This is a genomic window from Rahnella sp. WP5, from assembly GCF_000745615.1.
Classification (GTDB): domain Bacteria; phylum Pseudomonadota; class Gammaproteobacteria; order Enterobacterales; family Enterobacteriaceae; genus Rahnella; species Rahnella aceris.
The window spans coordinates 1-57,671 of the sequence record NZ_JQJR01000007.1; the positions used below are offsets into that span (position 1 = coordinate 1).

55 protein-coding genes (1 of these 55 running past the window's edge) are annotated in these 57,671 nt (G+C 54.0%); 16 read left to right on the forward strand and 39 right to left on the reverse strand.

Translation table 11 applies throughout. The features are described 5' to 3' along the window. The 9 genes from EX31_RS04435 to fkpA form a co-directional block, all read right to left on the reverse strand. Positions 1-393: GTP-binding protein (locus EX31_RS04435; protein ID WP_037033599.1), on the reverse strand; the 393-nt coding region annotated here is incomplete at its 3' end. Positions 394-464: 71 nt separating this feature from the next. Further along, entirely contained in the window at positions 465-2,579 is a 2,115-nt protein-coding gene (gene fusA, locus EX31_RS04440) for an elongation factor G (RefSeq protein WP_013573669.1), read from the reverse strand. A gap of 96 nt (positions 2,580-2,675) precedes the next feature. Further along, positions 2,676-3,146, reverse strand: a complete 471-nt coding sequence (rpsG, locus tag EX31_RS04445) for a 30S ribosomal protein S7 (protein WP_005969574.1) — start codon at positions 3,144-3,146, stop codon at positions 2,676-2,678. A gap of 96 nt (positions 3,147-3,242) precedes the next feature. Further along, entirely contained in the window at positions 3,243-3,617 is a 375-nt protein-coding gene (gene rpsL / locus EX31_RS04450; protein ID WP_013573668.1) for a 30S ribosomal protein S12, read from the reverse strand. A 143-nt stretch (positions 3,618-3,760) separates the two neighbouring features. Next, positions 3,761-4,048 carry a sulfurtransferase complex subunit TusB gene (gene tusB, locus EX31_RS04455; RefSeq protein WP_037033604.1) on the reverse strand — a complete coding sequence of 96 codons (288 nt, stop codon included), beginning with the start codon at positions 4,046-4,048 and terminating at the stop codon, positions 3,761-3,763. A 13-nt stretch (positions 4,049-4,061) separates the two neighbouring features. Continuing rightward, on the reverse strand, positions 4,062-4,421 hold the full coding sequence (tusC, locus tag EX31_RS04460) for a sulfurtransferase complex subunit TusC (protein ID WP_013573666.1): 360 nt from the start codon (positions 4,419-4,421) through the stop codon (positions 4,062-4,064). Positions 4,422-4,443: 22 nt separating this feature from the next. Then, complete coding sequence (tusD, locus tag EX31_RS04465) at positions 4,444-4,836, reverse strand: sulfurtransferase complex subunit TusD (protein WP_013573665.1); 393 nt, start codon at positions 4,834-4,836, stop codon at positions 4,444-4,446. Next, on the reverse strand, positions 4,833-5,555 hold the full coding sequence (locus EX31_RS04470; protein WP_013573664.1) for a helix-turn-helix transcriptional regulator: 723 nt from the start codon (positions 5,553-5,555) through the stop codon (positions 4,833-4,835). The genes tusD and EX31_RS04470 overlap by 4 nt, the downstream gene beginning before the upstream one ends. A 264-nt stretch (positions 5,556-5,819) precedes the next feature. After that, positions 5,820-6,674, reverse strand: a complete 855-nt coding sequence (gene fkpA / locus EX31_RS04475) for an FKBP-type peptidyl-prolyl cis-trans isomerase (RefSeq protein WP_037033606.1) — start codon at positions 6,672-6,674, stop codon at positions 5,820-5,822. Positions 6,675-6,967: 293 nt separating this feature from the next. On the opposite strand from fkpA, the gene EX31_RS04480 reads away from it, so the two are divergent. Beyond that, positions 6,968-7,186, forward strand: coding sequence for a protein SlyX (locus EX31_RS04480; protein WP_014411533.1), 219 nt, complete (start codon positions 6,968-6,970; stop codon positions 7,184-7,186). 66 nt (positions 7,187-7,252) lie between these two features. Here the strand turns inward: EX31_RS04480 and slyD are convergent, their stop codons facing one another. The 4 genes from slyD to kefG all read right to left on the reverse strand — a co-directional run bounded on the left by slyD (position 7,253) and on the right by kefG (position 10,701). Beyond that, positions 7,253-7,858 (reverse strand): peptidylprolyl isomerase, encoded by a 606-nt coding sequence (slyD, locus tag EX31_RS04485; RefSeq protein WP_037033610.1) that lies wholly within the window; start codon positions 7,856-7,858, stop codon positions 7,253-7,255. A 198-nt stretch (positions 7,859-8,056) separates the two neighbouring features. Next, entirely contained in the window at positions 8,057-8,260 is a 204-nt protein-coding gene (locus EX31_RS04490; RefSeq protein ID WP_037033611.1) for a YheV family putative zinc ribbon protein, read from the reverse strand. Positions 8,261-8,338: 78 nt separating this feature from the next. After that, complete coding sequence (gene kefB, locus EX31_RS04495; RefSeq protein ID WP_013573659.1) at positions 8,339-10,147, reverse strand: glutathione-regulated potassium-efflux system protein KefB; 1,809 nt, start codon at positions 10,145-10,147, stop codon at positions 8,339-8,341. Further along, positions 10,147-10,701, reverse strand: coding sequence for a glutathione-regulated potassium-efflux system ancillary protein KefG (gene kefG / locus EX31_RS04500; protein WP_014411531.1), 555 nt, complete (start codon positions 10,699-10,701; stop codon positions 10,147-10,149). The genes kefB and kefG overlap by 1 nt, the downstream gene beginning before the upstream one ends. Before the next feature lie 129 nt (positions 10,702-10,830). Between kefG and EX31_RS04505 the strand changes: the two genes are divergently transcribed. Further along, positions 10,831-12,747 (forward strand): ABC transporter ATP-binding protein, encoded by a 1,917-nt coding sequence (locus EX31_RS04505; protein WP_013573657.1) that lies wholly within the window; start codon positions 10,831-10,833, stop codon positions 12,745-12,747. Between the two features lie 60 nt (positions 12,748-12,807). On the opposite strand, the gene EX31_RS04510 is transcribed toward EX31_RS04505, so the two are convergent. Continuing rightward, positions 12,808-13,410 (reverse strand): LysE family translocator, encoded by a 603-nt coding sequence (locus EX31_RS04510; RefSeq protein WP_013573656.1) that lies wholly within the window; start codon positions 13,408-13,410, stop codon positions 12,808-12,810. Positions 13,411-13,510: 100 nt separating this feature from the next. On the opposite strand from EX31_RS04510, the gene EX31_RS04515 reads away from it, so the two are divergent. Then, on the forward strand, positions 13,511-14,506 hold the full coding sequence (locus EX31_RS04515) for a hydrolase (RefSeq protein WP_037033612.1): 996 nt from the start codon (positions 13,511-13,513) through the stop codon (positions 14,504-14,506). Continuing rightward, on the forward strand, positions 14,503-14,748 hold the full coding sequence (locus tag EX31_RS04520; RefSeq protein ID WP_013573654.1) for a YheU family protein: 246 nt from the start codon (positions 14,503-14,505) through the stop codon (positions 14,746-14,748). Before EX31_RS04515 ends, EX31_RS04520 begins: the two co-directional genes overlap by 4 nt. 31 nt (positions 14,749-14,779) lie before the next feature. Here the strand turns inward: EX31_RS04520 and EX31_RS04525 are convergent, their stop codons facing one another. From EX31_RS04525 to fdrA, 4 genes are read right to left on the reverse strand one after another with little or no spacing between them, the layout of a single operon-like run. Next, on the reverse strand, positions 14,780-15,679 hold the full coding sequence (locus tag EX31_RS04525) for a carbamate kinase (protein WP_013573653.1): 900 nt from the start codon (positions 15,677-15,679) through the stop codon (positions 14,780-14,782). 9 nt (positions 15,680-15,688) lie between these two features. After that, the gene (locus EX31_RS04530) at positions 15,689-16,450 is read right to left on the reverse strand and encodes an oxamate carbamoyltransferase subunit AllH family protein (RefSeq protein ID WP_037033613.1); all 762 of its coding nucleotides are present in this window, start codon (positions 16,448-16,450) and stop codon (positions 15,689-15,691) included. Beyond that, complete coding sequence (locus tag EX31_RS04535; protein ID WP_037033614.1) at positions 16,447-17,715, reverse strand: YlbE family protein; 1,269 nt, start codon at positions 17,713-17,715, stop codon at positions 16,447-16,449. Before EX31_RS04535 ends, EX31_RS04530 begins: the two co-directional genes overlap by 4 nt. A 33-nt stretch (positions 17,716-17,748) precedes the next feature. Beyond that, complete coding sequence (fdrA, locus tag EX31_RS04540; protein WP_037033616.1) at positions 17,749-19,416, reverse strand: acyl-CoA synthetase FdrA; 1,668 nt, start codon at positions 19,414-19,416, stop codon at positions 17,749-17,751. A 297-nt stretch (positions 19,417-19,713) separates the two neighbouring features. Between fdrA and allD the strand changes: the two genes are divergently transcribed. From allD to allE, 3 genes are read left to right on the forward strand one after another with little or no spacing between them, the layout of a single operon-like run. After that, positions 19,714-20,763: an ureidoglycolate dehydrogenase gene (allD, locus tag EX31_RS04545; RefSeq protein WP_037033619.1), complete on the forward strand. Its 1,050-nt coding sequence runs from the start codon at positions 19,714-19,716 to the stop codon at positions 20,761-20,763. Positions 20,764-20,788: 25 nt separating this feature from the next. Next, entirely contained in the window at positions 20,789-22,015 is a 1,227-nt protein-coding gene (gene allC / locus EX31_RS04550; protein WP_037033621.1) for an allantoate deiminase, read from the forward strand. A 22-nt stretch (positions 22,016-22,037) separates the two neighbouring features. Further along, positions 22,038-22,829: a (S)-ureidoglycine aminohydrolase gene (gene allE / locus EX31_RS04555; protein WP_037033623.1), complete on the forward strand. Its 792-nt coding sequence runs from the start codon at positions 22,038-22,040 to the stop codon at positions 22,827-22,829. Between the two features lie 67 nt (positions 22,830-22,896). On the opposite strand, the gene EX31_RS04560 is transcribed toward allE, so the two are convergent. The 9 genes from EX31_RS04560 to EX31_RS04600 form a co-directional block, all read right to left on the reverse strand. Next, on the reverse strand, positions 22,897-24,042 hold the full coding sequence (locus EX31_RS04560; RefSeq protein ID WP_037033624.1) for a glycerate kinase: 1,146 nt from the start codon (positions 24,040-24,042) through the stop codon (positions 22,897-22,899). A gap of 24 nt (positions 24,043-24,066) precedes the next feature. Further along, positions 24,067-25,353 (reverse strand): uracil/xanthine transporter, encoded by a 1,287-nt coding sequence (locus EX31_RS04565; RefSeq protein WP_037033626.1) that lies wholly within the window; start codon positions 25,351-25,353, stop codon positions 24,067-24,069. Positions 25,354-25,415: 62 nt separating this feature from the next. Then, positions 25,416-26,777: an allantoinase AllB gene (gene allB / locus EX31_RS04570; RefSeq protein WP_037033627.1), complete on the reverse strand. Its 1,362-nt coding sequence runs from the start codon at positions 26,775-26,777 to the stop codon at positions 25,416-25,418. A gap of 82 nt (positions 26,778-26,859) precedes the next feature. Beyond that, entirely contained in the window at positions 26,860-28,314 is a 1,455-nt protein-coding gene (locus EX31_RS04575; protein ID WP_037033628.1) for an allantoin transporter, read from the reverse strand. A gap of 75 nt (positions 28,315-28,389) precedes the next feature. Further along, positions 28,390-29,268: a 2-hydroxy-3-oxopropionate reductase gene (glxR, locus tag EX31_RS04580; RefSeq protein ID WP_013573642.1), complete on the reverse strand. Its 879-nt coding sequence runs from the start codon at positions 29,266-29,268 to the stop codon at positions 28,390-28,392. Between the two features lie 91 nt (positions 29,269-29,359). Beyond that, on the reverse strand, positions 29,360-30,136 hold the full coding sequence (gene hyi / locus EX31_RS04585) for a hydroxypyruvate isomerase (RefSeq protein ID WP_037033630.1): 777 nt from the start codon (positions 30,134-30,136) through the stop codon (positions 29,360-29,362). Positions 30,137-30,151: 15 nt separating this feature from the next. Then, positions 30,152-31,933, reverse strand: coding sequence for a glyoxylate carboligase (gene gcl, locus EX31_RS04590; protein ID WP_037033632.1), 1,782 nt, complete (start codon positions 31,931-31,933; stop codon positions 30,152-30,154). Between the two features lie 114 nt (positions 31,934-32,047). Continuing rightward, complete coding sequence (gene allR / locus EX31_RS04595) at positions 32,048-32,857, reverse strand: HTH-type transcriptional repressor AllR (protein ID WP_013573639.1); 810 nt, start codon at positions 32,855-32,857, stop codon at positions 32,048-32,050. An 86-nt stretch (positions 32,858-32,943) separates the two neighbouring features. After that, on the reverse strand, positions 32,944-33,450 hold the full coding sequence (locus tag EX31_RS04600; RefSeq protein WP_037033635.1) for an ureidoglycolate lyase: 507 nt from the start codon (positions 33,448-33,450) through the stop codon (positions 32,944-32,946). Between the two features lie 214 nt (positions 33,451-33,664). Between EX31_RS04600 and allS the strand changes: the two genes are divergently transcribed. Together allS and EX31_RS04610 are read left to right on the forward strand one after the other, a co-directional pair. Beyond that, positions 33,665-34,579, forward strand: a complete 915-nt coding sequence (gene allS / locus EX31_RS04605) for an HTH-type transcriptional activator AllS (RefSeq protein WP_037033636.1) — start codon at positions 33,665-33,667, stop codon at positions 34,577-34,579. A 135-nt stretch (positions 34,580-34,714) separates the two neighbouring features. Continuing rightward, entirely contained in the window at positions 34,715-35,584 is an 870-nt protein-coding gene (locus EX31_RS04610; protein ID WP_013573636.1) for a phosphoribulokinase, read from the forward strand. A gap of 3 nt (positions 35,585-35,587) precedes the next feature. On the opposite strand, the gene EX31_RS04615 is transcribed toward EX31_RS04610, so the two are convergent. Continuing rightward, positions 35,588-35,995 (reverse strand): OsmC family protein, encoded by a 408-nt coding sequence (locus EX31_RS04615; RefSeq protein ID WP_013573635.1) that lies wholly within the window; start codon positions 35,993-35,995, stop codon positions 35,588-35,590. Between the two features lie 362 nt (positions 35,996-36,357). Between EX31_RS04615 and crp the strand changes: the two genes are divergently transcribed. Then, positions 36,358-36,990, forward strand: a complete 633-nt coding sequence (gene crp, locus EX31_RS04620; RefSeq protein ID WP_013573634.1) for a cAMP-activated global transcriptional regulator CRP — start codon at positions 36,358-36,360, stop codon at positions 36,988-36,990. Between the two features lie 61 nt (positions 36,991-37,051). Then, positions 37,052-39,127 carry a YccS/YhfK family putative transporter gene (locus EX31_RS04625; protein ID WP_013573633.1) on the forward strand — a complete coding sequence of 692 codons (2,076 nt, stop codon included), beginning with the start codon at positions 37,052-37,054 and terminating at the stop codon, positions 39,125-39,127. A 695-nt stretch (positions 39,128-39,822) separates the two neighbouring features. Here the strand turns inward: EX31_RS04625 and EX31_RS04630 are convergent. The 8 genes from EX31_RS04630 to EX31_RS04665 form a co-directional block, all read right to left on the reverse strand. Next, positions 39,823-41,040 (reverse strand): bifunctional acetylornithine/succinyldiaminopimelate transaminase, encoded by a 1,218-nt coding sequence (locus tag EX31_RS04630; protein ID WP_037033638.1) that lies wholly within the window; start codon positions 41,038-41,040, stop codon positions 39,823-39,825. Positions 41,041-41,163: 123 nt separating this feature from the next. Then, positions 41,164-41,739: an aminodeoxychorismate synthase component II gene (locus EX31_RS04635; protein ID WP_037033640.1), complete on the reverse strand. Its 576-nt coding sequence runs from the start codon at positions 41,737-41,739 to the stop codon at positions 41,164-41,166. Between the two features lie 76 nt (positions 41,740-41,815). After that, positions 41,816-42,418: a putative adenosine monophosphate-protein transferase Fic gene (locus tag EX31_RS04640; protein ID WP_037033642.1), complete on the reverse strand. Its 603-nt coding sequence runs from the start codon at positions 42,416-42,418 to the stop codon at positions 41,816-41,818. Beyond that, entirely contained in the window at positions 42,408-42,578 is a 171-nt protein-coding gene (locus tag EX31_RS04645) for a YhfG family protein (protein WP_013573629.1), read from the reverse strand. The genes EX31_RS04640 and EX31_RS04645 overlap by 11 nt, the downstream gene beginning before the upstream one ends. A gap of 97 nt (positions 42,579-42,675) precedes the next feature. Continuing rightward, positions 42,676-43,881, reverse strand: a complete 1,206-nt coding sequence (locus EX31_RS04650) for an aldose 1-epimerase family protein (protein ID WP_013573628.1) — start codon at positions 43,879-43,881, stop codon at positions 42,676-42,678. Between the two features lie 243 nt (positions 43,882-44,124). Continuing rightward, positions 44,125-45,648 carry a helicase HerA-like C-terminal domain-containing protein gene (locus EX31_RS04655; RefSeq protein WP_037033645.1) on the reverse strand — a complete coding sequence of 508 codons (1,524 nt, stop codon included), beginning with the start codon at positions 45,646-45,648 and terminating at the stop codon, positions 44,125-44,127. Positions 45,649-45,789: 141 nt separating this feature from the next. Continuing rightward, positions 45,790-46,356, reverse strand: a complete 567-nt coding sequence (gene ppiA, locus EX31_RS04660) for a peptidylprolyl isomerase A (protein ID WP_013573626.1) — start codon at positions 46,354-46,356, stop codon at positions 45,790-45,792. A 145-nt stretch (positions 46,357-46,501) separates the two neighbouring features. Beyond that, positions 46,502-47,785 (reverse strand): cytosine deaminase, encoded by a 1,284-nt coding sequence (locus tag EX31_RS04665; protein ID WP_037033647.1) that lies wholly within the window; start codon positions 47,783-47,785, stop codon positions 46,502-46,504. Between the two features lie 223 nt (positions 47,786-48,008). Here EX31_RS04665 and nirB point away from each other — a divergent pair, with 223 nt between their 5' ends. The 5 genes from nirB (at position 48,009) to EX31_RS04690 (ending at position 55,571) form a co-directional block, all read left to right on the forward strand. Further along, positions 48,009-50,561, forward strand: a complete 2,553-nt coding sequence (nirB, locus tag EX31_RS04670) for a nitrite reductase large subunit NirB (protein WP_013573624.1) — start codon at positions 48,009-48,011, stop codon at positions 50,559-50,561. Then, positions 50,558-50,908, forward strand: a complete 351-nt coding sequence (gene nirD, locus EX31_RS04675; RefSeq protein WP_037033649.1) for a nitrite reductase small subunit NirD — start codon at positions 50,558-50,560, stop codon at positions 50,906-50,908. The genes nirB and nirD overlap by 4 nt, the downstream gene beginning before the upstream one ends. Before the next feature lie 91 nt (positions 50,909-50,999). Continuing rightward, positions 51,000-52,382, forward strand: a complete 1,383-nt coding sequence (cysG, locus tag EX31_RS04680; protein ID WP_037033651.1) for a siroheme synthase CysG — start codon at positions 51,000-51,002, stop codon at positions 52,380-52,382. A 239-nt stretch (positions 52,383-52,621) separates the two neighbouring features. After that, a complete protein-coding gene (locus EX31_RS04685) occupies positions 52,622-53,752 on the forward strand; it encodes a collagen-like triple helix repeat-containing protein (protein WP_037033653.1) in 1,131 nt (376 codons plus the stop codon). A gap of 106 nt (positions 53,753-53,858) precedes the next feature. Beyond that, positions 53,859-55,571 (forward strand): ShlB/FhaC/HecB family hemolysin secretion/activation protein, encoded by a 1,713-nt coding sequence (locus EX31_RS04690; RefSeq protein ID WP_156106966.1) that lies wholly within the window; start codon positions 53,859-53,861, stop codon positions 55,569-55,571. A 64-nt stretch (positions 55,572-55,635) separates the two neighbouring features. Here EX31_RS04690 and trpS read toward each other — a convergent pair whose 3' ends face one another. The 3 genes in view from trpS to rpe are tightly spaced (at most 1 nt apart) and all read right to left on the reverse strand, a layout consistent with a single transcriptional unit that may run on beyond the window. Next, the gene (trpS, locus tag EX31_RS04695; RefSeq protein ID WP_037033655.1) at positions 55,636-56,652 is read right to left on the reverse strand and encodes a tryptophan--tRNA ligase; all 1,017 of its coding nucleotides are present in this window, start codon (positions 56,650-56,652) and stop codon (positions 55,636-55,638) included. Position 56,653: 1 nt separating this feature from the next. Next, complete coding sequence (locus EX31_RS04700) at positions 56,654-57,352, reverse strand: phosphoglycolate phosphatase (protein ID WP_037033656.1); 699 nt, start codon at positions 57,350-57,352, stop codon at positions 56,654-56,656. Next, positions 57,345-57,671 carry the 3' portion of a ribulose-phosphate 3-epimerase gene (rpe, locus tag EX31_RS04705; protein ID WP_037033657.1) on the reverse strand. Its footprint extends 351 nt past the window's final position, so 327 of the gene's 678 nt are visible here — the last part of the coding sequence; its start codon lies off the right edge, out of view — the gene reads right to left on this strand; the stop codon is at positions 57,345-57,347. Before rpe ends, EX31_RS04700 begins: the two co-directional genes overlap by 8 nt.

Genomic DNA, 57,671 nt, shown 5'->3' on the forward strand with positions numbered 1-57,671 from the left:
CATGTATGGAACGCCAACCTGGCGACCCAGCAGGATGTGCTCACGAGTCTGAGGCATAGGGCCGTCAGTTGCAGCAACAACCAGGATAGCGCCGTCCATCTGTGCAGCACCGGTGATCATATTTTTCACGTAGTCGGCGTGCCCTGGGCAGTCAACGTGCGCGTAGTGACGAGTCGGGGTGTCATATTCAACGTGAGAAGTGTTGATGGTGATACCACGAGCTTTTTCTTCTGGTGCGTTATCGATCTGGTCGAATGCGCGTGCAGAACCGCCGTAGGTTTTAGCCAGAACGGTAGTGATTGCTGCAGTCAGGGTAGTTTTACCGTGGTCAACGTGGCCGATAGTACCAACGTTAACGTGCGGTTTGTTACGTTCAAATTTTTCTTTAGACACGGCTATATTCCTTACTCTTGTGCTCTCCCTTCAAAGAGAGAGCACGGGATCATTGTGTTTAAACCAGTGGCTTATTTGCCACGAGCTTCAATAACGGCCAGGGCCACGTTATTCGGCGCATCATCGTACTTCAGGAATTCCATGGAGTAAGATGCACGGCCTTTGGTCAGTGAACGCAGCTGAGTTGCATAACCGAACATTTCGGAAAGCGGAACTTCAGCATGAATCACAACGCCAGTAGCGTTAGATTCTTGGCCTTTCAGCATACCACGACGGCGGCTAAGGTCACCGATGACGTCACCAGTGTTCTCTTCCGGAGTCTCTACTTCAACCTTCATGATCGGTTCAAGCAGGACTGGTTTCGCTTTCTTAAAGCCATCTTTAAAGGCAATAGAAGCGGCCAGTTTAAACGCCAGCTCGGAGGAGTCAACGTCATGGTAAGAACCGAAGTGCAGACGCACGCCCAGATCGACTACCGGGTAACCGGCCAGTGGACCAGACTTCAGCTGTTCCTGGATGCCTTTGTCAATCGCGCCGATGAATTCACCAGGAATTACACCACCTTTGATTTCGTTGACAAACTCATACCCTTTCGGATTTGTGCCAGGTTCTAATGGGTACATGTCGATCACAACGTGACCATACTGACCGCGACCACCAGACTGCTTAGCGTGTTTACCTTCAACATCGGTAACTTTAGCGCGGATAGCTTCACGGTATGCAACCTGCGGCTTACCGACGTTAGCTTCAACGTTAAATTCACGACGCATACGGTCAACCAGGATATCCAGGTGAAGTTCACCCATACCTGCGATGATTGTCTGGCCAGACTCTTCATCAGTCCAAACGCGGAATGATGGGTCTTCTTTTGCCAGACGGCCCAGAGCCAGACCCATTTTTTCCTGGTCAGCTTTGGTTTTTGGTTCTACCGCAACGGAGATTACCGGCTCAGGGAATTCCATGCGTTCCAGGATAATCACGTTATCCGGATCACACAGGGTATCACCTGTAGTCACGTCTTTCAGACCGATCGCAGCAGCGATATCGCCCGCACGAACTTCTTTGATTTCTTCACGCTTGTTAGCGTGCATCTGAACGATACGACCCAGACGTTCACGCTGAGATTTCACTGGGTTAAATACAGTGTCACCTGAGTTGACGAGACCGGAATAAACACGGAAGAACGTCAAGTTACCCACGAATGGGTCAGTAGCGATTTTGAACGCCAGAGCAGAGAACGGCTCTGAATCGTCAGAATGGCGAACTGCCGGAGTGTCTTTACCGTCGTCCAACAGGCCGTTGATAGCTTCAACGTCAGTTGGTGCTGGCAGATACTCAACAACAGCATCCAGCATTGCCTGTACGCCTTTGTTTTTAAACGCAGAACCACAGGTAACCAGGATGATTTCGTTGTTCAGAACGCGCTTACGCAGAGAAGTTTTGATCTCTTCTTCAGTCAGCTCTTCGCCACCAAAGAATTTCTCCATCAGCTCATCAGAGCCTTCAGCAGCGGCTTCAACCAGTTTCTGACGCCATTCTTCAGCCAGTTCTTGCATGTTGGCAGGGATTTCTTCGTATTCGAAGGTAACGCCCTGATCAGCTTCGTTCCAGTTGATAGCTTTCATCTTCACCAGGTCAACAACACCGGTGAATTTCTCTTCCGCGCCGATTGCCAGTTGCAGTGGCACCGGAGTTGCGCCCAGACGTTTTTCAATCTGGTCAACAACTTTCAGGAAGTTAGCACCCATACGGTCCATTTTGTTAACGAACGCGATACGAGGAACTTTATATTTGTTTGCCTGACGCCATACGGTCTCAGACTGTGGCTGAACACCGCCAACAGCACAGTAAACCATTACCGCGCCATCAAGAACACGCATGGAACGTTCTACTTCGATGGTGAAGTCAACGTGCCCTGGGGTGTCAATGATGTTGATGTGGTGTGGTTCGAACTGCTTAGCCATACCTGACCAGAAACAGGTGGTGGCAGCGGACGTGATGGTAATACCACGTTCCTGTTCCTGCTCCATCCAGTCCATGGTGGCTGCGCCATCATGAACTTCACCGATTTTGTGGTTTACACCGGTGTAGAACAGAACACGTTCGGTAGTGGTTGTCTTACCGGCGTCGATGTGAGCACTGATACCAATGTTACGGTAGCGCTCAATGGGTGTTTTACGAGCCATTTGATTCCTCTATAACTAGGACGTTCAAGTTCAGTTAACCCAAGCGGGTTGGCTTCTTGAAGCGCCCGCTTGGTTAGCATAACTACTGCTAAGTGATTACCAGCGGTAGTGGGCGAACGCCTTGTTGGCTTCAGCCATACGGTGAACGTCTTCACGTTTCTTAACTGCAGTACCTTTGTTCTCTGCAGCATCAGAAAGTTCGTTCGCCAGGCGGAGAGCCATGGATTTATCACCGCGTTTACGAGCAGCTTCAACGATCCAACGCATTGCCAGAGCATTACGACGAACCGGACGGACTTCAACTGGAACCTGATAAGTAGAACCACCTACGCGGCGGGACTTAACTTCGACAGTCGGACGAACGTTGTCCAGTGCGACTTCGAAAGCTTCCAGGTGGCCTTTACCGCTACGTTGAGCCAGGGTCTCAAGAGCAGTGTAGACGATTGCTTCTGCAGTAGATTTTTTACCATCTACCATCAGAATGTTGACGAATTTTGCCAGCAGTTCGGATCCGAACTTAGGATCTGGCAGGATTTTACGTTGACCAATGACGCGACGACGTGGCATGGAAATACTCCGTTGTTAATTCAGGATTGTCCAAAACTCTAAGAGTTTATTTTGACAGTAAAGTGAAAATGTTTGGCCTTACTTAACGGAGAACCATTAAGACTTCGGCTTTTTAACGCCGTATTTAGAACGAGATTGCTTACGATCCTTAACGCCTGAACAGTCCAGTGCGCCACGGACGGTGTGATAACGCACACCTGGCAAGTCTTTTACACGACCGCCACGGATCAGGATCACGGAGTGTTCCTGCAGGTTGTGACCTTCACCGCCGATGTAGGAGGTAACTTCAAAACCGTTAGTCAAACGCACACGGCAGACTTTACGCAGTGCGGAGTTTGGTTTTTTAGGAGTGGTGGTATATACACGAGTACATACGCCACGTTTCTGCGGGCAAGCTTCCAGCGCTGGAACGTTGCTTTTAGCAACCTTCGTAGAGCGTGGTTTGCGTACCAGCTGATTAATTGTTGCCATTAAAAAGCTCCTGGATTTTGGTTCATAAACTACTTTGTAAACGCGTGATAAATCGCCCCATAAAAAGCATTAGCTAATATGGGGACGCAGAATTTTAGGGCTGACCTAAGAGGGTGTCAAGAAATATACAGCACATCGTTGTTTCACCATGCTGTTTGCTGGGCATGTTTCTCAGTCAGCGCGACGAAACCAGTATAGTCGATCAATGTGATTCTGTGTGAAATTTGACCAACCAGACCACGAGCCGCCAAATCTTCGCTTAAAACATAAATGGACTGCACATGCTGACTCATCAGGTTGCATGCCTCACTGCCATCAAGTGCAGCCAGCACGCCATCCTGCATCAGCAGAAGCGCATCGTCCTGGGCGATCATGTGAATAAGCAATGAAAAATCACAATGTTGCGGGGAATTGGCAAGAGTAAAAAGCATGGAGTTTCCTGATTTAAAACGTCATTACCACATCATATTCGGCCAGCCGCTGGCGAATTTCAGTCACGGGCAACGGCTCAACATCCAGAACCCATTCATGGCCAGCCGACAGGCCCCGTGTCTTTAATGACTCTTCACAAACGAAACACTGATCGACATCGTAAAGAGATAACACACCGAACGTGGCAATATAATTACGCGCCAAAATTTTTTCCGGCTGCTGCGCTGGCATTAACTGGAAAACACCATCAGCAATGAAAAATACACCAATATCTTCGGTCAGCGCTGACGTTGCCAGCAACGCATCCAGCCCTTCCCGTCCTGCAGACGTTCCGTGCGGACCCTGGGTGAATACAAACGCGATCTTCTTCATTATTGCTCCCTGCATTCACACATCAGAACTGCACCAGACGATCGCAGGTCAACGAAGCTTCAGCCAGACTGCCCAGTCCGGTCAGGGTAAAACCCGGCTGCAAGTTAGTCTGCCCGTGCCCCTGATTATGGGCTTCTGTTTCATCTATCACACCGCGGCGTAATGCGGCAGCGACGCACACATTGAGTGCCACCTGGTAATCTGCCGCCATGCGCTGCCAGGATCGGACTAAATCGAATTCATCGGATGCCGGCGCGGAAAGCAAATTACCATTGAGCACACCTTCACGATAAAAAAACACGCTGTCGAGATGATGACCGCTGGCGATCAGCGCCAGTGCAAACTGATACGCGGCACTGGCTTGCTGAGTGCCGTATGCAGGGCCGGTGACCAGCAGGCAGTAACGCAGTTTCAACGTTCGTTCCCCACCAGATCACCGCTTTTAAACTGGCGGATATACAGGTAGACCGTGTGCTTAGAAATGTTGAGGCGATCCGCAACCTGATTAATCGCGTCTTTGATATCAAAAATACCCTTTTCATAAAGATTCAGAACCACCTGACGGTTCTTCGCATTGTTAGATACGTTGCGGTCAGCGTTGACTTCTTCAATGGTGAATTCCAGCGTCTGAGCCACCAGATCGTCTACGGATGACGCGAAGTTAACGGACGATGCCACTTCCTGCGTCTCAGGCGGCATAAAGGTCTGAATGATTTGCGAGAAAGGTACGTCAAGATTCATGTTGATGCACAGTAAGCCAATCACGCGTTGCTCACGGTTGCGAATAGCGATGGTGACGGATTTCATCAACACACCACTTTTCGCGCGGGTGAAATAAGCTTTGGACACATTACTGTCCGCACCGGTCATGTCATGCAACATGCGCAGCGCTAAATCCGTAATTGGCGAGCCGATTTTACGACCAGTATGCTCACCATTAGCAATACGGACCGCTGAACATTTCAGGTCTTCCAGTGAATGCAGAACAATTTCGCAATGCTCACCGATCAGCATCGCAAGCCCGTCCACCACGGCCTCGTATGAAGACAAAATCTCATGATCGACCTGGCTGAACGGACGTTGGTCCAGCAAATCCAGTTCACCGGTTTCGCCAGTTATAAGCGAATTAGACATCGAAGCTACCACCCTCTCTATCGCGCCTTCCAACGGGAGTCAGGACGCATTATTCATCATTCCACGGTCGTTACTGTATCAAAGACACAGAAAAAACGGCCTTACGATTATATGGATCTGTGACGTTATGCCGGGGAAACAAAAGCGTCAAGTTATCATCATAGAGTAACCTCAATAAAATGAAGGACAGGCGGCAAGAAAAGTGAGAGGCGAAAAAAAACCGCCGCATTTAGCGACGGTTTTCTGCAACAGCTCAGCAGCAACTTAGTTTGCTTTTGGTGCTGCTTCAGCAGGTTTTTCAGCTGCTTTCGGGTCAGCCTTAGGTGCCGCTTTCACATCCAGCAGTTCAACATCGAACACCAGAGTGGAGTTAGCCGGGATCCCCGGAACGCCAGTTTTACCGTAGGCCAGTGCCGGTGGGATGACCAGCTTGATTTTGCCACCTTTCTTGATGTGTTTCAGGCCTTCAGTCCAGCCAGGAATTACACCGTCCAGACGGAAGGACAGCGGCTCACCGCGGGTATAAGAATTATCAAACTCTGTACCGTCGGTCAGGGTACCTTTGTAGTTAACGACAACGGTATCGCTGTCTTTAGGCGCTGCGCCGGCACCTGGTTTTTCAACCTGATACAACAGACCTGACTCAGTTTTCTTCACGCCTTTTTCTTTGGCGAAATCAGCACGGAATTTGTCGCCTTTGTCAGCGTTAGCTTTCGCGTCCTGCTCCATCTTAGCCTGTGCTGATGCTTTCACACGGCCTTCGAAGGTTTGCAGAGTCTGCTCGATCTCCTGATCAGACAGTTTGCTTTTGTTCGCGAACGCATCCTGAACACCGGCGATCAACTGGTCTTTATCCAGTTTGATGCCCAGCTTTTCTTGCTCTTTCAGGGAGTTGTCCATGTAGCGACCCAGCGATGCACCCAGAGCATACGCAGCCTGCTCATCATCACTTTTGAATTTGGCCGTATCTGTTGCTGCCGGAGCAGTTGCAGCAGGGGCAGCGGCTGGCGCAGTTGCAGCAGCGGCCGGTGCTGTGGCTTCAGCAGCCATAACCTGAGTGGCATTCAGGGCGATAGCCATGGTGGTTGCCAGCAGAGTTACTTTAAACAGTGATTTCATCCATTTCTCCAGGACCAGAAATCTGTGACCTCTGGTAATAATTACGAAAGTTCGGCGGTTACTATAACTGTCCGTCTCACGACAAAACAATCTCTATACACGCCATTAGCGTCTTATTCCGACCTTTTTTACATCAATAAGTTTCGTCACACGATCGGGATATACGGATAAAGCGTCAGGGAGGTCAGGTAATCCTGCGGCTTTACGGGTAGAATCGCCGGTCTACAATACAGGATGAGGTTCAGGTCAGTGCACAACATGATCAACACGAGCCATACAGTGAGGTAATGATGATGAACTCAAATACCATTGAACAACGTCTGGAGATGCTGGAAAACAAACTGGCTTTCCAGGAAATTACCATTGAAGAGCTGAACATGATTGTCACACAGCATCAGTTGGAAATGAGCAGACTGCACGATCACCTGCGCCTGCTGACAGACAAACTGCGTGCCAGCCAGCCATCAATGATAGCCGATCAGTCGGAAGAAACGCCGCCACCGCATTATTGATACGGATTGCGACGCAACAAAAAGGCGCCCTTGCGGCGCCTTTCGTTTATATCACTGTGCGGGCGATTAATGACAACCGCAGCCGCCGTTACCGCCGCAACCACCTTTCTTACCGTGGTCATGGTCATGGTCGTGATCATGGCTGTGACCGTGACCACCGCAGCAACCGTCACCGTGTTCATGGTCGTGATCATGATCGTGGCCGTGTTCGCCATGAACATGGCCATGAGCCAGTTCTTCTTCGGTCGCTTCACGGATTGCCACCACTTCAACGTGGAAGTTCAGGTTCTGGCCAGCCAGCATGTGGTTGCCATCAACCACAACGTGGTCGCCATCAACTTCAGTGATTTCGACAGGAACCGGGCCCTGATCGGTATCAGCCAGGAAACGCATACCGACTTCCAGCTCATCAACACCCATGAACACGTCTTTAGGCACGCGCTGAACCAGGTTGTCGTCGTAGTTGCCGTAAGCATCGTTCGCGCCAACATGTACGTCAAATACGTCACCAATTGCATGACCATCAAGTGCAGTTTCCAGACCGGAGATCAGGGAACCATGGCCGTGCAGGTAATCCAACGGTGCGCTCACCGGAGATTCATCAACCAACACACCGTCTTCTGTACGTACCTGATATGCCACGCTGACGACCAGGTCTTTTGCTACTTTCATGATAACTCCTACCGTTGGAAACTCAATTTGTTGTCTGCGGGCGTTGCATAACGCACGCAACTTCGCTTAAGGCTAATTCAGTGACGGCCACTTTTCGATGAGATCATCCTGAAAAGCGCGATCGGATAAATTTGGCGAAGAGTGTAGCGGAAATCCGCGTCTCTGTACTACCAGCATAAAAAAACACGAGCCATAACGCTACTTCGGTTCGAAAATACCAATCACCTGCTCTTCCGGGCGAAGCTTCTTGCTGACCTGCGCGTCAGTCTGACGCTGATGGTGTCCGCACTTGACACACTCCACCACTTCAACCTGATCTTCCTGCCATAAAGCCAGTGTATCCATCGCCTTACATTTCGGACACACCGCACCAGCGATGAACCGTTTACGGGTTGTAGCCATGTTACTTCTCCTGAAATTTCCGATATTGCGTCCGGTCAGTTTTCGATCAACCACCGAAATTATTTTTCTGCTACCGGGCTATTCGTCATCGTCCCAGCCATCAAGCTGGCGACGTTCGTTATGCATTTCACTCTGAAAGATGTCTTCCAGCTCTCGCCGGGCCTCTTTCACGCGGGAAATCTGCGCAACGTCGCCGCGGTTTTGCGGCACAAGTTCACGCAACATCCGCATGTCGAGCCGGCGAAAATGTTGCTGCGCGCGATACGCACTGTGCGGATGCATGCCCAGCGTCACGAGTGCTTTCTTCCCAAGCTCCAGCGCACTAGAAAACGTCTCGCGGGAAAAATTCACTACGCCGGCCTGCAAAAGCTCATGCGCTTCCACACGGCCACGGGCACGCGCCAGAATATTCAGATGTGGAAAATGCTGCTGGCATAAATGCACGATAGCCATCGTATCTTCCGGCTCATTGGAGGTAATAACGATCGACTTTGCCTTTTCCGCGCCGGACGCCCTGAGTAACTCCAGTTCGGTTGCATCGCCGTAATAGACTTTGTAGCCGTAAGTTCGCATCAACCCGACGGCGCTGATATCACGCTCCAGCACCGTAATGCGCATTTTGTTCGCCATCAGCAAACGTCCGATCACCTGCCCGAAACGCCCGAACCCGACAATAATCACCTGCGGTTCGTCATCCTGAACAAAATGCTTTTCGTCGCTTTCTTCGCCGTCGTTGTAGCGTCGCACCAGAATCCGGTCAACCCACTGCATCAGCAGCGGCGTGGTCATCATTGATAACGTCACCACCACCAGCAACAGCGAAAGCTGCGACGAAGAAATCACTTTCTGCGCGCCCGCCGCCGAGAACAGCACGAAAGCAAATTCACCGCCCTGACTGAGCACGGCGGAAAATTGCAGCCGGACCGAGGTGCGCAGACCAAATACACGGGACAGCCCGTACAACAAGGCACCTTTTACAGTCACCAGAACAATCACGCCCGCCAGCACCAGCAAAATATGGGTATAAAGCACGCCCAGATTCAGCGCCATGCCGACAGAAATAAAGAACAGCCCGAGCAGTAAACCCTTAAATGGCTCGATAGCGATTTCCAGTTCGTGCTGATATTCACTTTCAGCCAGTAAAATCCCGGCGATGAATGTCCCGAGCGCCATCGAAAAGCCCAGCGTATCCATAAACAGCGCTGAGCCGAGCACCACCAGCAACGCGGCGGCGGTAAACACTTCACGCACGCCGGAGGCCACAATCAGCCGGAAAATCGGCCGCAGCAGATAGCGTCCGCCAATCAACATCCCGCCAAAGGCCAGCACTTTCAGGCCGATCATTTCCCAGTTATTGCTGCCTTCGGAACCCCCCGCCAGAATCGGGATCAGGGCCAGTGCCGGGATCACCGCAATATCCTGGAACAGCAGCACGGCAAAACCCAACTGGCCGCCTTCGTTACGCGTCATGCCTTTATCGCGCATCAGTTGCAGTGCCATCGCCGTGGATGACATCGCCAGCCCGATACCACCAATCACCGCCGCCTGCCAGGAAAACTTCGTGAGATACAACAAACCGCCAAGCACCAGCGCGGTCAGGATCACCTGCCCGGCACCCACGCCAAAGATTTGCCGCCGCAGCGCCCACAACTTACCGGGATTCAGTTCCAGCCCGATGATAAACATCAGGAAAACCACGCCCAGTTCGGAGAAGTGCAGGATCTCATCCACGTCACGGATAAAACCTAAGCCCCACGGACCGATGGCAATGCCCGCCAGCAAATAGCCGAGCACCGCGCCGATACCTAAACGTTGCGCCAGAGGCACAGCGACCACCGCAGCGAATAAAAACAGCAGGATTGCCGTAGGAATACTTGAAACGTCCATCAGACGATCCCCCCATGCGGCAACGGGGATTGCAGCCATTCGCCGTACGCTTCGGCATGGCTCTGCAACACATCAGGTTTCTGACGTCGTGCCCAGTAAATAACGATTGGCGTCATCCAGTGCATATGACACATCGCCGACGTCAGCTCGAACGGACGCATAATATCGGACATCGGATAACGGTTATAACCGCCCGCACGGTATGCGCCTTCCGGCTCGCCGGTGGTAACGACCGAACGCCAGTATTTGCCGTTTAGCGCATTCCCGCCAGCACCGCTGGCAAACCCCCGGGCCAGCACGCGATCCATCCATTCCTTCAATAGCGCCGGGCAACTGTAGGTATAAAGAGGATGCTGAAAGACAATCACTTTGTGTTCACGCAGCAGTTGTTGTTCGCGGTGGATATCAATAAAAAAATCAGGATAGTGGGCGTACAAATCATGCACGGTGACATGCTCAAGTTGCTGTGCCTGCTGTAACAAAACGCGGTTGGCGACTGAATCGGGTGATTCCGGGTGGGCGTACAGCAGCAAAACCTTTGGTGGCTGCGACATCAATACCTCCAAAGCGTCGTCAGGGTGCGGTTTTTCCGTTACCATGCTTCGCAAAGACAAAATGGGACGCGATACGTCTTGTTTAAATCATTATCATGACAATTTAACATACTCTCAACACGGCGCTTTATGATTGTTTTCTCCTCCTTACAAATCCGACGCGGCACTAACGTGCTGCTGGACAACGCGTCTGCGACCATCAATCCCGGCCAGAAAGTCGGGCTGGTGGGCAAAAATGGCTGCGGTAAATCCACCCTGATTTCGCTGCTTAAAGGTGAAATGAGCGCCGATGCAGGCAACCTGACGTTTCCGTCCAACTGGGCGCTGGCCTGGGTCAATCAGGAAACACCCGCTCTGGACCAGCCTGCGATAGAGTATGTTATCGACGGTGACCGCGAATTTCGCCAACTGGAAGCGCAATTGCAGCACGCTAACGAGCGTGATGACGGCCACGCCATCGCCACGCTGCACGGTAAACTCGACGCCATCAACGCCTGGACCATTCCGGCGCGCGCGGCGAGCCTGCTCAGCGGGTTGGGCTTTACTCAGAATCAGTTGCAGCAGCCAGTCAAATCGTTCTCCGGCGGCTGGCGCATGCGTCTCAACCTTGCGCAGGCGCTGATTTGCCGTTCTGATTTACTGCTGCTCGATGAACCGACTAACCACCTGGATCTCGACGCCGTCATCTGGCTGGAGAAATGGCTGAAAAGCTACACCGGCACGCTGGTGCTGATTTCCCATGACCGGGACTTTCTCGATCCGATCATCGATAAAATACTGCATATCGAACAGCAGACGCTGAACGAATACACCGGTAACTACTCGTCTTTCGAACGCCAGCGTGCGACCAAACTGTCGCAACAGCAGGCATTGTTTGAAAGTCAGCAGGAGAAAGTGGCGCATCTGCAAAGTTATATTGACCGTTTCCGTGCGCAGGCGACCAAAGCCAAGCAGGCGCAAAGCCGTATTAAAATGCTGGAACGCATGGAGCTGATAGCCCCGGCGCACGTCGACAATCCTTTTCATTTTAGCTTCCGCTCGCCGGAAAGTTTGCCCGATCCGCTGTTGCGGATGGAAAAAGTCAGCGCCGGTTATGGCGACACCACGATTCTGGAGTCGATCAAACTGAATCTGGTGCCGGGTTCACGTATCGGCTTACTCGGCCGTAACGGGGCCGGGAAGTCCACGCTGATCAAACTGCTGGCTGGCACCATGCCGCCGCTTCACGGTGACATTGGTCTGGCGAAAGGCGTCAAACTCGGTTACTTCGCGCAGCATCAGCTGGAGTTCCTGCGCGCAGAAGATTCACCGCTGCAACATCTGGTACGCCTGGCAAACAAAGAAACCGAACAGCAGTTGCGCGATTATCTCGGCGGATTTGGTTTCCACGGCGATAAAGTGACGGATCCTACCGGGCGATTCTCCGGCGGTGAAAAAGCGCGTCTGGTGCTGGCACTGATTGTCTGGCAGCGCCCTAACCTGCTGTTGCTCGATGAACCGACCAACCACCTGGATCTCGATATGCGTCAGGCGCTGACCGAAGCGCTGATCGACTTCGAGGGCGCGATGGTTGTCGTGTCGCATGACCGCCACTTACTGCGCTCCACCACTGACGATTTGTATCTGGTACACGGCGGCAAAGTGGAACAGTTCGACGGCGATCTGGAAGATTATCAGCAATGGCTGGTGGACATTCAGCGTCAGGAAAGCCAGCAGGACGCACCGGCCAAAGACGGCGGCGTTAACAGCGCGCAGTCGCGTAAAGACCAGAAACGTCGCGAAGCCGATTTCCGCAATCAGACCCAACCGCTGCGTAAGCAAATCACCAAACTTGAAGCGCAGATGGAAAAATTAAGTACAGAACTGGCGACCATTGAAGAGCGTCTGGCTGATTCCGCGATTTACGACAACAGCCGTAAAGCCGATCTCACCGAATGTCTGCAACAGCAGACCAAAGTGAAAGGCGCGCTGGAAGAGACCGAAATGACCTGGCTCGATGCACAGGAACAACTGGAAGACATGTCGAAAGCCTTTGATCTCGACTAGAAGATCGTTCGGTAAGAAATGAGAAAGGCGCCACGACGGCGCCTTTCTTTTGTCTGCAAATCAGTGCCAGATCAGCAATACGCAGGCGGCGGTCAGGATCCCCATCGCGATATTAAAGGTATACCACGCACGCCTGCTGCGCAGCAGGCGGCCAATTACGGTACCGAAGCCAAGCCAGATGATCCCGGATACCAGATTGACCAGGAACATCCCGAGGCTGATACCAGCAATAGAGTGGTTATAGGCGGCACCGGCCAGACTGAAGCTCGCGACCGCGCCCAGCCCCATCAGCCACGCTTTCGGGTTGAGGAATTGCAGCAACCAGCCCTGATACAAGCGGATCGGCCTGGGTGGCGGGGCGCCGGTTTCCAGTTTTTCATAGGCAGATGTCGCAATCTTCCACGCCAGCCACAGCAGATACAGGCTACCGGCGATTTTGAGGAACAGATGTAACGCAGGATAAATCGTGATGAGCCCGCCGACCCCAAACGCCACCAGCAGCAAAATACTTTGCATGCCAAGCATAATGCCGACCATCAGCCAGAGTGAGCGGAAGAACCCGAAGTTAGCGCCAGACGTGGTTAACAACATATTGTTCGGGCCAGGGGTGATAGCGGCGACCCATAAAAATCCGAGCATCGAGAAAAATAAACCAGGTTCCATTTAATTTGGGTTCTCCGACCCGAAAGATGTGCGATAGCATTGAAGCTAACAGCGTGATATTGATCGCACAAGAGTCTCTTAAGAGAAATTTATTCATCTTATGTTTGAATCCTTTCGCCCCCTGCGCGGGGCCAGTAATCCTCACATCCAGACGCTGTTACCGCGGCTCGTTCGGCGGCACGCAAAACTCAAACCTCACTGGCAAAGGCTGGATACGCCGGACGGTGATTTTCTGGATTTAGCCTGGACTGAAGACCCGGAACAGGCGCGACATAAACCACGCATGATCCTGTTTCACGGACTGGAAGGCAGTTTCTTCAGCCCTTACGCCCACGGTCTATTGCAGGCCTGGAAAGACAAAGGCTGGCTCGGCGTCGTGATGCATTTTCGCGGATGCAGCGGTGAACCCAATAAACTGCTACGTATTTACCATTCCGGCGAAACCGAAGACGCCCGTTTTTTCATTCGCTGGCTCAATGAAACTTATGGCGAAGTCCCGACCGGCGCGGTGGGCGTGTCGCTCGGCGGCAATATGCTGGCCTGTTATCTCGGGCAGGAAGGGGAAACGTGTACGCTGAGCGCCGCCGTGGTGGTCTCCGCGCCGCTGATGCTGGAACCTTGCGCTTACCGGCTGGAACAAGGTTCATCACGGATTTATCAGCGCTATCTGCTCGATCAGCTCAAAGGCAATGCCTCGCGCAAACTGGCGAAATATCCGGGCACATTGCCCGTCACGCTGGAACAGCTAAAAGCCATGCGTTACCTTCGTGAATTCGATGACGCCATCACCTCAAAAGCGCACGGATTTACCGACGCGCTGGATTATTACCGCCGGTGCAGCGGCCTGCCGTTACTGGCGCAGATCAGAACGCCGTTGCTGATTATCCACGCCAAAGACGACCCGTTTATGACGCCGGAGGTCATCCCGAAAGCAGAAAATTTACCGGATTGCGTGGAATATCAGTTAACAGAACATGGCGGACATGTCGGGTTTGTTTCCGGCAGCTTACGTCATCCGCAGATGTGGCTGGAACAGCGCATTCCGGCCTGGATCGCCCCGTATTTAGAAAATAAGACTAAGGAAACAACAGAGTGATTATTCCCTGGCAGGAACTGGACGCTGAACTGCTCACCAGCGTGGTGGAATCCTTCGTATTGCGCGAAGGCACCGATTACGGCGAGCAGGAACGATCGCTGGAACAAAAAGTCGATGACGTGAAGCGTCAGCTGAAAAGCGGCGAGGTTGTGCTGGTCTGGTCAGAACTGCATGAAACGCTGAACATTATGCCGCGTGGTCAGTTCCGCGCCGGGCAGGAAGAAACCCCGCAGGACTGGTAACTCACGGCTCCGTCGATGCGGAGCCGTTTTCTTACGCCGTTGCCGAAATACAGGTTCCGGCGTCTCCCGCCAGCACCGCCTCGATCTGATCCAGCGCGCCGATATAGGCCGGATAGCCGCTGTAATTCACAAACGCGCTGACCGCCGCAACTTTGGGGCCCATCGAACCGTCGTTTTGCGCAAAAGGCGCGAGCTGCGCGGGCGTCGCACGACGGATCGCCCGTTGCTGCGGCGTGCCCCAGTGTTCATACACCGCATCGGCATCGGTCAGGATCACCAGCTTTTGCGCCTTCAGTTGACGCGCCAGCAGCGCTGCCGACAAATCCTTGTCGATTACCGCCTGCGCGCCGTTGCCATCTTCAAACACCGGAATGCCGCCACCGCCATTACAAATCACCACGTGCCCGCGCGCCAGCAATTGCTGAATAGCGTCGATATCCACAATCCGCTTAGGCACGGGTGACGCCACCACGCGGCGCAAATAAGCCCCGTCGGCTTTCATTTTCCAGCCATGCAGGTTTTCCAGTTCCTGCTGAGATCCCGGCGGGTACACCGGCCCGATAAATTTTTCGGGAGAGGCAAACGCCGGATCGCGGCTGTCGACTTCAATGCGCGTCAGCACGGTGGACACCTCTGGCATACCCGTCTGCTGCCCGAGCATTTGCGCCAGCATAAACCCGATCATGCCCTGTGTTTCTGCGACCAGAATATCCAGCGGATAGGCGGGCACCTCCGTATACGCCTGATTTTGTAATGACAACAATCCGACCTGGGGTCCGTTGCCGTGAACAATCGCCAGACGGTAGCGCGTCGCCAGCCGCGCCAGCGCACCGGCCACCGTCGCAATATTGCGATACTGATTTTCAGCCGACAGGCATTCGCCACGTTGTAAAAGCGCATTACCGCCCAGTGCGACCACTAAAGTTTCCATGTTTCCTCCTTAAAGAAAGTGTTCCCTGAAAAGCGTCAATGCCAGCCAGACGCCAAGCAGCGTATCGGCACCCGACGTGTGCCCCAGCGCCAGAACCTGCTCTGCGCGCCGGGCACGAATCAGATGCAGCAATGGGGTGGAAAATTGTCTTCTCACCGCATGATGCAGATAGGCGCAACTGAACGATGACGTGAGCGTGCGCAGGTCCGGTGTATGATCAAAAAAGTCACCGACCGGCAACCCGCGCGCCGCACACACCAGCAACATGCCGGTCAGCGTGTCGTCGTGGCTCGGTGTCAGCCCCGCGCCTTTACCCACTACGTTCTGCCAGTCAACGCGATGCCCCTGCAACTGCCGCAATAACTGATGCTGAATATGCGCCAGTTCTCCGCCGGGCGGTTCACGGACAACCTGACGAAGCTCACCGAACAGCCCCGTAAGCTGCGGGCATCCGGCCAGAACACCGTGCACATAGTCGTAAAGCGGCCGCGCGCCTTGTGTTACGTGCAAATCCAGCCTGCGCGCGGGCGGGTTTTCAGCACCCGCCCGCATCACATCGCCCAACGTCAGACGACTGAGTAGCCCTTCAAAATCCCGCGCCCGCAACAGCCATCCCATCGGGCTCAACCCTTTGCCGTATCGATGCAGTGTCAGCCATTCGCCCCGCTCATTGCTCAGGTTGATGGCGCGGGAAAACAAACCAACAACCTGCCAGTCACCGGGACATACCGGTGCGTGAGCGCTGACCGCCAGCGGTGCGGGAATATTCATACCTGAGGATGCACCCCGAGGTGTTCCGCCAGAGCCTCCAGCGCCTGTTCGAAGCAGGCCAGCGGCGCACGTACCGTGCCGGCACCAATCTGACCAATCCCCGGTTCGCGGTGAGCAATGCCGGTGTTAATCAGCGGCGTGATGCCGGTTTCCACCACACGCCGCACATCCAGTCCAAGGCAGGCGCCCTGAAAATCCCAGCCGGGAATTTGCAGCATCATGTTGCGTTCGAGGAAGATTTCCGCCATCTCTTCAGACACGGTGATGGCGGCATCCATCCCGCCCGCGCCGACAAAACGGGTCACACCCGGCGCGGCAATCATCGCTGCGCCGCCGACGCCAAAGGTTTCAGTGATCGCGCTGTCGCCCATGTCCGGGTTGGCATCCTCCTGGCTGTAGCCGCTGAAGAACAATCCCTGCGGCATATTCACCGGTGCGGTAAACCAGCGATCACCGAGGCCGCTGACGCGGATACCAAACTCTTTGCCGTTGCGGGTCATGGCGGTGACGATACTGCCTTTGCCGATGGCCGCACCGGCATCCATCGCCGCCTTGCAGTAAGCCATCGCCAGATTGAGGAAGAACTGATCGGTCGTACTCAGAAAATGCAAAACGTCAGTCAGCGTGGTTTTATCCAGATTGCCTGCCGCCAGTTGCGGTGCCAGCGTACGCATCAGTAACGCCGAAGTGGCGATATTGCGCTGATGGAATTCATCGCCCATCGTAATGCCCTGCGCCATCATCGCCGTTAAATCGATACCGCGCTCGAGACGATGCAACGCGCCACTCAGTGCCGGTGCCAGCACGTCGCGCATCCAGCGCAAACGCATCTGAACATCCGGTCCATAGGCACCGAAACGCATCACCTTGCCGATACCTTCGTTCATGTTGCAGAAAGCACGGTTGCCGTCAGTGAGATTGCCGATCACCAGCACCGGCATGTTCGCCGACGTGATACCGCCCATCGGCCCGACCGCACTGACGTGATGGCAAGGCACAAACCGGATTTCGCCACTATTCAGCAATTGCAACGCACGTTGTTCATCCTGCGCCCAGCCTTCAAACAGACAGGCGCCGATGCAGGCACCGCGCACCGGGCCGGTCATGTCTTCCCAGCAGACAGGCGGGCCTGCATGCAGCAGGGTTTTTCCCTGATTCAGCACCGGGATCACCTGACGGGCGGGCTGAACATCAAGCCAGTGCGGGCGCGCCTGACGAATGCGTTCGATAACGGCGGTATTGGCCTGTTCGAGGGTATTTTTCATAAGATGTCTCGTTATCCGAAGAGGGGAAGCGGCTCAGCCCAGTTGTTTTAACAAGCTGGCCAGCCGGAGATTGCCACCCGCAACGGGCGACCATGGGTAGTGCACGACCGGCACCGAAGCCGATTGCAAATCCAGCGCAAAACTGCGCAGTCCGGCGTTGATCACCGCGACCTGCGACAACAGCGGGCAAGTTGATGCCGCAGGTGTCACGGCAGTTTGGGTACATAAGGTGTGTGCGAGCAGCGTGGCTTCCGGCAGGGTTTGCACCACCAAAATGCCCGCCTCGCGCAATAGGGCGATTTGCTGCGAACGGCACTGCGGATCCTGCTCACTGCCCGTCACCATGGCGATCACCACCAGCGGCGCATGTCGGGCGCGCTGCGTCATCAGTTGCCTGACAGCCGTTGCCACCGAACCGGCCGGATCGCGCTGCGCGCCATAACCAATGACCACATCCAGCAGCAGCACGCCGGTTTCAGATTTACCGGCCAGCCCGAGAATCAGCTGTTCCCGCGAGGTCGGGTCAATCATCGGATGCGGTTTGCCAACGGTGTAGAAATCGTCGCCCAAATCAATGATGCGGTGTCCGTTGTGGTCAAGCATGGTGCCGTGCTCATGGGCATGATCGGCTTCCACGTCCAGCAGACCGGCCAGCACCATTGCGGCCTCGGCGGCCAGCGTGCCACCGGTAAACAATCCGGCGATTTTTTTACCCGTGACATCAGGTTGTGATGCGGCAACCTGAACCACCCGCGCCAGCAGGCAGGCGATGCGTGCCGCTTCATCGAGGGTCGATGCCAGCCAGACATTGCCGTCACGCGCCTGGCTGACCGGCGCACCGAGAAACAGCGCCACCACTGGCTTACGAATAGCTTTCATCGCTGCCATCACTTTCAGGCGAACGGCATCTGCCGGGGGTTTGGAGACAAAGGCCAGCACCTGACTTTGCGGATCCTCCGCCAGCATCTTCAGCGACGTCAGCGCACTGATGCCGCCGACCTGCGCGGAAAGATCGCGTCCTCCGAGGCCGATAGCCTGCGAAATGCCCTGTCCGTTCAGCGCAATTTGCGACGTCAGTTCCTGAATGCCGGTACCGGATGCGCCGACCACGCCAATCACGCCTTGCGGCAACACATTGGCAAACGCCAGCGGTGCACCGGCAATAATGGCGGTGCCGCAATCCGGCCCCATCACCAGCAACCCTTTCTCACAGGCTTTTTGTTTAAGCGCGATTTCGTCTTCCAGCGTGACGTTATCAGAGAAAATCATCACGTTGCGGCCACTGTCGAGCGCCTGATGCGCCAGCCCGGCGGCATACTCGCCCGCAATGGAAATCAGCATCAGATTAGCGTCAGGAAGGCGTTGTTCCGCGCTGGAAAAACGGCGCGCTACCGGCAGAGATCGCCCGCCGCGTTGCCCGGCTGACATGGCTTTTAAGGCGTCTTCAAGCTGTGCGGTAATCGCAGCAATAATGCCTGCATCGCGACTTTCGCTACGCACCGCCACACAGATATCATTCGGCGTCGCCTGTTCAAAACAGGCATGCCAGAAACCGGTGGCTTCTAATAACGCTTTATTGGCGGGTGTCCCCATCATCACCGATACATCGTCAACGTCCGGTGATTCACTGAGCTGGCGGGAAATAATCATCAGGCTGACGGAATCCTGAAAACTTCCTTTTTTAATACAGGCGTGGATCATCTGCTTCCCTTATATTTTCAGACGGTGAGGCGCAGGCTACGCAGAAATAAAACCTCGCAAGGTGAACTGGCTCACACTTGATTTATTGTCAGGTTTAATTAAATAACCACGCTGATTTACATGTGAAAAAATTAAATAATGAATAACGATTAAATAAAAAATTAATAAGAAAAAATGCGCATTAGCAAATTGATTTTCGCTATCCCTGATTAGTTATTCAGATCACATTCTCACGCGGGATATCCCGTATTTTCTTCGCTATTCAACGCCTCATTCGCTGCAAATAAGGAACGCCAGATGAAGGTCAGTCGCGAAGAATTACACCAGCTTATTGCCCGCAAACTCACCACCGCCGGTTTAACGCCGGAACATGCCGCCGTGGTGGCCGACGTGCTCTCTTATGCTGATGCCAGAGGCATCCATTCTCACGGCGCGGTGCGGGTTGAATATTATGCCGAACGTATTGCCAGAGGCGGCACCAACACCTCTCCGGCGTTGCAGTGGGAAGAAACCGGGCCGTGCAGCGGCATTCTGCATGCCGATAACGGCCCCGGACACGTCGCAGCAAACCTGGCGATGGAACATGCCATCGACATGGCAAAAACCAAAGGCGTCGCCGTGGTGGGAATCCGACAGATGGGGCATTGCGGCGCGCTGTCTTATTTCGTTCACCGCGCGGCCAAAGCCGGTCTGATCGCGGTTTCCGTTTGCCAGTCTGACCCGATGGTAGTGCCGTTTGGTTCCGCCGACATCTATTACGGCACCAACCCGATTGCCTTTGCCGCACCTGGCGAAGGGGAGCAAATCATCACCTTTGACATGGCGACCACCGTGCAGGCGTGGGGGAAAATCCTTGATGCCCGGGCGCGCAATGAAAAAATCCCTGACACCTGGGCGGTAGATGGCGCAGGCAATCCCACCACCGATCCTTATGCCGTCGAAGCGCTTCTGCCGATGTCCGGCCCGAAAGGCTACGGCCTGATGATGATGGTCGATGTGTTGTCCGGTATTTTGCTCGGCCTGCCGTTCGGGCGCTCCGTCAGCTCGATGTATGAAGACCTCACCGCCGGTCGTGACCTCGGCCAGTTGCACATTGTGATTAATCCGGCGTTCTTTACCTCTTCTCAGATATTCAGAAAAAATATCAGCCAGATGCTGGCCGAATTAGTGGCACTTCGTCCGGCGCCGGGTTTTGAAAAAGTGCTGTATCCGGGCCAGAACCTGGATATTCATGAAGAGCATACGAAAGCCAATGGAATAGAACTGATAGATGACATTTATCGTTATTTAATTTCCGAGGAGCTTTATACCCACACTTATCAAACACAATCTCCTTTCGCACATTAATTATTTATTTAAAGGTGAATATGCTATGTCGCCCTTTTATCAGCACGTAGAAAGTCAGCTCGACTGGTTATCGGTATTTGGCGCAGATCCGGCTGGCGGTATTTCCCGCCTGCTTTATTCCCCCGAATGGCTGGAAACGCAAAATCAGTTAAAACGGCGGATGACGCAGAATGGGTTCGCCACCCGTTTCGACGCCGTGGGCAATTTATATGGCCGCATCGAAGGCAGTGACCGCAAAGACGAGGTCATTCTCTCCGGCTCGCATATCGATACGGTGGTCAGCGGCGGCCATCTCGACGGACAGTTCGGTGTGCTCGCCGCCTTTATCGCCATGCGCTATCTGAAAGACACCTTTGGCACGCCGCGCCGCACGCTGGAAGTGGTGTCACTGGCCGAAGAAGAAGGCAGCCGTTTTCCCTATGTTTTCTGGGGCAGTAAAAACATTGTCGGACAGGCCGATCCTGCCGATGTGCGCAACATCACCGATGCGCAGGGCGTGAAATTTACCGATGCGATGCGGCAATGTGGTTTCACGCTGCCCGGTTCTCCGTTGCCCGCCCGCCGCGATATCAAAGCCTTTGTCGAACTGCATATCGAGCAGGGCAGCGTGCTCGAACGCAATCAGCAGCAACTCGGCGTGGTGCATGCGATTGTCGGTCAGCGCCGCTATACCGTGACCCTGACCGGCACCGCCAATCACGCGGGCACTACGCCGATGAGTTACCGCAAAGATACCCTTCAGGCATTCAGTCAGATTTGCGTGACGGCCACCGAAAGCGCCGAAGCGCACGGCGACCCGCTGGTGCTGACCTTCGGCAAAGTGGTGCCGGTGCCGGGTACCGTTAATGTCGTGCCAGGTAAAACCGTGTTCAGCATTGATTGCCGCCACACCGATCAGCAGGCGCTGCTGGCGTTTACCACAGAACTGGAAGCCACCATGCGGCGGATTTGCCAGGAACGCGGCATCGGCATCGACATTGATTTATGGATGGATGAAGCGCCGGTGCCCATGGACAAACAACTGGTGGCGCAACTCGACGCCCTGTGCCGTGAACAAAACAGCCGTTACCGCGTGATGCACAGCGGCGCCGGGCACGACGCGCAGATTTTCGCCGCCTGCGTACCGACCTGCCTGCTGTTCGTTCCCAGCATTGCGGGTATCAGCCACAACCCGGCAGAAAACACCGCTGTTGCCGATCTGGCCGCGGGCGTGGAAATGCTGGCGAAAATGCTGCATCAACTGGCTTATTAATCTGTCTTAAAGGGAGTTTACAATGGGTTATATCAACCAAAAAACAGGCTATATCAATGATTTACTTTCTAACCGTTCCATCATCAAACGCGGGAATTATGCGCTGATTGAACCCGACGGTCTGGTCAAAAATACCCTGCCCGGTTTTGAGCGCTGTGAAATCACCATTCTGGCGACGCCGAAACTGGGCGCGACCTTTGTGGATTATCTGGTCAACATGCTGGAAGGGGGGAAAAACCTGGCGGGCTTCGGCGGCGACGCGCATATCGAAACCTTCGTCTACGTGATCGACGGTAACATCACTGCGAATGCCGAAGGTCAGGATTACCGGCTGGAAAGCGGTGGATATCTTTACTGCCCGCCGGGCGTGAGCATGACGCTGGTGAATGCCAACGGCGGCCAGAACAGCCGCTTATTCCTCTATAAAAAACGCTATACGCCAGTCAGTGGTTTCCAGCCGCATGTGGTGAGCAACAACGTGCATCAGCTGGAAAAAATCCACTACGAAGGCATGTCGGATGTGATTGTGCAGGATTTACTCCCTGCGGATCTGGGGTTCGATATGAACATTCATATTCTGACGTTTGCGCCAGGTGCCTGCCACGGCTATGTGGAGACGCACGTGCAGGAGCATGGTGCGCTGATCCTCAGCGGTGAAGGCATGTATAACCTGGATAACCACTGGATCCCGGTGAAGAAAAACGACTATATCTTTATGGGGGCGTACTGTCCGCAGGCCTGTTATGCCGTGGGGCGCGATGAGCCGCTGAGCTATATCTATTCGAAAGACTGTAACCGCGACGTCGAACTTTAACGGTTCGTGAATGTAATAAGAAAACCGCCATCGCTGGCGGTTTTTGTGTTTTGAGAAACCGATAACGTCAGGATGAGGCCTTCATGCCCAGCCGGTAAACACGGGCAAGATTTTGCGCAGCGTATCGCAGGTTTTCCTCCCCCTGCTCCAGCACCGTTTCCAGTGGCGCGAGGCGTGGGAGAATACTGAATACGGCATCCAGCCCGTGCTGATGTACGACTTCCACTCCTTCGCCCAGAATGCCCGCCAGCCCGATCACCGGCACATGGTAGCGTTGTGCAAGTCTCGCCACACCGACCGGCGCTTTGCCGTTAATGGTCTGCTGATCCAGCCGCCCTTCGCCGGTGATCACCAGCGTAGCACCTTGCATCGCCTCTTCCAGCCCGATGGCATCCATAATAATGTCGATACCGGAACGCATGTTGCCACGCAGGAACAACCGAGCCGCCACACCCATTCCGCCCGCCGCGCCGCCGCCTGGCCACTCAAGCACGTTAACGCCGAGATGGCGGAAAATAACCGCCGCCAGATGGGCCAGCGCCGCGTCCAGAACCTGAACATCTTGTGCCGACGCGCCTTTTTGCGGGCCGAATACTGCCGCCGCACCGCACGGGCCGGTCAGCGGATTTTCCACATCGCACGCCACTTCAATCCGGCACTGCGCTAAACGCGGATCCAGTGCGCTCAGATCAATAGCCGCCAGTTGCGCCAGCGCGGCGCCGCCCCACGGCAGATCAATGCCCTGCGCATCGGTAAAACGGCCGCCGAGCGCCTGTACCATGCCAATGCCGCCATCAACGGTCGCGCTGCCACCAATGCCTAAAATGATATGGCGGATACCGCCGTCCAGTGCATGACGGATTAACTCACCGGTGCCGAAACTGGTGGCCGCGAGCGGGTCACGCTGTCCGGCGGGCACCAGCATCAGACCGCTGGCGGCGGCCATTTCAATCACCGCACAATCACCTTTGCCGTTCACGCCGTAAAAACCACGCACGCGATGTCCCTGCGGGTCTGTCACCTCAATATCAATGCGATGCCCGCCGGTCGCGGCAATCAGCGCATCCACCGTGCCTTCGCCGCCGTCAGCAACCGGCAGACGGACAGCCTCGAGTTCCGGGAACACAGCGCGAAACCCGTCTTCAATCGCCATCGCCGCACATTCCGCACTTAAACTTTCCTTGAATGAATCGGGCGCAATAATAATTTTCATCTTCAATCCTTCGGTAATGGGGACTCAGTGAACCCGGTCCCAGGGCAATAAATTTTCCAGCGAAATCGCCAGCATCACGCCGGTCAGCAAACCATTACTCAGCAGCGGACGCAGCCACAGCGGCACCTGCTGCACATATCCGGCAGGCAGCCCCATCAGGAAAATCCCGGCAAACAGCGGGATCGCCAGACGGTAAACATTGCGGCTGCTGAGCCTGATGTGGGGCAGAAATGACAGCGACGAACTGAGCAGAGGCAGATAAGACACCAGCAACACGGCGCTGCTGATGCTCAACGGGATGCGGGCGAAAAACGCCGTCAGCGGCGTAAACAGACCAATGGCAACCACCACCAGCGCGCCGAGAATAAACGGTGCTTTGCGGTTGTCATTGGTTTGCGTCAGCAGGCCAATCGATGAGACAAACGGCGAAAAAGGCACGATGCCCAGAACAGCCGATCCCAGGGTAAACAGGCCGGAAACCACAAAACTGCGGCGATATTGCGGGGTCTGCTGCGGGTAAAAAATCTGGGTGCCGCGCAGCGCGCCAAAAGTATTCGAAATATTCAGCATCCCGGTCATCGTGGCGGTCAGGATAATACCACCGCGTAATTCCTGCGGCGCGCCCAGCGGAAACCACTGCCAGTCTGTGCCGGTGCCCGGGCTGACGGCCTGCGGGAAAATGATCCGATATGCCGCCCAACCGAGCAACGTACCAGCCAGCAGGCCATATTTATTCCACGGTGACGGCAGCCAGACCACAATACCGACCACCAGCGCCGCCACGGCGAGCGCCAGCAGGAACGCCGGAAAATCAATAGCCACCGGCCCCTGCGGCACGCCAAAAGGGAGCCCCAGCATGCCTTTAATAAACAGCGACAGCAGTTGGGCACCGAGTAAAAACATAAACACCATCATCACCGCCGGACGAAACAACACGGCGATACGATGACCAAGCCCGCTCAGGCCAATCAGCACGGTGATCACACCGGAAAGTGCGATACCCACAGCCAGACTGCCGCCGATCACCGGCAGCGGCGTCCCTTGCGCGGCTTCCGCCAGCGTCACGGTGAGGATCACGCCCCACCACAATCCGGTCGGCCCTTCCATAATGGCGCGGCCGTGGCCGAGCGCCGCCTGCGCCACGCACGCCAGCCCGGTGGCGATAAAAGAGTATTGCATCAGGCACAGCGTGGCCGCATCGGAAAGCTGAAACGCAGACTGTAACGTCGGCGGGATAACCACCGTGTTGCAGAAAATGAAGAAGAACCACTGGATACCCGGCAGGATTTGCGCTCTGGGAAATAACATCATGACAATCTGGCTGACCTCAAAAAGAAAAAGCCCGCCGTTTACACAGCGGGCAGATGCAGAGATTACTGCTGGTGTTTCAGTACGAATTTACCGATGCACTTATCCTGGAAACCATCTTTGATGTCATAGATGGTTTCGCCGCGCAGAATAGTTTTCACGACCTGCGCATTGATGGTGCGGCCAACATACGGACTGACTTTATGGCGATATTCCAGATCTGACGCTTTCAGCACATAGCTGCTGTTCGGTTTGATGAACACGAAATCGGCATCTTTGCCGATGGAGATACGGCCTTTATGCTTCAGCCCGAAGATATCCGCCGCGTTGGAAGACATCAGCTTTGAGAACATCGGCAACGACATACCGCGTTTCTGCACGGCTTCGTCGAACATCACATCGACGCAGTTTTGCAGTCCGGCGATACCGCCCCACGCCTGCATGACGTTGCCGGCTTTCATATCCGGCGGGCACGGTGAATGTTCGGAGACCAGACAGTCAAAGTCACCTTTCAGCAGGTGTTCCCACATGCCGTCCTGATTTTTCTTGTCGCGGATAGGTGGCGAACATTTTGCCAGCGTGCCGATCTCTTCAAACTGTGCGGTATCCAGTACGAAGTAATGCGGGCAAGATTCACAGGTAACGCGCTGGCCTTCGTGACGTGCGCGCAGCACTTCCGCCAGACCTTCCGGGCTGGAGATATGGCAGACGTGCAAACGGCAGTCCGCTACTTTCGCCAGATACAACACGCGGCGAATGGCTTCCACTTCAGTGAAGACCGGGCGTGAGGCAACATAATCATGTGCCGTCACCCGTCCGGCGTCTTTGGCTTCGCGGCCCAGTTCGTCGCAGATCAGCGCGTTTTCCGCATGAACCGCCACTAACTGATCGCGTTTTGCCAGAATTTGCAGGCCTTTGAAATATTCCCAGTCATTCACGTCACGGAAATCGTTACTGACGCTGCGGTCGCCGCAGGTAGCGACGAAACATTTGTAGGCCACCACGCCTTCTTCATCCAGCTCATGCAAACGGTCAAGGTTGTAAGACACCAGCCCGCCAAACTGCGCGGCATCGATGGTCAGCTTGCCTTCGGCAGCATCGAATTTCATGTGCAGGGACGCGCGATCCACCGTGGCCGGTAACTGGTTAAGCGGCATTTCGATCATGGTGGTGATCCCGCCTTTGGCCGCCGCCCGGGTACCGGTGGCGTAGCCTTCCCAGTGACTGCGGCCCGGTTCGGAGATGTGCGTATGGGCATCCACCATTCCCGGCGCAACGATCAACCCTTCCGCGCTGAGTATTTTTTCTGCACCAGTCAGGTCATCGCCGATGGCGACAATTTTGCCATTCTTCACCGCGATATCCGTAATCACGGCTTCACTTTCCAGAACAACAGTGCCTTTTTTAATGATCAGATCATATGACATGGTTATATTTCCTTATGAAAGTACAGAGATAAGATTTTATTATTGGATTTATTATTCGTTTATTTCATGCCGGTTTACCGGCTCACACATTTTGCGGCTGAAGTGACGGTTCCCTTTTCATAAAAACGGAATACAAAACGAAAGCCACAATGACACCTACAAACCAGGAAACCCGCGATAAAGGTTCCAGCACAGGAATAAACTTTCCGCCCAGTGAAAGGACGACGGCAATTAATGTCACGGCGAATGCCACGGTATTAAATCCGCGATCGTAATAGTGATAATTTCCCGGTGCGGTATACAGCGTATCCAGATCCAGCTCACTGCGTACCACAATAAAATAGTGCGCCATCATCACGCCAATGACCGGCCCTAACATCCCACCGATAATATCGAGGAACAGATAAATACTTTCCTGATTCTCCATCAGTTTCCACGGGCAAATCACCACGCTTATCAGGCTGGCAATCAGAACACCTTTTTTATAGGTCAGCTTTTTCGGTGCGATAGCGGCAATCTGGAAACCGGCCGGGATAATGTTACCGGTGGCGTTGGTCGAAATGGTGGTCATCAGGATCACTAACACAGCAAACACCGAGGCGAACAGGCTGTCCCATTTCTGTACGATATCCAGCACGTTCCAGGTATCAACGCCGTAGTGAATGCTTGCCCCAGCCAGAATACAGACGCTGGCAACGGCAAACAGCACGTAAGCCACAATAAGACCCAGCGTTTGTCCCCACGCCTGCTGTTTAAAACTGCTGGCATTCTGGGTAAAGTCCGAAGCACTCACCGCCGGTGCCGCCCACACCGCGACCACGGCATTGATCACCACCAGAAACAGGAACAGCGGATTACCCGATTGCTCGGCATTGGCGGGCACATAGTTAAGGATATTTTCCAGCCCGGCCAGCGAGATAGCCCAAACCGCCATGCCGCCGAAAACAACATAAATGCACGGATTAAGGATGGCGGTGAATTTATTCAGCACCCCGCCGCCGCCAAAACCGATCATCACGTTGATTGCCCAGAAAATCATAAAGGCGATCAGCCCCGACATGGAAATACCCAGCAGATTGAAATCACCGCCGAGGGTCAGGAACTCCGGCCAGATTTTGCCAATCAGGATCAGGAAGGCCAGTGAACCGGCATAGCATTGCAAACCGAACCACATAATCGCCGCGATACAGCCTCTGAGAATGCCGGGAAATAATGCGCCGCGGATACCGTAAGAACCGCGCAGGATCATCGCAAAAGGTACGCCGTATTTCGAACCTGCCGCCCCGTTTAATACCATCACCGCCGCAATAAACAGCGCGCTGATAATAATCGCCATCATCACGCTAAACGTAGACAACCCGAGAATAAGAAATCCGCCGACCGCAATATAATTCGGCACGTTGTGTACCGAACCCATCCACAGCGTAAAATAATTAAATCCTTTCCAGTTTCTTTTTTCTTTTAATTTTGGCAGAAGATCGTTGCTGTATCCTCTTTCACGATAACGTTCTTGCTGAGTGCATTCTGATTCATTCATCCTTAATTCCTCATAATACGTTAGGGACGTGCTTGTGGATTAAAAAAGGCTGACATTGATGCCAGCCTTACTTAATTAACCGATTTTGTGATTCGACATCATTTCCAGCGACTGAATTAATGACGAATGATCTAACTGCGATCCGCCGTTTGCTGCACAGACATTGAATAACTCCTGACAGGTCGCCGTATTAGGCAGGCTGATTGATAAGGCTTTGGCACTTTGCAGCGCCAGGTTGAGATCTTTCTGGTGCAGCGCGACTTTAAAGCCCGGCGCAAAAGTACGCTTGATCATGCGCTCACCGTGCACTTCCAGAATGCGCGAGGAGGCGAATCCGCCCATCAAAGCCTGACGAACACGGGCAGGATCGGCACCGGCGCGGGAAGCAAACAACAGCGCTTCCGAGACAGCTTCAATATTCAGCGCCACAATGATCTGGTTCGCCACTTTGCAGGTTTGCCCGGCTCCGCAATCGCCCACCAGCGTGATGTTTTTACCCATCAGCTCAAACAGCGGTTTGATATCGTTGAAGACTGATTCCTTACCGCCCACCATGATGGTCAGCGTGCCCTGCTGCGCGCCAATTTCACCGCCGGAAACCGGCGCATCCAGATATTCACCCCCCAGTTGCTGCACACGCTGCGCAAACGTTTTGGTTTCAATCGGTGAGATGGAACTCATATCGACAATGGTTTTGCCTTTCAGCGGCACGCTGGCGCAGCCGTTGTCACCAAACAGCACCGTTGCCACGTCTGGCGTATCCGGCACCATGATAATAATGACGTCGGCGTGAACGGTGACTTCTGCCGGTGTCGCACAGGCTTTGGCACCGGCATCGGTCAGTGAAGCAGGCACGTTGCCAAGTGTGGAGAAATGCAGACTGTGCCCGGCATCCACCAGATGTTGCGCCATCGGTGCGCCCATAATTCCTAAGCCGATAAATCCAATTTTCATGCTAATTCCCTTTCAATGTGACTGAAATTTGGCGTACAGAAATCCCTCACCGCGAGGGTGAATAATGTCTGTTTCTCGCGTTTTATAACGATTAGCGGTAGGCGTTAAGCCAGCCTAATCCTTCTTCCGTGCGCGCCCGTGGCTTATATTCACAACCGACCCAACCGTCGTAATCCGAGTTTTTAATCAGGTTGAAAATAAAGTCGTAATTAATTTCACCGGTACCCGGTTCATTACGGTTCGGGTTATCCGCCACCTGCAAATGACCGATTTTGTCCGCATGGCGGATCAGGGTATTCGCCAGTTCCCCTTCCATCCGCTGCATATGGTAAATGTCGTACTGGATAAACAGGTTGTCACAGCCGACGCGTTCAATAAGATCCAGCGCCTGTTGCGTACCGGTCAGATAAAATCCCGGCATATCAAAGTGATTGATCGGCTCAATCAGCAGCATCAGCCCCTCTTTCGCCAGCGCCTGCGCGGCATAGCGCAGATTTTCCACCACCAAAGGCGTCACGCTGACGGCATCCGAACCCGCCGGAGTTTTGCCAATCAGACAGTTAATTTTGCGGTTGCCGAGTGCTTTGGCGTAAGCGATGGCCTGTGCTACGCCTTCGCGAAACTCCGCTTCACGCCCCGGCAGGCAGGCAATACCGCGCTCGCCCGCCGCCCAGTCGCCCGCGGGCAGATTGTGCAGCGTATGTTGCAGCTTATTTTGCGCCAGCAACGCCTTCAGGGTGTCAGCCGGATAGTCGTAAGGGAACATAAACTCCACCGTCGTAAAACCGCCGTCAGCCGCCGCTTTAAAGCGCTGAAGGAAATCTACCTCCAGAAACAGCATGGATAAATTCGCAGAGAACTTGAGCATTTTCAGCCTCCTGGCTTATTCATATTTCATGAAGCTGACGTGCGTCGGTGCGTCATCCGCATTATCGGCAACCGGTTCAAACTCATTCACACTGTCAATTTCGCCGCCCATGGAAATATTGGTGACGCGTTCCAGCATGATTTCCACCACCACCGGCACCTGATGTTTTTTCATCAGACGTTTAGCTTCTGCAAACGCCGGGGCGATATCTTCCGGCTTGAAGACGCGTATCGCTTTACATCCCAACCCTTCCACCACTTTCACGTGATCGACGCCGTAACCTTTCACGTCTTCAGAGTTGATATTTTCGAACGCCAGTTGTACGCAGTAATCCATATCAAAGGCGCGCTGCGACTGGCGGATCAGACCGAGATAAGCGTTGTTCACCAGGACGTGGATGTAAGGAATGTTGAACTGCGCACCGACCGCCAGCTCTTCGATCATGAACTGGAAATCGTAATCGCCTGAAATCCCGACCACCTGACGTTCCGGCGCAGCAATGCAGACGCCGAGTGCCGCAGGAATGGTCCAGCCCAGCGGGCCCGCCTGGCCGCAGTTGATCCAGTGGCGCGGCTCAAACACGTGCAGCATCTGCGCCGCCGCAATTTGCGACAGGCCGATCGTGGTTACGTAATTCACATTGCGGCCAAAGGCTTTGCTCATTTCTTCATAGACGCGTTGCGGTTTGACCGGCACATCGTTGAAGTGGGTTTTGCGCAGCATGGTGCGTTTGCGTTCTTCACATTCCTGGATCCAGCTTTCGCGACATGGCAGTTTGCCGGCTTTTCTCTGCTCTTCTGCCACTTCGATCAGCAGTTTCAGGGCTTCTCCGGCGTCAGACACAATGCCTAAATCAGGACAAAGTACGCGGCCGATTTGTGTCGGTTCGATATCAACGTGGATGATTTTGCGGCCTGCGGTGTATTTCTCTACCGAGCCGGTATGACGGTTGGCAAAACGGTTACCGATGCCAAATACCAGATCCGACGCCAGCAGTGAGGCGTTACCGTAGCGGTGCGCGGTCTGCAATCCGACCATGCCAGCCATCAGGCGGTGATCGTCCGGGATCACGCCCCAGCCCATCAGCGTCGGGATCACCGGCACTTGGGTTATTTCAGCAAAGCGCTGCAACAGCGCGGCGGCATCAGCGTTAATCACACCGCCACCGGCCACAATCAGCGGACGCTCACAGGCGTTGAGCATTTCCATCGCTTTGACGGCCTGAGCAACGGTGGCGGCAGGCTTGTAAGCGGGCAGCGATTCATAAGTTTCCGGATCGAATTCGATTTCGGCGGTCTGCACGTCATACGGCAGATCGACCAGTACCGGACCGGGGCGACCGGAGCGCATCAGATGGAACGCCTGTTGCAGAACACGCGGCACCAGCGCAGGTTCCAGCACGGTCACCGCCATTTTGCTCACCGGCCCGGCAATCGCCTGAATATCCACCGCCTGAAAATCCTCTTTATGCAGACGGGCGCGCGGTGCCTGACCGGTAATGCACAGGATCGGAATGGAATCCGCCGAGGCGGAATACAGCGCGGTGATCATGTCGGTACCCGCCGGGCCAGACGTCCCCAGGCACACGCCGATGTTCCCGGCTTTCGCACGGGTATAACCTTCGGCCATATGCGATGCACCTTCCACATGACGGGCTAACACATGACGGATTTTTCCATGCAGGCGCATGGCGTTATAAAACGGGTTAATCGCTGCGCCCGGTACACCAAACGCGGTGGTGATCCCTTCTTTTTCCAACACATACATTGCTGCCTGTGCAGCTGTCATACGAGCCATAGCTAAATCCTCAGGTAATTCCGCTTTGCATAAAATAACGGAAAAAGTTTCCAACTTTAATTTGACTGAAAAAAATCCCGCTCACGACAGAGCGGGGATCGCAGGACGAACCGGTTAGTGGCGCTGGCCCAGGGCCAGACTGATGTCACGCGCGGTATCCCGCACCAGTTCGCCTAAATCGGTAAAACGCTCCGTCGTTAAGCGGGAGCTGGGGCCGGAGATCGAAATCGCCGCCACCGCATTGTTATTGCTGTCAAAAATCGCCGAGGCCAGGCAGTTCAGCCCTGTCACATGCTCTTCGCTGTCCTGTGCAAAACCCTGCTGACGCGCGTGTTGCAGATCCTTTTTCAACGCATTCAGATTATCCAGCGTGTGCGTCGTAAAGTTCTTCAACCCCGCCTGCATCATCAGGCTCATCAGCGCCTCGTCATCCAGCGAATACAGTAACGCTTTCCCGGCACCGGAGGCATGCAGTGGCAGACGGCTGCCAAGCGGCGCACACATCCGCACCATCGACTGGCATTCCCGCTGGCCGATCAGTACCGCTTCGAAACCGTTGCGGATCGCCAGATTGGCCGTTTCGCCCGACAACAACATCAGGCGCTGCATATAAGGCGCGGCGACTGACAATACATCCCGGTTATGGATATAAGACGATCCGACCGTAAACGCCTGTAAGCCAATGTGCCACCAGCTCAGTTGCGCATCCTGATAAACAAAATCGGCCTCTTCCAGCACTTTCAGCAGTCGAAAGGTGGTGGAAAGGGGCAGCGACAAATTCTCTGCAATGTTGCTGACAGAAGAACTGCCGCCGGACTGCGCCAGATAATTCAACACCGCAATGCCGCGTTCTAAGGCCTGAGCGCCCTTTTGCGAACCAGAACCAGGCTGGCTAGGACGCCCCCGTTTTTTTACTTCGGCCATCTCACATTTCTCCAGCATCAGGCGCTGAGCGCCCGCGTTTCGCTTGTTTTCAGATGCTTGTATCTTATGCAAGATGCTTTATAGCGTCACGACTTTAATCCCGCCGCAACGGGTAAAATAAGCTGATAGCCCTGAGGTAACTGACTGATATCACAGTTGTCTGCGCCGCCACGATCGACGGTGAGAAAATTCGTCACCGTCTCAAACGCAAACAGCGGATGGTGCCAGACATTCCGGTGATAATTCACGCCCTGCAGGCCGTTGGTGATAAAGGCTTTCAGCGTGGAGATGTCCGGCGTCTCGCCCCCTGCCGCAACAATCACGATAAAGCGCTCGCCCTGCATCGGCACAAACGCCTGTGAACCGAGCGGGTGTTTTTCGAGTTGCGTCACCACAATGGGCAACGGTGCTGGCTGGGCGCGGTTGATGCTGACCAGCGGACGATCCTGCCCGAGGATCTCCACGTTGGTCAGATCGTGGTACCGCTCAACCTTGCCGTCGTTGATATGAAAAAAATCGCGACCTGTCGTCTCAATCACATCACCGTAAGCCGCGAAGGCCGCCTGGGTCAGCGGGTAAACCGGAAGTTCCATGGCATTCATCCCTGCATTTAAAATAAAACCGGTGAGATAAGCCCGCCAGATTGGCGAATTTATCCTCAATGCAATTACTGTAGAAACTTTTTCCAACTTGCTCAATCGAAATATGGAAAAAGATTCCATAAAATTGATGAAGTCCACAATTCTCATCCGGTTAAATCTATAAAATCTTTTTCATTCAATGCATTAACATTACTTCAGGTGACCTATGCTGGATGAGGAGTCGATTAAAACCTTTATGCACGTCGCACAAACAGGCAGCTTTTCCCGCGCGGCAGAGATGCTGCATAAAACGCCTGCGACCATCAGCTATCGAATTAAGATGCTGGAAGACAGTGCCGGGACGTTATTGCTCAACCGCACGACCCGCACGGTGTCGCTGACGCCCGCCGGACAGCATCTGCTTGAACGATGTCGCCAGTGGCTAACCTGGCTGGAGGGTGTACCGGCAGAACTGCAGCAGATTAACGACGGCATTGAGCGCCAGCTGAATGTGGTGGTGAACAATCTGATGTACTGCCCTGAAGCTCTGGCAGCGTTATTAAGCTCTCTGACGCAGCGCTACCCGTTCACGCAGTTCACTTTCACACGGCAGATTTACATGGGGGTATGGGATACGCTGCTGTACGAAGATTTTCAGCTGGCGATTGGCGTCACCGGCACCGAATCCCTTTCTAACGCCGTGAATCTGCTGCCGCTGGGTGAAGTGGACTGGGTTTTTGTTCATGCGCCCTTTCATCCGTTGCAGCACATCACTGGTGTGCTGGAAGAAGCGGTATTGCGTCAGTACATTGCCATCAATGTGGAAGACACCTCGCGCCATCTGAACAAGCGGGTAGCCTGGTTGCTGACCGGGCAACGGCAGATCATCGTAGCAGATGTGGCGACTAAACTGGCCTGTCACCTGAAGGGAATGGGTATCGGTTTTCTGCCGCGCCATCTGTGCCAGCCATATCTCGACAGCGGCGAGCTGATCGCCCGGCAAATCCGCTATCCGCGCGCCCCTTCCCCGCTCAGTCTGGCGTGGAAAAAGGAGTACACAGGCAAGGCGCTGCATGACATTGTTTCTCTGTTCCACCAGAAAGACCCGCTGATCCAACCGTTGCTGGCGGGTTTAGAATAGTGATGCCCTCTTTGGCTTCGCGAATAAATATGGTAACAATAGGCTTAATTATGCGCAGCCTTGACGCCAGATCTTCGACCACAGAAAAGACCGCGTCTCGCCTGCCTGCATCACCTTTATGGAGAACAGCGCATTATGTCAGCCAAACATCCTGTTATTGCCGTGACCGGTTCGAGCGGTGCAGGCACCACAACCACCAGCGTGGCATTTCGTAAAATATTTCAGCAGCTTGGTTTGCGTGCGGCGGAACTGGAAGGTGACAGTTTTCATCATTTCACCCGTCCTGAAATGGATGCGGCAATACGCAAGGCGCGCGATCTGGGACGTCATATCAGCTACTTCGGGCCGGAAGCCAATGACTTTGGTTTGCTGGAAAAAAGCTTTATCGAATACGGTAAAACCGGCACTGGCCGTTCACGTAAGTATCTGCATACTTATGACGAAGCCGTTCCCTACAATCAGGTGCCGGGTACCTTTACGCCGTGGCAGGCGTTGCCGGAACCGACGGATATTTTGTTTTACGAAGGGTTACACGGTGGTGTGGTGGCGGACAAAATTGACGTTGCCGCGCAGGTCGACCTGCTGGTCGGCGTGGTGCCTATCGTCAACCTCGAATGGATCCAGAAACTGGTGCGCGATACCGGCGAGCGCGGGCATTCCCGTGAAGCGGTGATGGATTCCGTCGTGCGTTCGATGGATGACTATATCAATTACATTACCCCGCAGTTTTCCCGCACGCACATCAATTTCCAGCGGGTACCCACCATCGATACCTCGAACCCGTTTGCCGCCAAAGCCATTCCGTCACTGGATGAAAGCTTTGTGGTGATTCATTTTCAGGGGCTGGATGACATCGATTTCCCGTATCTGCTGGCCATGCTGCAAGGGTCGTTTATCTCGCACATCAAAACACTGGTGGTGCCGGGCGGCAAAATGGGGCTGGCGATGGAGCTGATCATGGCGCCGCTGGTGCAGCGCCTGATGGAAGGCAAGAAGATCGAGTAAACTTTATTCGGCTGCAATCACTTCAAAGCTGTGGGTGATTGTGGCCGCTTTCCCCAGCATCAGAGACACAGAACAGTATTTTTCGGCAGACAGGCTGACTGCGCGTTCAACAATCTTATCGGTCAGATCCTTACCGGTGACGATAAAATGCAGATTGATGTGAGTGAACAGACGCGGCGCTTCTTCGCGGCGTTGTGAGGTCAGCTTCACTTCACAATCACGCACGTCATTACGACCTTTTTGCAAAATTGACACCACGTCGATTGCACTACACCCCCCTGCGGACATCAGTAACATTTCCATCGGGCTTGGGGCTTTATCACCCGCGTTTCCATCCATTGAAATCTGATGACCCGATGCAGACTCACCTAAAAATGTCAGTCCTTCAACCCATTTGACACGTGCATGCATGAACTATTCTCCCGGTGAATAAACTTGTCGAAATCTGCTCTCAGAGTACCCTTTCACCTAAAATCTGGCAACGTAACCCGATCGCCATCATGCTGAAGCGAGACAACAGAAGACAGCATCTCAAACCTGTGCTACAAACAAAGCCGAAACATACTTTCCAGTAAATTGCGGTGACGGTTTTTGCGGTTTAAGTACAGAACCCACGGTGATGACAGCAATAAACAGGCTGTTGCACTCCGACATCCGCTTGCAGCATTTCTGGAGAGTTATATGCTGAAAGGGCGCTTTGGATTTGAAGTGCCGTACAGGGAACTCTGAGCCCTGTGATTTTGGGCAGCGATAACAACAGAGGATAATAGCAAATGGTTCTCGGCAAGCCACAAACAGACCCGACTCTTGAATGGTTCCTGTCTCACTGTCATATACATAAGTATCCTTCTAAAAGTACGCTGATTCACCAGGGTGAAAAAGCCGAAACGCTTTACTACATCGTGAAAGGGTCAGTTGCTGTCCTGATTAAAGATGAAGAAGGCAAGGAAATGATACTGTCCTACCTTAACCAAGGTGACTTCATCGGTGAGCTGGGACTCTTCGAAGAAGGTCAGGAACGCAGTGCCTGGGTACGTGCTAAAACTGCCTGTGAAGTGGCTGAAATTTCGTATAAAAAATTCCGCCAGCTGATTCAGGTTAACCCGGATATTCTGATGCGTCTCTCCGCGCAGATGGCAAACCGTCTGCAAGTGACGTCAGAGAAAGTCGGCAACCTTGCCTTCCTTGACGTTACCGGTCGTATCGCTCAAACCTTGCTCAATCTGGCTAAACAGCCTGATGCAATGACCCATCCGGACGGGATGCAAATCAAGATCACCCGCCAGGAAATTGGCCAAATCGTCGGTTGTTCACGTGAAACAGTCGGACGCATTCTCAAAATGCTGGAAGATCAGAGCCTGATCTCCGCACACGGTAAAACGATTGTCGTTTACGGCACACGTTAATCCCTCAAAAATTGGCGCGGCAAAACACTGTCGCGCCTTTTTTATGGGCTAAGCTTTACCCATGACGCTATGGCGAAGACTGTTTTACCATCCTGAAGTGAACTACGCGCTGCGCCAGACGCTGGTGTTGTGCTTACCTGTTGGCATTTGCTGGCTGTTTGGCAATTTGCAAATGGGCCTGCTGTTTTCCCTCTGCCCGGCCTGTTGTAACATCGCCGGTCTGGATACCCCGCATAAACGCTTTTTCAAACGCCTGCTCGTCGGCGGTTCACTCTTTGCCGTGAGCAGCCTTCTGCTGCAACTGATGCTCGAAAGCTGGCATATACCGCTGCCGCTGATCATGCTGTCGCTGGCGTTACTGCTGGGCGTCACCGGTGAAATCAGCCCGCTGCATGCGCGCCTGTTGCCCGGTGCGCTGGTGGCGACTATCTTCACGCTGAGTATGGTGGGCGTGCGCCCGATGTGGCAGGCCCCGGTGTTGTTCGCCGCTGGCACAGCCTGGTACGGATTGTTTAACTGGGCGTGGTTTCGTATTTCGGAAGAACAGCCGATGCGCGAAACGCTCAGCCAGCTCTATCTGCAACTCGCGGATTATTTCGAAGCTAAGTACAGCCTGCTGACGCAACACACCGATCCCGAAACCGCGTTACCCCCACTGCTAACCCGCCAGCAGCAGGTTATCGACCTGATTGCCCTGCTTTATCAGCAATTACACATGTTGCCCCAGCACGGACATCATCATCACCATAAACGGCTGTTTCAGCGTTTTCAGGTGGCGCTCGATTTGCAGGAGCATATTACAGTGAGCCTGCATCAGCCGGAAGAAGTGCAGAAACTGGTGGAGGAAAGCCATGCCGAAGCGGTTATCCGCCGAAATGCGCAGGTGATTTCCACCCGTCTTCGGGTGATTGCCGACGATATTCTTTATCACCGTTTATCCGGGCGCTTTACGATGGCCAATGAGCTGACCGCGCTGGAGAAAATCGCCGCGCGCAACCCGGACAATCCGGTAGGTCAGTTTTGTTATTACCATTTCAGCCGCATTGCCCGTCTGTTACGCACACAGCGGCCGTTGTACAAACGTGACCTGATGAACACCCAGCCGCGTTTGCCCTTCTGGCCCGCGCTGAAAAGCTATCTTTCCTTCAAATCCGTGGCACTGCGTAATGCCGCACGTTTGGGCATTATTCTGGCGATTGGCAGCAGTCTGGGTCTGTTCTTCAATTTGCCCAAACCCTACTGGATCTTGCTGACTATCATGTTGGTCAGCCAGAACGGTTATAACGCCACGCGGGTGAGGATCCAGCACCGTGCACTCGGTACGCTGGCCGGATTGCTGATTGCCTCAGGCTTGCTCAAACTGGAACTGCCGGAAGGCACCACGCTGCTGTGCATGTTGCTGATCACCCTGTTGTCCTATACCGTTCTGCGCAAAAACTACGGACTGGCGATGGTCGGCATGACGGTGACTGCAGTGTATACCCTGCAATTGCTGGCGATGAACGGCGTGCATTTTCTGGTACCACGACTGGTCGATACCCTGATCGGCTGCGCGCTGGCCTTTGGTGGCACTATCTGGCTGTGGCCGCAATGGCAAAGCGGTTTGCTGCGCCAGAATGCACACCAGGCGCTGGAAATCTATCAGGACGCTATCCGCCTGCTGCTCGAGGAAAGCCCCGACACCGCCAAACTGGCGTACACCCGTATGCAGGTCAATCAGGCGCACAATAAGCTGTTCACTTCGCTAAATCAGGCGATGCAGGAGCCGGGTTTTAACTCACATTATCTGGCGGATATGCGTTTGTGGGTGACGCACAGTCAGTTTGTGGTTGAGCATATCAACGCGATGACGATCCTCGCCCGCGAGCATTACATGCTGCCGGAAAAACTGGCGACAGAGTATTTACAGACCTGCGAAATCGCGCTGCAAAGCTGTCAGCAACGACTGCTCTACGACGGGCCGGGCAGCGAGAACAACCTGTTTAATGCGCCGGAACTTCACCCGGATATGCCACTGACCGAAATGGAACGCCATCTGCGGCGCGTAATTTCACATCTCAGCGTGATGCATACCATCTCGTCACTGGCGTGGAAGCAGAGGCCGCATCATGGGATCTGGCTGACGCGGCGGGCGTGAAGGGGGATGCCCCTTTCAAATCCCCGTTTTACTGGCTTGCAGCCAGACTGCTTTTTGAAATTGCGAATATCTCGGTTTCTCAAGTACGGATGCCGTGTACTGGCGTTCTTTTAAACGGATTGAGAAAGTTTCGGTTTTTCAATTGCCGTGTTCGCTTAACTCACCGAGCCGAAACCGACCAAAGAGGGCTAAGACGAGCCCTCTTTGGAATCTCCACGTCTTAAACTGCGCGCTTCGCTCGTAGGCTATGTTCCAGCAACCACAGCGACAGGCTGGAAATCTTGCCGCGTTGCGGTTCCTTCTCTCGGTCTTCGAGCCACTGGTCTCGAAGCCGCTCCGTTCAGCAAGATTTCTGATTCGCCCGCAGGATTCTAAATTCAAAAGCAGAAGGGTTTTATCTTTTAGAAATGTCGATTGGCGTGCTCAAAAATGGCACCGAATGAACGGTTCGAGACCTTAGGCTCGAAGCCTGAAATTCGGGAATCGCGCAGCGATGACATTTTGCGCCACACACTAATGCGCCAGAACATGTCCACCGTGCCCGCGACAGCGCGCAGTGAAAAAGCGAAGGGAGATCCAAGAGGGAAAAAGCACTTTTCCCTCTTGGTCGGTTTCGGCGCGAGAGGCCATGTGATAAATGTTAGTGAGAAACCGAAATTGTCTCGATCAAGCGTTTAAAGACGGAGGCGTGGGGCTCACCCCCCGCAAACTTTCCCCACTGCTTTCTCAAACCTTCCCATCCCCTCTTCAATATCCGCGAAGTCGATCACAAGCGATGGCGCAAACCGCATGACATTCGGTCCGGCGACCAGCATCATCAGCCCGCAGTCGGCGGCGGCGGCATGGAATTCTCCGGCGCGGTTTTTATACGCATCAGAAAGCTCGGCGCCGATCAGCAAACCCTGGCCGCGGAACTCTCTGAAGATGTGATATTTCTGGTTGATGGCCTCCAGCGCGCTGATGAATTTCTCGCGGCGCTCGTTGATCCCGGCCAGCACGTCTGGCGTATTGATGATATCCAGCGCGGCTTCAGCGACGGCGCAGGCCAGCGGGTTACCGCCGTAGGTGGTGCCATGTTTGCCCGGTTCCATCACCGAGGCCACGTCTTCGGTTGCCAGCATGGCGGAAACCGGGAAACCACCGCCGAGCGCTTTGGCAGTGGTCAGGATGTCCGGTGTCACGCCGTAATGCATGTAGCTGAACAACTTGCCGCTGCGCCCCATGCCGCTTTGTACTTCATCCAGCACCAGCAGCGCCTGATGTTTGTCACAAAGCTCGCGCAGACCTTGCAGAAACGCTTTGGTCGCAGGCGTGACACCGCCCTCCCCTTGCACAGGCTCGACAACAATGGCGCAGGTGTGGTCGTCGATCACCGCTTTTACGGCATCCAGGTCATTGAACGGCACGTGCACAATATCAGCGGGTTTCGGGCCGAAGCCGTCGGAGTATTTCGGCTGGCCACCCACGGAAACCGTGAACAGCGTGCGACCGTGGAAGGCATTATGGAAAGCGATGATCTTACTTTTGTACGGGCTGTGACGGTGCGAGGCGTAATAGCGCGCCAGTTTAAAGGCCGCTTCGTTGGCTTCAGCGCCGGAGTTGGCGAAGAATACGCGGTCGGCAAAGGTCGCGTCGATCAGCTTCTGCGCCAGTCGAAGGGCGGGTTCATTGGTAAATACGTTACTGACATGCCACAGGGTTTCGCCCTGCTCGTGCAACGCTTTCACCAGTGCCGGATGGCAATGTCCAAGCGCCGTCACAGCGATACCCCCGGCGAAATCAACGTACTCGTTCCCTTGCTGATCCCACACGCGACTGCCTTTACCTTTCACGGGAATGAATTTCGCAGGTGAATAAACCGGCAAAATAACTTTATCGAATGTGCCCCGATCTACCGATGATTTTTCCGCCATTACCCTTCTCCCTCACGACCATTGATATGAAAATATAATCACAAAATATGCATAAAAAATCACACACAGGCAAACAGAAATCGCATCTGATGGGTAAGTAATTTTTTCAGCAATATTAACTGATTAGATTTTAAGGAAATTATCCAAAAGCTGATGCCCCTGCTCGCTCAAAATGCTTTCAGGATGGAACTGAATGCCATGCAGCGGCAAGGTTTTGTGCATGATGCCCATAATGTCGTCACGACCACCATCCCGTTCTGTCCATGCAGTAACCTCGAAACAATCGGGCAGCGTCTGTGGCGCGACCACCAGCGAATGGTAGCGCGTCACGGTCAGCGGATTATTCAGCCCGGTAAAGACACTCCTGCCGGTATGGCGGACAGGGGATGTTTTGCCGTGAATGGCCTGCCGGGCGCGGACGATGCTCGCGCCGAACGCCTGCGCCATCGCCTGATGCCCGAGGCACACGCCAAGTATCGGTAAACGGTCGGAGAAATGGGCAATCGCTTGCAGGGAAATGCCAGCCTGATCAGGCGTACACGGGCCGGGAGAAATCACCAGATGTGAGGGGGAAAGCTGTTCAATGTCGGTGAGCGTCAGCTGATCATTACGCATCACTTTCACCTCTGCACCTAGCTCGCAAAAATATTGATAGAGGTTGTAGGTGAAGGAATCGTAGTTGTCGATCAGCAGCAGCATAGTGTACCCGGTAAAAGTCGGAAAATTTACCGGGCAATTCTACGCATTTTTCAGCTCAGGCTCAGTATTTTGTCGATCAATGTTCTTCCGGGATTTCACTGACAACAGTATTAAAAATTGCCACCAGCGCGGATTCATCACCAAACACCGCCGTTTTATTGGCCGCCAGCCAGCGCTCACGATCCACTTTGGACCAGTCAATATCGTAGCCAGCATGAATGACCAGTTGCTCGATGAAGATCCGCAGCGCACGTCCGTTACCTTCGCGGAACGGATGCAGCAGATTCAGGCCGGTGTAATAGTGAGCCAGACGCTCAGCGAGATTATCCAGGGGTAACCCGACCAGAAACTCTTCTTCTTCAAGCTCCTGCATCAGCGCGTTGCCCTCTTTTTCGATGTATTCGAAATGGCAAAACTGAGTGTCATCCTTGTAGATATCGATTTCACGGAACTCGCCTGCCCAGGCGTAAATATCCTGGAACAAAGACAGATGCACCGCACACAGATGCGGCAGTCCCATCACCGCAGGCCCAAGCGGCATCGCTGACGCGCGCAGGGCAGTAAATGCGAGTTCGGCCTGCAACAGACGATGTTCTTCACGGATTTCCAGCCGGTTTTTCAGCACATTGATGCCGGTATAATAGTAAGGGTCGGCACCGGGCACGAGTTTATCGTTCATAGTGCTTCCTCAGTTCGGTGAGACGTTGTGAAATTTGTTCGTTGTCTAACGTGATAACCTCAACCTGCAAACCATCCAGCGCGCTACTGGCCTGAAAGTTCTGCCGCTGACGTTCGCGAAAAAGTTTTTCCTGCTGCCTGAGTGTCAGTTTCTTCGCCATTATTTCCTCCCTGGGTACAGCCATTCGGGCACATACCTTGTGGAGTTAAGTATAGACAGAGAAAAAAGGGCGCCAGCTTCAGCGCCCTAAACTCGGATTATTCAACAGCGATAGGGGTCTCGTTCACGTCTGTTTTATGATCTGCCTGAAGCGTTTTCACGCGATCCTCAAGCTGTTTCACCGCCTGCGCATCCGGCAGAAGTGAATATTTCAGTTCAAACACCGTGCTCTGGCCGGGTTGCAGTTGTTTCACGCGGCCTTGTTTACGTTCGATAGTGACCGGATACGCATAGTTGGTGCCCGGTTCGATACCCGTAACGTAACCCTGCTTCAGAGTGTCGGTGTTTTTCCACAGCGTCAGCAGCGGCAACTGATGGGTATCGAATTCAATCGATGCTCCTTTGTTGCCCGCTTTGTTCACTACGCCAGCAATGGTTTTACCCTGTGCATCCGCCAGCGGAACCATGTTAAAGACCATCTCGTCGAAGCCTTTGGTTGGCCCGGCGTAAGTCTGCCAGTCTGCTAAACCTTTTTTGGCGTAATCATTGAACGGAGAAATTGATTTCAGCGGCGCAATGAAACGGGCGCCCTGCTCAAGGATCGGCTGACCGAAATTACTGTGATAAATAATCTGGTAGTCGTGTGGATAATCCGACTGGTTAGTCAGGGTGTCGTGGATGGTCCACGAATGGCTACCCGGCACGTAACGCAGCTCAGTCCAGGTTTCCAGCTTGGCTTTCTTAAAGGTGTCTTCTTTCAGCAAGCCGCGCACCGTGATTTCATAAGGGGCTTTATCGGCAATATCAACCACCACTTTCGAGGCTGGTGTATTGCCCGCCCGACCGTGCAGCGTGTAAATCATGCCGTCAGCAGTAACAGGATGTCCGGTCCATTCAAAGCCGCAACGCACCATCATTTCGTTGAAACCTTCCAGCCAGCCCACGCCGTTACGGCTTTCAAGGTTGATATAGGCCGGATTCACCACCTCCTGAACCGGAGAATCCCAACCTAAGCGGATGTTATCGCCGGTCACGTGCAGTAAATCCATCCCGCGCGTCGGGCTCAGTGCAATCGTCAGCCCTTTGCTGGTAATAGTAATGACTTTTGACCCTTCCTGTTTGCCACCGTGAAGCACTTTTTGTTCGATGCTGAAATCCGCGCCCGCGATGTTCAGCTTTTTGTTGTCAGTCTTCCAGTTTCCCAGTTCTGTACCGGCTTCAGCATCCGTCAGCACGATGGTTTGTGCAGTGGCCTGCCACGAAAAAAGCCCCAGAACGATCCCGGTAACGAGTAATTTTTTCACAATAACCCCTTTTTGCTGAATTGATTTAGCCCAAAAGCAATTCAGCCTACAAAGTCCGGCAGGCGAAAAACGTGACAGCCTTCAAGTTGGGCGGTTTTTATGCTAAATGACAGGCAGTAACGTGCCAGACCTCGCAAAAAATCGTAATTTCAGAGAGAAATTGCAAATGAAACTGAGATATCAGGCAGGAAGAGACGCGCATAAGCTGATGCGTTTCAGCTCATGCGCGTTAGCAGAAGGATGTTACTTTTTACGGCCTCCCATAATGGAACCGAGAACCCCACGCAGGATCTGACGACCTAAATCACGCGCCATGCTTTTTGCCGCAACCTGTACCACACCGTCACGTTTCCCCCCCCGTGGTCCGGTGCTGCCGAACAATATTTCATTCAGTCCACCCATCAGCCCACCGCCGGAAGGGGTTTGCGCCGCCGGTTTTGCCGGGCCTGTGGATTGCGGCGTGTTGATCGTGCCGAAACCTTGTGCGGTGATTTTTTCGTAGGCAGATTCACGGTCTATGCTGTCTTCATAGCGACCATACAGAGGCGACTGGTTGATCGCTTTGTTACGTTCGTCGTCGCCAGTCATGCCCATTTTCGATTCCGGCGCTATCACCATCGCCCGCTCAACGATTTCAGGACGCCCCTTTTCATCCAGAAATGACACCAGCGCCTCGCCAACGCCCAGTTCAGTGATCGCCGTTTCAGCGTCGAAAGCCGGATTCGCGCGCAGTGTTTGCGCCGCCGCTTTGACCGCTTTCTGATCACGCGGCGTAAAGGCGCGTAAGGCATGCTGTACGCGGTTACCGAGCTGTCCGAGCACGCTGTCAGGAATATCCAGCGGGTTTTGCGTCACGAAGTAAATTCCCACGCCTTTGGAGCGGATCAGCCGCACGACCTGTTCAATTTTTGTCAGCAGCGCCTGCGGGGCGTCATTGAACAGCAGATGAGCTTCGTCAAAGAAGAACACCAGTTTGGGCTGCTCAGGGTCACCGACTTCCGGCAGATGCTCAAACAGTTCAGCCAGCAGCCACAGCAGGAAAACGGAGTAGAGTTTAGGCTGATTAATCAGCTTATCCGCGGCCAGCAGGTTGATAATACCGTGGCCTTTCTTGTCGGTTTTCATCAGGTCATTAATATCCAGCATCGGCTCACCGAAGAACTGATTTGCGCCCTGACCTTCCAGCGTCAGCAAGCCTCGCTGAATGGCGCCGATGGAAGCGGAAGAAATATTGCCGTACTGCGTCTGGAACTGTTTAGCGTTATCACCGGTAAACTGCACCATGGCACGCAAATCTTTCATATCGAGCAGCAACAAGCCGTTGTCGTCGGCAATCTTAAACACCAGTTGCAGCACGCCGCTTTGCACGTCATTAAGATCGAGCAATCGCGCCAGCAGCAGCGGCCCGAGGTCAGAAATCGTCGCGCGGATTGGATGGCCTTTTTCACCAAAGATATCCCACGGGATAATGCTGCATGCCTGCGGCTGCCAGTCCGTCACGCCAATATCATTCAACCGCGCGGCGAGTTTTTCCGACGCCACACCCTCAGCACCAATACCGGATAAATCCCCTTTCACATCGGCCAGAAAAACCGGAATACCGATACGGGAAAACTGCTCGGCCATTCGTTGCAGCGTGACGGTTTTACCGGTACCGGTCGCGCCGGTAATCAGTCCATGTCGGTTCGCCAGCGCAGGAAGGATCACCAGATCCTGTACCGGTTTACCTTCATTCATGGCTTTGGCAATCAGACGGGCTTCACTCATTTCATTGTCCTTGAAAGTGGGAGGCGGGGAGCTTTCTATAAAACTATAAGTCTCATCAAAGGAGCGTCAATAAATAGGCAATAAAAAGCCCCCGGAACCGGAGGCTTAGAAAAACAGTATTCTGGAGGAAGGGCTGAAAAATTAAGGCAGCACTTTCGCAGACAGGATCACAATCGGCGTCGTCGGCACGTTCTGGTAAGGCCCGACATTATCCGTTTTGACCTGAGACATTTTGTCTACCACATCCATCCCTTTAATGACTTTACCGAATACGGCATAGCCGAAATCACGCTGACCGTGATCGAGGAAGGCGTTATCTGCCACGTTGATGAAGAACTGGCTGGTCGCGCTGTCTTTATCGGCAGTACGCGCCATGGCGATGGTGCCGCGCAGGTTACGCAGGCCATTGTCCGCTTCGTTCTTGATCGGCTCTTTGGGCGCTTTTTGCTGCATGTCAGCCGTAAAACCGCCACCCTGCACCATGAAGCCCGGGATCACGCGGTGGAAAATGGTGTTGTTGTAATAGCCGCTCTGAGCGTAATCAACGAAATTCTTCACAGAAACCGGTGCCTTCGCACTGTCGAGTTCCAATTCGATATTCCCCGCTGAAGTGGTCAGCATGACATGGGTTTGGGCGGCCGCAAGAACAGGCTCCATTGCAGTCAGGGATAGCAGCGCAGTCAGGGCCACTAAAGTACGTTTAAACATGACGGTTCCTTTCTTCAGAATACAAACAACAGATCCCACTGATTCTAAAGAGGCTTTACGCTTAGCGCCAGACCTTTACCTTTATTTACGCTTGGGAATAAATATTCCAATTATTTCAGAATATTACATCATATTTTTCACTGCCTTAGCTGTTGAAATCCACAGGGTGATCTTCATCAAGATGGATGAGGGTTTTTGCCAGCTGTGTTTGCGCGATCAGTACGCCCTCGCGCAGAGAATATTGTACCGGTGTCTGGCGGCGCACCGCGTCGAAACCATTTTGTGCAGGCAGGATCACCAGGCTGGCAGCATAGCCACTTTCCAGACCGTAACCTTGCAGATTCATCGTGCGGGCGCTGTAGGTGGTGATGAGCTTCAGCCCGTCATTAATTTGCTGATATCCCATCAGCTGACAGACATGCAGCCCCATGTGCAGTACCTGCAACATATTGGCGGTGCCGAGCGGATACCACGGGTCAAACACATCATCATGGCCGAAACAGACGTTGATCCCCGCCTCCAGCATTTCTTTCACACGCGTAATACCGCGGCGTTTCGGATAGGTGTCAAACCGTCCCTGCAGGTGGATATTGACCAGCGGATTGGCGATAAAGTTGATACCTGACATTTTCAGCAAGCGGAATAAACGCGAAGTGTACGCGCCGTTATAGGAATGCATCGCGGTGGTATGGCTGGCGGTAACGCGCGCCCCCATGTTTTCACGCAAGGCCAGCGCGGCCACAGTTTCGACAAAACGCGACTGCTCATCGTCAATTTCATCGCAATGGACGTCGATCAGCTTGTCGTATTTTTTCGCCAGTTCGAAGGTTTTATGCAGCGATTCCACACCGTATTCGCGGGTGAACTCGAAATGGGGAATCGCACCGACGACGTCAGCGCCCAGCTTCAGCGCCTCTTCCAGCAAGGCTTCGCCGTTCGGGTACGACATGATGCCTTCCTGCGGAAACGCCACAATTTGCAGCGTGACCCACGGCGCGACTTCAGCTTTCACTTCCAGCATGGCTTTGAGTGCCGTCAGCGTCGGATCAGACACATCCACATGGGTGCGCACATACTGGATGCCGTTGGCTATCTGCCACTTCAGCGTCTGCCAGGCGCGCTGTTTGACGTCTTCATGCGACAACAGCGCCTTGCGTTCTGCCCAGCGTTCAATGCCTTCAAATAACGTACCGGACTGATTCCATGCTGGCTGACCGGCGGTTTGAGTGGTATCGAGATGAATGTGCGGCTCGATAAAAGGAGGGATTGCCAACCCCCCTTCAGCATCCAGGATATGCTCGCCATAGTCGGCATTATCCCATTGAGGGACAATCTGGCGTATCACGCCGCCTTCGATATCTATCTGCCACAACCCTTCCCGGTCAGGCAACCGTACATTTTTCACGGTACGCAAAAGAGTTTTCGTCACGCGTTACCTCATCATTTTTAGTAAGACTGCGTTGTCGGTGATGTTAAAGCCAATCTTAGAACAATAGCCTGAAAGTGTTTATAAATCGAAAGGTTACGCAAAAACCCAATAAAATCAGTCAAATACCCCCTAAGGAGTATATTGGAACTGGCTTGATTTGCATCAATACCCCCTGTTACGCGCGGGTTATGTTTAGCCTCAGAAAATCAATATTGAGGCAATTATGAGCAAAGTCAGAATCGCGATTATTGGCAACGGCATGGTCGGCCATCGCTTTATCGAAGATTTACTGGATAAAGCAGAACCGGGCCAGTTCGATATCACGGTATTTTGTGAAGAGCCGCGCGTGGCCTATGACCGCGTCCATCTTTCCTCTTATTTTTCACATCATACTGCCGAAGAACTGTCGCTGGTTCGCGAAGGATTCTACGAAAAACATAACGTCAATGTGCTGATTGGCGAACGGGCGATTACGCTCAACCGCAGTGAAAAAGTCATTCATTCCAGCAGCGGCCGCACGGTGTATTACGACAAACTGATTATCGCCACCGGCTCCTACCCGTGGGTGCCGCCGATCGCGGGTTCTGACAGTCAGGATTGCTTCGTTTACCGCACCATTGAAGACTTACATGCCATCGAATCCTGCGCCCGTCGTAGCAAACGCGGTGCCGTGGTCGGCGGCGGTTTACTCGGCCTCGAAGCCGCCGGTGCATTGAAAAACCTCGGGGTTGAAACCCACGTGGTAGAATTCGCCCCCGGCCTGATGGCGGAACAGCTCGATACGCAGGGCGGCAGCCAGCTACGCCAGAAAATCGAAAGCATGGGCGTACGCGTCCACACCGCCAAAAATACTCAACAGATTGTTCAGGGCGGCACGTCTGCCCGTAAAACGATGGAGTTCGCCGACGGCACCTTCCTTGAAGTCGATTTCATCGTATTCTCCACCGGTATCCGCCCGCAGGACAAACTGGCGCGCCAGTGTGATTTAGAGATCGCTCCGCGCGGTGGCATTGTGATTAACGACCAGTGCCAGACCAGTGACCCGGATGTGTACGCCATCGGCGAATGTGCTTCGTGGAATCAGCGTACTTTCGGTCTGGTGGCACCGGGCTACAAAATGGCGCAGGTCACCGCTGATCATTTACTCGGTCGCGATAACGCCTTCACCGGCGCAGACATGAGCGCCAAACTGAAACTGTTAGGCGTGGATGTGGCCGGTATCGGCGACGCGCATGCCCGCACGCCGGGCGCACGCAGCTACGTTTATCTGGATGAAACCAAAGCGTTGTACAAACGCCTGGTGGTCAGCGAAGACAATAAAACGCTGCTCGGTGCCGTGCTGGTCGGTGATACCAGCGATTACGGCAATCTGCTGCAACTGGTGCTGAACAGTATTCCACTGCCGGAAAATCCCGATGCGCTGATCCTGCCCGCTCACGCAGGCAGTGGTGGCGCGGTGATTGGCACCGATGCCCTGCCGGAAAGCGCGCAAATCTGCTCGTGTTTTGACGTCACCAAAGGCGATATCATCAAAGCGGTTCAGGGCGGTTGTCACACTGTGGCAGCACTGAAATCGGCGACCAAAGCCGGTACCGGTTGCGGCGGCTGTATCCCGCTGGTAACGCAGGTGCTAAATGCTGAACTCAGCAAACAAGGCATCGAAGTTAACCATCATCTGTGCGAACACTTCGCCTATTCGCGCCAGGAGCTTTATCACCTGATCCGCGTGGAAGGCATCCGCTCATTCGACGATTTGCTGAATAAATACGGCAAAGGCTACGGTTGTGAAGTCTGTAAACCGACCGTCGGATCGCTGCTGGCTTCCTGCTGGAACGATTACGTGCTGAAACCGCAGCACACGCCATTGCAGGATACCAACGATGTGTTCCTTGCTAACATGCAAAAAGACGGTACCTATTCCGTTATACCGCGCTCGCCGGGCGGTGAAATCACACCGCAAGGCTTGCAGGCAATTGGTGAAATCGCAGCTGAATATAATCTCTACACCAAAATTACCGGCTCGCAGCGTATCGGCATGTTCGGCGCGCAAAAGGACGATTTACCCGCCATCTGGCAGAAACTGATTAACGCTGGCTTCGAAACCGGTCAGGCCTATGCCAAAGCCCTGCGTATGGCAAAAACCTGCGTCGGCAGCACCTGGTGCCGTTACGGCGTGGGCGACAGCCTCGGTTTCGGCATCAGCCTGGAAAACCGCTACAAAGGCATCCGCACGCCCCACAAAATGAAATTTGGCGTGTCCGGTTGTACCCGTGAATGCTCGGAAGCACAGGGCAAAGACGTGGGGATTATCGCCACGGAAAACGGCTGGAACCTGTATGTCTGCGGCAACGGCGGCATGAAACCACGGCACGGTGATTTACTGGCCGCCGATCTGGATAACGATACCCTGTTGCGTTATCTCGACCGTTTCATGATGTTCTACATCCGCACTGCCGATAAACTGCAACGTACCTCGGTCTGGATGGATAATCTCGAAGGCGGTATCGACTACCTGCGTAAAGTCATCATCGATAACAAACTGGGACTTAACGACCAGCTCGAAGCCGAACTGACACGCCTGCGCGACTCAGCGGTTTGTGAATGGCAGGAAACGCTGAACGATCCGGCGGCGCAAACCCGCTTCAGTCACTTTATCAACAGCAGCCAGCGTGACCCGAACGTGCAGTTCGTCGGGGAGCGTCAGCAGCATCGTCCGGCGCGTCCTGACGAACGTATCCCGGTAAGACAAATCGCCGACGGGGAGGAAGTATTATGAGCCAATGGTTAACGCTTTGTTCTGTCGACCAGATCCTGCCTGCCTGCGGTGTTTGCGCACTGGCAGGCGATCAGCAGGTCGCGCTGTTTCGTCCTTATGCTGATGAGCAGATTTTTGCGCTGTCGAACATCGACCCTTTCGCACAGGCCAGCGTGCTGTCACGCGGGATTATCGCTGAACATCAGGGCGAGCTTTGGGTAGCCAGTCCGCTGAAAAAACAGCATTTCCGCCTGACCGACGGTATCTGCATGGAAGACGAGCAGTATTCGATTCCGGCTTACGAGGTCCGCGTACAGAACGGAAATGTGGAAATCAACACCGCCAGGCTTCGGGCTGAAATCGGCTAAACGCCGCGCCTTCCACGCCGCCTCCGGGCGGCGTTATTATTCATTCCAAAGAACGCTATTTCAAAGAACGCCGCCTCAGAGAATATTATCTATGGATTACCTGCCCCTTTTTTGTCAGTTAAAAAACAGAGCCTGCTTACTGGTCGGTGCCGGTGATGTTGCAGAGCGTAAAGCGCGTTTGCTGCTGGAAGCTGGCGCAAAACTAACGGTGAACGCCCTCACCTTTACGCCGCAATTTCAGATCTGGGCAGATGAAGGCAAAGTCCGCCTGTTACGCGGTGAATTCTCACCGCTGCTGGTGGATGAAAAATGGCTGGTGATCGCTGCGACCGATTCCGATCTGGTGAATCAGGAAGTCAGCGAAGCCGCAGATCACCGCCGCGTGTTCTGCAACGTGGTCGATGCGCCGGAAAGTGCCAGCGTGATCATGCCGTCGATCATTGACCGTTCTCCGCTGATGATCGCGGTGTCTTCCGGCGGTAATGCGCCGGTACTCGCGCGTTTGCTGCGCGAACGTCTGGAATCCATTCTGCCACAGCATCTGGGCAAACTGGCACAGGTCGCGGGCGGATTGCGGGCGAGGGTAAAAACACATTTTCCTGATGCTTCTGAGCGCCGTCGCTGGTGGGAAAAACTGTTTAATCATCATCGCCTGGCGCAGTCGCTGGCGAACAATGACAACGTGCAAAGCCACGAATACCTTGAAGAATTATTCCGCGAGCCTGTGGACAAACATGGCGAAGTGATTCTGGTCGGCGCCGGACCGGGGGATGCCGGATTACTGACGCTCAAAGGCTTGCAACAGATGCAACTGGCCGACGTGGTGGTTTACGACCGGCTGGTTTCTGACAGCGTGCTGAATCTGGCACGTCGCGACGCGGAGCGGATTTTCGTGGGCAAACGTGCCGGACACCATTGTGTGCCGCAGGAGCGCATCAATGAAATCCTGCTGGAACAGGCGCAGATGGGCAAACGCGTTGTCCGTCTCAAAGGGGGCGATCCGTTTATCTTTGGTCGTGGCGGCGAAGAACTGGAAGCACTGAAAGCCGCAGGTATCGCATTTTCCGTGGTACCTGGCATCACGGCGGCCTCCGGTTGTTCCGCTTACAGCGGTATTCCGCTGACCCACCGCGACCACGCGCAAAGCGTGCGGCTGATCACCGGCCATGCGAAGCAGGATGGAGTTTTAGACTGGGCCTGCATGGCGCAAACTCAGCAAACACTGGTGTTTTATATGGGGCTTACGCAGGCCGGAGAGATCCAGCGCCGGTTGCTGGAGAATGGCCTGGCAGCAGAAACGCCTGTCGCACTGGTAGAAAACGGCACCAGCCAGCAACAACGAGTGGTGACAGGGAAGCTCACAGAGCTCGAAATTTTGGCGAAAAAGGTGCAAAGCCCCAGTCTGATTATTGTCGGCAGCGTGGTGAGCTTACGTCAGAAACTCAACTGGTTTGCCAGCGACACCTGTCTGTGATGCCCTTCTGTTCAAAAAAACTCCATTTATTTTATTAATCAATTCAGAGAAGTGAATTCAGATTCACTTCTCTCCCCGCACTTATAAGATAAATCTTATAACAGAACATAATTCCTGTTATCTCACCTTAATCAGTCAAAATTCAAAATAATCACTGCACCCAAATGGAATATTCAGAATCTTCAACTTAAACTTTAATTACGCCAACTGTGGCGTAATCTCCCGTGGAGGGTCAAATCATGCGCCATACCATTCATGTTGGTCATGTTAACAAGATTGCCCTGGCAATCTTAGTCGCCCTGTCACTGGCTGCCTGTAGCGGCAGTGGCGGCGGCGGTTCTTCTCATACGGCAAAAACGTCCACCACCGGCTCAGCAACGACCGGCGATGGCACAGGTTCAGGGACCGGGACTTCAACGGGCGGTGACGGAACCTCCACCGCCGGGAATGGAAGCGGCACAGGATCGGGTACCGGGGCAGGCACCGGTAGCGGTGGAGGAACCGGGACTGGCGGCGGCACAGGGACAACACCGTCAACCACGCTTGCCAGCGCGACGATCCTGAGCAGCGCAGGCACCGCGGTCAGTGGTCTGGGTACGCAGGTCAGCAGCATCGCCACCCAGACACCGATCAGTAATATTCCGGTCGCCGGGACTGGCGTCGTGACCATCATCGACAGTACCGGTAAAGCGGTGACTGACGTGGGCAGCGGCGTGAAAAACGGGCTGGGACAACTCGGCACCAATCCGAACGCCGTCGGCACCACCGTCGCCGGCGTCCCCATTGCCGTGGCGGATTTGGGCACCGGCGTGTCAGGGCTGGGGACTTCGCTGGCTGCCAATACCACAGGAACACCGGTCAGCGGCGTGACATCCGCAGCAGGCGGGCTGGTCAATAACGTCGGGAAAGTGGTCACCACAACGGGTAACGGATTAGCGACAAACGTGCAAACCGGTGAGCTTTCTAAAGTCACCACGGCGACCACCGGTATCGTGACGCCCGTTGTCGCCAAAGTTCAGGGCACCACACAAGCCGTCGGCGGCGCAACAGGGCTGGGCGCACCGGTTAATGGCTTGCTTAATCAGGTGGGCACTACCGTCAGCGGCGCAGGGACGCAACTGGCAACCACCACACCGGCGCTGGCTGGTCTCGGACAGGTGGTCACCGGCACCGGACAGGCCGTGTCTAAAACCGGGACCATTCTGGTTCCTGCCAGCAGCACGACCACCTCTACCGCCAGCAATTCCGGCGGCATTTCGGCGGGCGCTGGCGCATCCGTCACGCAATCCGGCGGTTTACTGGCCGGGGTAGGCACCACAGTGGGAGGACTGACCGGCGGCCTGGGTCTGAAAGTCAAAACCACGCCGTAAATCTGTTAATGAGCGTTGGTAGAAAAAGCCCGCTCTCCGGTTCTGGCGGAGAGCGGGCTGGCATCTCTGAGTGGTAACTTTTCCCTGTGCGTTCAAAGGAATGTTTATGAGAATAAAATCCTGCATAGTGGCTTTACTGGGTTCTGCCATTGGCTACAGCTCGGCAGATATGTTTCCTACCCTGATCGACCCGAATAACCCGGCCAAACTGGCGCAGCCGATTTCCCAGCCTCCGGCCAAAACGCAAAATATCGCCTTACCCGCACAAAAGTCTCCTCCCAGCCTGACACCCCAGACCCTGATTGACGTCAGACACATTCAGTTTGTCGGCGGCACTCAGTATCCGCTGGATTCACTGGCCGCGCCCTTCGCCCCCTTTATCGGCAAACAGGTGCCGCTTTCGGCATTACTGGCGGCCACCGACACGATCACCCAACGCTATCACCGCGACGGTTTTATTCTCTCTTACGCCTATATTCCGGCCGATAACTTTAAAGAGGGCGTGCTCAGCATCGGTCTGGTGGAGGGATACATTTCCGGTACGCAAATCCGCAGCGACAATCAGCAGGTGGGCCGCTGGCTGAGTAAATTATCGCAACATATCATGGCGGAGAAACCGCTGACGCAGGATGCCTTTGAACGGTACACCCTTCTGATGGGACGCACGCCGGATACCAAAGTCAGCGCCTCGGCCAATAATCCGAACAACATTTACGGCGCGACCACGCTGAATGTCGACGCGGTACGCCAGCGGAACTGGAATATTGCGACAGCGGTCGATACCCGCAAAGGTGACAGTTCTGCCGTGGTTAACGCCACGCTAAGCGGCCTGAGCACCTACGGCGAGCAGTTCGGCATTGCGACCTTAATCCCGCTGGAAAGCGATACCCGTAAGACCTACGCCGGTCTGAACTATCAGCAATATCTTGGCGACGACGGGTTGCTGATGCAGCTGAAAGGCAGTTATTACCAGCAGAAAGATAAGGATTACAACAGCATATTACTGCTGCCCAACGGCATCGACGTCGGGGCGCAAAACACCCAGACACAATATAACGGCGGCGTGGTATTCAGCTATCCGTTGCAGCTGACGCGGAAAAAACAATGGACGGTCAGCGGCGGTCTGGATTATCTCGATAAAAAATACCAATACGATTTGCGGGCAAGGCTGGGCAATCAGCAGATTGACCTGCCGCAGGTCAGCCAGCGGATCCGCTATCCGGCCGCAGAATTGTCACTGACCGGCTACCGGGAATATGATCAGGCTTACTGGAATACCACCTTCAATGTCCGTCAGGGGATCGACGGTCTGGGGGCGACGAACTCCACACCCAATGCAGATCTGACGTTTACCCGCTGGAAATTTAACGGTGACTCGGCTTATCTGTTTGATAAAAAATGGCGGCTCAGCGCGTCGGTTGAAGGTGACTGGTCGGACAATGATTTGCCGGAGCCTGAGCGGGTGAATTTCGGTGCCCTGCATTACGGGCGCGGCTATCCGGACAGCGATGCGCAGGGGGATTACGGCGTCGGCGGGCAGGTAGAAATGCGCTATATCCATACACTGGAACAGGGAGTGTGGCTGAAAACCATTCAGCCTTACGCCGTGGTAGATGCCGCGCATACCGGATTTAACCAGCCGGGGCTGCCCAAACAAAATCTGTCGTCTTACGCCATTGGCGTGATGTTTGGCGATAACCGTCACTATTCATTATCCGTGGAAGCCGCCAGACCGATTGGCGATGTGCCGCTCGACAGTTCGTCCCGCGACTGGCGCTATAACGCGACCTTTACCTATAACTTCAACACCGGCTCGTGAAATCCTGAAAGTAAAAAGCCACGTCTTAAAAGACGTGGCTTTTTGATGGAGTGCCGGGCTTGACTTATTCGTAGCTGACGAAGCCAATAGCTTCGTAGGCCTTCTTCAGCGTCACGCTGGCACGGGCACGGGCTTTCTCAGCCCCTTCTTTCATGACCTGTTGCAGATAAGCTTCGTCACTGCGGAAACGGTTAAAACGTTCCTGCACTTCAGTGAGCATGCCTGAAACCGCTTCAGCAACGGCACCTTTCAGATGACCATACATCTGGCCTTCAAATTCAGCTTCCAGCTCAGGAATGGCTTTGCCCGTCACACCAGAAAGGATATCCAGCAGGTTAGAAACGCCTGGCTTGTTTTTAATATCGTAACGGATGACTGGCGGCTCTTCAGAATCCGTCATCGCGCTTTTAATTTTTTTGGTCACCGCTTTCGGATCTTCCAGCAGGCCAATCACGTTTTTACGGTTGTCATCCGACTTTGACATCTTCTTGGTCGGTTCCTGCAATGACATCACGCGTGCACCGGATTTCGGAATGAACGGCTCCGGCACGGTAAACACATCGCCATAAAGCGCGTTGAAACGTGCGGCGATATCGCGGCTCAGTTCCAGATGTTGTTTCTGGTCTTCACCAACCGGCACCTGATTGGTCTGGTACAGCAGAATATCCGCCGCCATCAGCACCGGATAATCAAACAGGCCAGCGGTGATGCTTTCGCTGTTGGAGGTTTCATAGCGCGCTGATTTGTCTTTAAACTGCGTCATACGACCCAGCTCACCGAAATAGGTGTAGCAATTCAGCGCCCAGCTTAGCTGACTATGTTCAGGAACATGAGACTGCACGAAGATGGTACTTTTCTTCGGATCAATGCCGACCGCCAGATACAGTGCCAGGGTGTCCAGCGTCGCTTTGCGCAGCTTTTCCGCATCCTGACGCACGGTGATCGCGTGCAAATCGACGATGCAGTAAATGCATTCGTAATCGTCCTGCATTTTGACCCATTGACGCAGCGCACCCATGTAGTTGCCAATGGTCAATTCGCCTGAGGGCTGTGCGCCACTAAATACGATGGGTTTACTCATTTTATGCTTCCTGATCTTTTAAAGATAACAGCCCTAAAGTGGGCAAAAGGTCGGCGAAATTATCCAGTACGCGATCGGGTTTGGTCAGCGCGATAGTTTCACCGTAGTTATAGCCGTAAGTCATGCCCACACACGGACAACCAGCGGCCTGCGCAGCATGAATATCATTGCGAGAATCACCGACAAAAACCATTTCACTGGCGCGCAATCCGAGCAGTGCCAGGGTCATGTAGACCGGTGCCGGATGCGGTTTTTTCGCCACAACATCGTCGCCGCCAATCACGACCGTGAAATAGCTATCGATACCCAACGATTGCAACAAAGGCGCGATGAAAGGCGTGGGTTTGTTGGTCACCAGCCCCATTGGCAGCCCGGCTGCGGCCAGTGCAGCCAGCGTCTCTTTGACTTGCGGGTATAAACGGCTGCCACCTGCGGCAGTATCGGCATAATAGTGATCGAATTTATCGCGCACTTTCTGCAGAAACTCTGGCGACAAATCGCCTTCGGCCCAGCGAACGGCACGCTCAACCATCACGTCAGCACCATTGCCAATCCAGGTACTGAGACGCTCAACGCCTGCGACAGGTAAATTGAAATCACGCAGCGCCATATCCATGGCTTCAGAGAGACCCGGCGCGCTGTCGACCAGCGTACCGTCGAGGTCAAAACCTAAACCGCGGGCGGCGAGGATGTCAGCCATGGGAGACCTTAGCCAGTTCACTGCGCATATGGTCAATCACCGTGCGGTAATCCGGCTGATTGAAGATAGCGGAACCGGCGACAAACATATCTGCACCGGCAGCGGCGATTTCGCCGATATTGTCGGCTTTCACACCACCGTCTACTTCCAGACGAATGTCATAACCGCTGGCATCAATAATCTTGCGAACCTGACGCAGTTTATCCAGTGTGCCCGGAATAAACGACTGCCCGCCGAAGCCAGGATTCACCGACATCAGCAGGATCACGTCGAGTTTATCCATCACGTATTCGAGATAGCTCAGGGAGGTTGCCGGGTT

What these genes read in the sequence shown, in the direction of transcription:
- fusA (WP_013573669.1), bottom strand. Translation starts at nt 2,579, where the DNA reads ATGGCTCGTAAAACACCCATTGAGCGCTACCGTAACATTGGTATCAGT.
- rpsG (WP_005969574.1), bottom strand. Translation starts at nt 3,146, where the DNA reads ATGCCACGTCGTCGCGTCATTGGTCAACGTAAAATCCTGCCAGATCCT.
- rpsL (WP_013573668.1), bottom strand. Translation starts at nt 3,617, where the DNA reads ATGGCAACAATTAATCAGCTGGTACGCAAACCACGCTCTACGAAGGTT.
- tusB (WP_037033604.1), bottom strand. Translation starts at nt 4,048, where the DNA reads ATGCTTTTTACTCTTGCCAATTCCCCGCAACATTGTGATTTTTCATTG.
- tusC (WP_013573666.1), bottom strand. Translation starts at nt 4,421, where the DNA reads ATGAAGAAGATCGCGTTTGTATTCACCCAGGGTCCGCACGGAACGTCT.
- EX31_RS04470 (WP_013573664.1), bottom strand. Translation starts at nt 5,555, where the DNA reads ATGTCTAATTCGCTTATAACTGGCGAAACCGGTGAACTGGATTTGCTG.
- fkpA (WP_037033606.1), bottom strand. Translation starts at nt 6,674, where the DNA reads ATGAAATCACTGTTTAAAGTAACTCTGCTGGCAACCACCATGGCTATC.
- EX31_RS04480 (WP_014411533.1), top strand. Translation starts at nt 6,968, where the DNA reads ATGAACTCAAATACCATTGAACAACGTCTGGAGATGCTGGAAAACAAA.
- slyD (WP_037033610.1), bottom strand. Translation starts at nt 7,858, where the DNA reads ATGAAAGTAGCAAAAGACCTGGTCGTCAGCGTGGCATATCAGGTACGT.
- EX31_RS04490 (WP_037033611.1), bottom strand. Translation starts at nt 8,260, where the DNA reads ATGGCTACAACCCGTAAACGGTTCATCGCTGGTGCGGTGTGTCCGAAA.
- kefB (WP_013573659.1), bottom strand. Translation starts at nt 10,147, where the DNA reads ATGGACGTTTCAAGTATTCCTACGGCAATCCTGCTGTTTTTATTCGCT.
- kefG (WP_014411531.1), bottom strand. Translation starts at nt 10,701, where the DNA reads ATGTCGCAGCCACCAAAGGTTTTGCTGCTGTACGCCCACCCGGAATCA.
- EX31_RS04505 (WP_013573657.1), top strand. Translation starts at nt 10,831, where the DNA reads ATGATTGTTTTCTCCTCCTTACAAATCCGACGCGGCACTAACGTGCTG.
- EX31_RS04510 (WP_013573656.1), bottom strand. Translation starts at nt 13,410, where the DNA reads ATGGAACCTGGTTTATTTTTCTCGATGCTCGGATTTTTATGGGTCGCC.
- EX31_RS04515 (WP_037033612.1), top strand. Translation starts at nt 13,511, where the DNA reads ATGTTTGAATCCTTTCGCCCCCTGCGCGGGGCCAGTAATCCTCACATC.
- EX31_RS04525 (WP_013573653.1), bottom strand. Translation starts at nt 15,679, where the DNA reads ATGGAAACTTTAGTGGTCGCACTGGGCGGTAATGCGCTTTTACAACGT.
- EX31_RS04530 (WP_037033613.1), bottom strand. Translation starts at nt 16,450, where the DNA reads ATGAATATTCCCGCACCGCTGGCGGTCAGCGCTCACGCACCGGTATGT.
- EX31_RS04535 (WP_037033614.1), bottom strand. Translation starts at nt 17,715, where the DNA reads ATGAAAAATACCCTCGAACAGGCCAATACCGCCGTTATCGAACGCATT.
- fdrA (WP_037033616.1), bottom strand. Translation starts at nt 19,416, where the DNA reads ATGATCCACGCCTGTATTAAAAAAGGAAGTTTTCAGGATTCCGTCAGC.
- allD (WP_037033619.1), top strand. Translation starts at nt 19,714, where the DNA reads ATGAAGGTCAGTCGCGAAGAATTACACCAGCTTATTGCCCGCAAACTC.
- allC (WP_037033621.1), top strand. Translation starts at nt 20,789, where the DNA reads ATGTCGCCCTTTTATCAGCACGTAGAAAGTCAGCTCGACTGGTTATCG.
- allE (WP_037033623.1), top strand. Translation starts at nt 22,038, where the DNA reads ATGGGTTATATCAACCAAAAAACAGGCTATATCAATGATTTACTTTCT.
- EX31_RS04560 (WP_037033624.1), bottom strand. Translation starts at nt 24,042, where the DNA reads ATGAAAATTATTATTGCGCCCGATTCATTCAAGGAAAGTTTAAGTGCG.
- EX31_RS04565 (WP_037033626.1), bottom strand. Translation starts at nt 25,353, where the DNA reads ATGATGTTATTTCCCAGAGCGCAAATCCTGCCGGGTATCCAGTGGTTC.
- allB (WP_037033627.1), bottom strand. Translation starts at nt 26,777, where the DNA reads ATGTCATATGATCTGATCATTAAAAAAGGCACTGTTGTTCTGGAAAGT.
- EX31_RS04575 (WP_037033628.1), bottom strand. Translation starts at nt 28,314, where the DNA reads ATGAATGAATCAGAATGCACTCAGCAAGAACGTTATCGTGAAAGAGGA.
- glxR (WP_013573642.1), bottom strand. Translation starts at nt 29,268, where the DNA reads ATGAAAATTGGATTTATCGGCTTAGGAATTATGGGCGCACCGATGGCG.
- hyi (WP_037033630.1), bottom strand. Translation starts at nt 30,136, where the DNA reads ATGCTCAAGTTCTCTGCGAATTTATCCATGCTGTTTCTGGAGGTAGAT.
- gcl (WP_037033632.1), bottom strand. Translation starts at nt 31,933, where the DNA reads ATGGCTCGTATGACAGCTGCACAGGCAGCAATGTATGTGTTGGAAAAA.
- allR (WP_013573639.1), bottom strand. Translation starts at nt 32,857, where the DNA reads ATGGCCGAAGTAAAAAAACGGGGGCGTCCTAGCCAGCCTGGTTCTGGT.
- EX31_RS04600 (WP_037033635.1), bottom strand. Translation starts at nt 33,450, where the DNA reads ATGGAACTTCCGGTTTACCCGCTGACCCAGGCGGCCTTCGCGGCTTAC.
- allS (WP_037033636.1), top strand. Translation starts at nt 33,665, where the DNA reads ATGCTGGATGAGGAGTCGATTAAAACCTTTATGCACGTCGCACAAACA.
- EX31_RS04610 (WP_013573636.1), top strand. Translation starts at nt 34,715, where the DNA reads ATGTCAGCCAAACATCCTGTTATTGCCGTGACCGGTTCGAGCGGTGCA.
- EX31_RS04615 (WP_013573635.1), bottom strand. Translation starts at nt 35,995, where the DNA reads ATGCATGCACGTGTCAAATGGGTTGAAGGACTGACATTTTTAGGTGAG.
- crp (WP_013573634.1), top strand. Translation starts at nt 36,358, where the DNA reads ATGGTTCTCGGCAAGCCACAAACAGACCCGACTCTTGAATGGTTCCTG.
- EX31_RS04625 (WP_013573633.1), top strand. Translation starts at nt 37,052, where the DNA reads ATGACGCTATGGCGAAGACTGTTTTACCATCCTGAAGTGAACTACGCG.
- EX31_RS04630 (WP_037033638.1), bottom strand. Translation starts at nt 41,040, where the DNA reads ATGGCGGAAAAATCATCGGTAGATCGGGGCACATTCGATAAAGTTATT.
- EX31_RS04635 (WP_037033640.1), bottom strand. Translation starts at nt 41,739, where the DNA reads ATGCTGCTGCTGATCGACAACTACGATTCCTTCACCTACAACCTCTAT.
- EX31_RS04640 (WP_037033642.1), bottom strand. Translation starts at nt 42,418, where the DNA reads ATGAACGATAAACTCGTGCCCGGTGCCGACCCTTACTATTATACCGGC.
- EX31_RS04645 (WP_013573629.1), bottom strand. Translation starts at nt 42,578, where the DNA reads ATGGCGAAGAAACTGACACTCAGGCAGCAGGAAAAACTTTTTCGCGAA.
- EX31_RS04655 (WP_037033645.1), bottom strand. Translation starts at nt 45,648, where the DNA reads ATGAGTGAAGCCCGTCTGATTGCCAAAGCCATGAATGAAGGTAAACCG.
- ppiA (WP_013573626.1), bottom strand. Translation starts at nt 46,356, where the DNA reads ATGTTTAAACGTACTTTAGTGGCCCTGACTGCGCTGCTATCCCTGACT.
- nirB (WP_013573624.1), top strand. Translation starts at nt 48,009, where the DNA reads ATGAGCAAAGTCAGAATCGCGATTATTGGCAACGGCATGGTCGGCCAT.
- nirD (WP_037033649.1), top strand. Translation starts at nt 50,558, where the DNA reads ATGAGCCAATGGTTAACGCTTTGTTCTGTCGACCAGATCCTGCCTGCC.
- cysG (WP_037033651.1), top strand. Translation starts at nt 51,000, where the DNA reads ATGGATTACCTGCCCCTTTTTTGTCAGTTAAAAAACAGAGCCTGCTTA.
- EX31_RS04685 (WP_037033653.1), top strand. Translation starts at nt 52,622, where the DNA reads ATGCGCCATACCATTCATGTTGGTCATGTTAACAAGATTGCCCTGGCA.
- EX31_RS04690 (WP_156106966.1), top strand. Translation starts at nt 53,859, where the DNA reads ATGAGAATAAAATCCTGCATAGTGGCTTTACTGGGTTCTGCCATTGGC.
- trpS (WP_037033655.1), bottom strand. Translation starts at nt 56,652, where the DNA reads ATGAGTAAACCCATCGTATTTAGTGGCGCACAGCCCTCAGGCGAATTG.
- EX31_RS04700 (WP_037033656.1), bottom strand. Translation starts at nt 57,352, where the DNA reads ATGGCTGACATCCTCGCCGCCCGCGGTTTAGGTTTTGACCTCGACGGT.